Genomic DNA, 57,671 nt, shown 5'->3' with positions numbered 1-57,671 from the left:
TTTAGTATTATAAATCGATATTAAACTTCTACTTTTGCAAAAAATTAAAGCTTAAGCATATGCAACTTGATTTTAAGGAAATTTTTACAGCATTTATGATTCTTTTCGCCGTAATTGATATTATTGGAAATATTCCAATTGTAATCGATTTGCGTAAGAAATTTGGACATATTGAAAGTGGTAAGGCCTCTATTATCGCAGGTATTATTTTGATTATTTTTCTATTTATTGGTCAGAATATTTTGTCATTAATTGGGATTGATATCAACTCGTTTGCTGTGGCTGGTGCATTTATCCTGTTTTTTATCGCTATAGAAATGACATTGGGTATTACCCTGTATAAAAATGATGAAAGTAGTAGTATGACGGCAACGGTCTTTCCGCTGGCTTTCCCATTAATTGCCGGGCCTGGTAGTTTGACCACGTTATTATCTCTACGAGCGGAATATGCGGTAGAAAACATCATAGTTGCGGTTTTAATGAATGTTGTTGTTATCTTTATCGTATTAAAAACATCATCAAAAATTGAGCGATTTCTGGGTCCGAGTGGTATCAATATCATCCGAAAAATCTTTGGAGTTATCTTATTGGCTATTGCCGTAAAATTATTTGCCGCTAATATCAAGACCTTGTTTGAACTTGTATAATATCTAAACTATGAAAATAGCATCCATCATTCTATCTCTTATTGCATTAGTGTTTATTGGTTTTAATGTCACTAAACTGGACTTCAATAATCTTTTTCATGGCGACAGTATGGTAGCACTAATTACGATATTGACTGCGCTTTGTGCGACTGTTCTCTTGCAGATTCTCAGAATTTCAAAACGAATTGAGAAACTTTCTAAGCATAAGGGCAATGCATGATGTATTGATTGTGGGAGCTGGAGCCGCAGGCCTATCTTGTGCCTTAGTTTTGGGCTCCGCTAAACCGAAACCTTTTGCTGCGGATAAGCGAATTGGGTTGATTGCGCATCAAAGAACTTCTCATTTGCAGAATGCTTTATTTAACAATGTTTTGGGCTTGGAGGCTGGAACTCTAGGGGCAGATCTTTTGAGCCAAGGGAAGGCGCAATTGGCCGCCTTGTATCCGCACGTTGATCAGATAATGCATGAGAAAGTTAAGTCCGTAATTGAATCTTCTGAAGGATATACGGTGACGACCAACAAAGCGACCTACAGTTCAAAGCTTGTGGTTATTGCGGTTGGCTATACTAATTTGATTACCATTGAAGGCTTAGAGCCTTATATTGAAGCCCATCCAAAGGCTGCACCTGCAAAGGAGCGTATTTGGCTAAAAAATGAGAATCATTTGGTTGCACCGGGACTGTTTGTTGCGGGCACTCTTGCAGGTTTGAGAAGTCAATATGCTATTGCATGTGGAAGTGGGGCGCAAGTGGCCACGGATATTTTGACGCTATGGAATGATGGGAAAGATACCCATGTCCACGATAAAATCTAAATAGTGTTTATTAGAGCTCTAGCAGTTGAGTGCACTTTATCAGTTACTTCTTAGGCTGTACCAATTTTAAGACTTCCTCAATCATATCATCCGTAGCATTCAATATTTCTTCAGACGCGTTAGATCCATAAAGTTGATCTGCTAAGGCTGCTTTAATTAAGGTTTTCATTTCTTGATGATAGGCCACAAAAGTGATGCGTTCTCTCTGTTTTTTGTTGATATAATCCTGAAAACGGAGCACAATATCGTCGCTCACTTCAAAATTGGCAATAAAGTCGTTTTTGGCAACATTTACATAATTTTTGCGATCCTTATCCAATTCCTCAAAAACAAAGTAATTTATAAGTCCGCTATATTTTATAAAATTTAGGGTTTCGTTTTGAGTACTAGGATCTATAGGTACAAAAATATCAGGTATAATGCCGCCGCCGCCGTAAACGATCTTGCCTTTTGGGGTGGTGAATTTAAGTGAATCCGCTACCCTGATATTAATTTCATCATTAAATTCGCCACTGCTTCTGCGTTTGTAATAGTCGTTATAATATTCTTGGTTGTGGCCATTGTCGTACGGACGCTGAATAGATCGACCGGTTGGTGTGTAGTAGCGAGACACCGTTAAACGTACAGCACTCCCGTCGCCTAATGACATTTCGCGTTGCACCAAGCCTTTGCCGTAACTACGACGCCCAATGATGGTGCCCTTATCGTTATCTTGTAATGCACCAGCAACAATCTCACTGGCAGAAGCTGAGTTTTCATTAATCAAAATAAACACTTCACCTTCTTCAAAATCGCCGCGTTTAGTGGCGAAACTTTTCTCAACACGACCAGACTTATTCTTGGTAAAAAGAATCAATTTATCATCTTCTAAAAACTCATCCGCAATCTGTTCCGCAATGGCTAAAAAGCCTCCGGGATTATCACGTAGATCCAACACTAATTTCGTGGCACCTTGGTCTTGTAAGTTGTCTAAGGCACTTTTAAATTCTTTGTAGGTCGATTCCGCAAATCGGTTAATTTTAATATAGGCTAATTCTGGAGTGAGCATATATGCTGCATCCACACTGGTGATGGGAATGCTTGAGCGCTTCACCTTAAAGTCGATGAAACGGTCTTCACTTTTGCGATATATTTTTAAACTTATTTTGCTGTTTTTATCACCTTTTAACTTCTGAATGATTTGATCATTGCTCCACTCTCGGCCAAAAATCGAATCCCCATCCGCCATGATGATGCGGTCACCACTTTTGATGCCTGCTTTTTCACTAGGGCCTCCGGCAAGCGGCCTGATAACCGTAATGGTGTCTTTGTAGGTATAAAAGCTGACACCAATACCCACAAAATCGCCCTTCATGTTTTCAGTTACGCGCTGTAAGTCGCGTTTAGAAATGTAGGTGGAATGTGGATCAAGTTTGTCTAAAATGCCGTTTACCGTCACATCTACGATGCTATCGGTATTTACGTCGTCAACATACTCGTAATCAATGTAGTCAATAAGACGATTCAGTTTGTCTTTCTTACTATTTGAAGTAAATAATCGATCAGAATTATCCGTAAAATTAAGCTTTCCACCAATAAAGACGCCTGTCGCTACCGCAACGCCAATAATCAATGGAATATATTTTTTTTTAAAAGCCATTAGGAGCTTAAATCGTCTATATGTTGTAATTCAATGCCCGCTTTGGACAAGAATTCTAGGCCGGATTCATCTTTATAACCATCGTGATATACCACACGAATAATGCCAGCTTGATGAATTAACTTACTACATTCTTTACAAGGAGATAGGGTGATGTATAAGGTAGCCCCTTTACAGGATTGAGTGGAAGCTGCTACTTTTAAAATGGCATTGGCTTCCGCGTGTAGCACGTACCATTTGGTGTAGCCTTCATCATCTTCGCAATAATTTTCAAAACCGGTTGGGGTACCATTATAGCCATCAGAAATAATCATGCGATCTTTAACGATGACGGCGCCCACTTGTTTGCGTTGGCAATGTGATAATTTGCCCCATTCTTTTGCAATTCTTAAATACGCTTTATCATAGCGCAACTGTTTTTTATTTGGCATTTATAGTGTTTACGATGTTGAAGTATGGTGTAAAAATGTGGGTAAATTAATTGATTAAAACCTAGTACGAATATAAATGCTTCGTATTTTAATTTGTATAATTTAGAGTTAAACTTTACAGGTTTATGCAAATAACTCACTGTTTATTAACATAGGGATGACTAATCCTACAACCACTGCAGAAAGCACCACAATCCAATCGCGTTTTGTGATTCTGAACATGGTCTGGCAGATAAACCCTAAGATGAGTACTATAAATACGACGATGAGCTGTGCCAATTCAATGCCCAGTGCAAACTCAACTAAAGGGAGTAATTTGCTTTCTGCTCTGCCTACAAACATCCTAAATTCGCCCGCAAAACCAAGGCCGTGAATCAATCCAAAAAACAAAGTCGAGAAAAAGAGCACCCCAATTTTTTCGCTTGGTGCTTTTTTGCCTGAGGTAAAAATATTGTAGAGCGCAACTACTAAAATGGAGATGGGAATTAAAAATTCCACCAGTTTGGAGCTGACGCTCACCACTCCGTAAACCGCCAGCACTAAACTTAACGTATGGCCAAACGTAAACATGGTGACCAATAGCAATACCCGTTTCCAGTCCTTAAACATATAAGGTACTGTAAGTACCAATAAGAACAGGACATGATCATAGGCATTGATGTCCAATACATGGTTCATGCCGTATTGCACGTTAAACCAAAAGTCGTCTACCATAAAATTGTTCTTTGGATAGTCTCAAAGGTACGATGATTGCTATGAGTGGCAAAATATATTTTGGATTATGGGAGGTTGAGGAATGGTTGGGAATTTGAGATTATAGAGAAGAGAAAATAGAAAATAGAAAATAGAAAAAAGAGAATAGAGAAGAGACATTCAAATAACTATTCGAAATTTTCAATTGCTTGTCAGTTCGAGTGTTTTTTGTAACACAGTCTTTATTGTGTTGTAAAAAATGTATCGAGAACTGAGTTCAGATTTTAACACCATCCTAAATTCTTTATCAGACCGTTCTATGTTTTCGCTTGGTTTGTCAGTTCGAGTGTTTTTTGCCACACAGTTTTCCTGTGTGGTAAAAAATGTATCGAGAACCGATTTCAGATTTAAATACAGTCCTAAATTCTTTATCAGACCGTTCTATGTTTTCGTTTGTTTTGTCAGTTCGAGTGTTTTTTGTAACACAGTTTTACGGTGTTGTATAAAATGTATCGAGAACCGATTTCAGATTTTAACACCATCCTAAATTCTTTATCAGACCGTTCTATGTTTTCGCTTGGTTTGTCAGTTCGAGTGTTTTTTGCAGCACAGTTTTACTGGGTTGCAAAAAATGTATCGAGAACTGATTTCAGATTTAAATACAGTCCTAAATTCTCTTGTCAGACCGTTCGATGTTTTCGCTTGGTTTGTCAGTTCGAGTGTTTTTGTGACACAGTTTTACTGTGTTGCAAAAAATGTATCGAGAACCGATTTCAGATTTTAACACCATCCTAAATTCTTTATCAGACCGTTCTATGTTTTCGCTTGGTTTGTCAGTTCGAGTGTTTTTTGCCACACAGTTTTCCTGTGTGGTAAAAAATGTATCGAGAACAGTTTCAAAAAACAATTTGTTTGTTTCCACATATTTTCATTTACATTTTAGTGAGGTATAAAAAAACACTCGGTTCTCGATACATTTTTTAATACCGTTTTTTGACGGTATTAAAAAACACTCGAACGGACTACATCATCATTTCATAAAATTAACTATTATATGTAGTGTATCTTGCTTATATTTGTAGCAAGTTGTAGAAACAAGAAACAAGAAACAACAACTTGGAATTAGGAAATAAAATTTAGTTTCAATACTGTATGTGTAGTATTATGAATAAAATGAAAAACATCCAAGCAAATATAAAACACCTTCGGTCCTTAAAACAGCTCTCTCAAGAGCGTTTTGCAGATGAGTTGGGGTGGTCGCGCTCAATTGTGGGATCGTATGAAGAAGGGCGTTCTGAGCCGCCGATTGACCGATTGATCGATTTATCCAATTACTTTATGATTCCCATTGATATCTTGGTCAAAAACGATTTGCGTATGGCCAAAGACACCTCATTTATTGATATTGGGAGCAAGCGTGTGCTGTTCCCCATAACCGTGAATGAAAACAACGAAGATCTCATTGAAATTGTGCCGGCAAAAGCCTCTGCGGGCTATTTGGCAGGTTATGATGATCCGGAATATATTGAACAGCTTCAAAAAATTAAGTTGCCTTTTCTTCCTACAGGAACCCACCGTGCCTTTCCGATTAAAGGCGATTCCATGCTGCCCGTAAAAGACGGCGCTTTTGTGGTGGCAAAGTATGTGGAGGATATTCAGGATGTGAAAAATGGACGCACTTATATTGTGCTGACTAAAGATGATGGCTTGGTTTATAAGCGCGTGTATAATCTTATTGAAGAGAAACAGACGTTGATGCTCAGTAGTGATAATAAATCCTATCAACCTTACGAAGTTCCTATTGAAAACATATTGGAGCTTTGGGAATTTACCTGCTGTATCAACACTCAGGAATACGATGAAAAAGAATTAAAAATGAGTAGTATCATGGCAATGTTCCAAGAATTAAAAGTAGAACTGGAAGCGGTTCAAAAAATGGCCTAATGGGAAAAACCAAAACAACCTATACAATTATTGACGTTGAAACCACCGGACGTGGCAACAAAATCACTGAGATCTCCATCTTTAAATATGATGGTGACAAGGTGGTTGATGAATTTACGTCGCTGGTCAATCCGGAGTCTGCAATACCTGATTATATTACAGCATTAACTGGTATTGATAATGCGATGGTGGCAATTGCCCCAACTTTTGCAGAAATTTCAGAAGCCATTCTTGCCATTACTGAAGACACAATTTTTGTGGCTCATAATGTCAATTTTGACTATAATGTGATTCGGAATGAATTCAAAGCCATTGGTGGCGATTTCAGACGACGTAAATTATGTACGGTGCGGTTGTCACGTACCCTGTTCCCCGGGTTCCGATCGTATAGTTTGGGGAAATTGTGTGTTAGCATGGAGATTGATTTGGTAGACAGGCACCGTGCACGGGGTGACGCTGAAGCCACCGTAACCTTGTTTAAAAAACTATTGGCTCATAAACATTCGGAAACTGTTTTTGCGAACTTTTTGAAAAAAGGCTCGAAAGAAGCGACCTTGCCTTCACATTTGCCAAGCGCTATTTTTGAAAGCATCCCCAATGGTCCGGGCATCTATTTTTTCAAAAATAAAAAAGGTAAAATCATATATGTTGGCAAGGCCATCAATTTGAAGAAGCGTGTTTTAGGACATTTTTATGATAAGAAAGAAAAGGAACTGAACCTTTGTAGAGAAACGGCCCACATTGATTACGAACTGTCGGGTAGTGATGTAGTGGCGCGATTAATGGAAGATGCAGCCATCAAACATCATTTTCCGCTCTATAATCAAGCCGCCAAACGGGTGCCAAAACCTTATGCGGTTTTTAGTTATGAAGACCGTCGGGGCATTCAGCATTTGGCATTTAACACGCTTAAAGCAACACCATTTCCGTTGCAAATTTTTCACAGCATTCGCGATTGCCGATTGTATTTAGAGCAAGTGTGCGAGAAATTTGAATTATGCCCAAAATACTGTCATTTACAAGAGAGTGTCTGGACCTGTTCACATTACAGATTGACCACTTGTAAGGGCGTTTGTAAAGATGAAGAATCGGTGGTGGAATATAACGAACGGGCGAATCTGGCTATTGAATACATGGCAACGTCCAATCAAAATATCCTTTTAAAGGAAAAAGGACGGCATCAGGAAGAGGAAGCATTCATATTGATAAAAAACGGACTCTATCTCGGCTATGGTTTCGTAGACAAATCAGCGCAAATTGTACATACAGACGAGTTTGAAACCTTCCTCATTCCGCAAAAGGAAACCATGGAAATCCAGGGAATTTTAAGAAAATTGCTGTTGCAGTCGTCAACTATTGAAACTTTAGAACTGCACTAATTTTAAAATTTTCAACAAAAAAAAGCACTTAATTTCTTAAGTGCTTTTCGTTTTTCATGTTATCCTTGTTATTCCGTCACCCGATACCATTTTTGGGTTCTGTAGAAAAAGGCTACGTAGCCTCGAACGTTTAATGTGTTTGGACTGTCTTTATCAATCCACATTTTACATTTGTATTCTTTGCCTTTCTGCGGATCGAAGATTGTACCGCCTTCATATTCATTAGCACTATTTTTAGATAAACCTTTAACGATGACTAACCCTTCAATTGGCTGATTGTAATCGTCTCCTTCGCATTTAATGCAAGGTTTACCCTGATCTTCTGGCAGCAATAATTTGGAAACCTTACCGTAGATTTTCCCATTTTGCTTATACAATTCAACGATTGATTTGGTTTTACCTGTTTCATCATCGACGGTTTTCCATTTGCCGGTAAGCTGCTGTGCTTGCGCCAACGGGATGCTTAAAATCAATCCGAGGCACACTAAAAATGTGGTGAGCGTTTTCATAAGCTAAGATTATAGTGTAAACCTGACACCTACATTAAATCCTGTTCCACTCGCATTAACGAACTGGGTTGGGATTTTTCTAGGAGCGTTTTGGTTAGGGGGTGTGGTGGTGCTTTGATCAAATTCGTCAGAAAATTCAAATTCCTTTTCGTAAACTGGTAAATCGGCCAATTGTTGTCCTGGAATTAATTGTGATTGTCCACCAGTTATTGCTGTGGTAGAGTATTCTTTAATTTTCGCGGACTTGCTTTTGATGCTTAAGTTCTTAAGTTCTACCTCTCCAAAAATACTTAAGTTATCACTGATAGGATATGAAATACCCATAGCTCCAAAATAGCCGACGCTAAATTTAGCTTGCACTTCACTGGTAGCTTGTACCAAAATATCTGTGCCTTCACCACCGCCATTTTTTTGTCTGGCTACTGTTTCAATAGTTAAATCTCCAGCCACAGGAACAATTAAACCTAAACGTGCATAAGGACTAACGGTTTTAAAATTTGGAGTTAAGAAAATTCCCGGAGCCACATCAAAACCTCTCAAATAGGTGTTGGCTTCAGAATTGACTTGCGGACTTCTTAAACGTCCAATCATGGTTTTATCACCATGAAAATAACTGATTCCTAATTCCACACCAATATAAGGGTTAAACATATACCCACCGGTAACATTTGCTTTTATCCCAGCGCCTGCTGTGCCCGTCAATGATTTTACATTAAGAGAAGAGCCGTCAGCATTGACAGTGATGTCTGTCGATTGTCTGATTCCTGTAAGTTCATTTGGATCGGCATTATTGAATTCCGTTTTTCCAGATTGAAAACTGTAACCCGTACCCACACGGATGTAAAAGTTAGAGTCTTCAACAGGAGTCATGTCATTTTGAGCTTGTGTAACGTAAGTTGTCGCTGCCAGCACACAGGCCATTAAAGTTTTTGATATCATTTTCATAAGTCTTGTGTTTAAATTTTAGTATTTGATTTGGATGTGGTTAAGAACATAAATCCCGTTTACCACATGTAAAGTTACACAGAATAAAATACTGTTATGCGTTTTATTCTGACGCATATCAAACATGATAGTGGGGTTAAATCCAGTGTTTCAAACGAAATGACTCAGATACAGGTAATTGGGATGGTTTCATTTTTTTAGATTTTTTAAAGAGAAATTTTTCAAAAGAAATTGCGATTTGACAATGAATGAAATTAACATCATTAGGCTGAAAACGCTCAGCTATTGCTAAAATTCAATAGTAAATGTGTGTCATCCAGACTACTAAATTTCAGTAGTTTTCATTTAAAAATCACCGAAAATCAAAAAATAACTACTAGTACCTACCAGTTTGTATATGTGGAATTTTATTCTAAATTTGTTACATGAGTATTGTGACCATAAAAGCCGATTCTAGCATTCCTAAGTACAAACAAATTGTAGCGTCCATTGAGGCGGCTATTGTCGCGGGAAGTCTAAAAAAAGGAGATCGGTTACCGTCGTTAAATACCATTAAAACGCAACATTCCTTGTCTAGGGATACGGTGCTCACGGCATTCAATGAGTTAAAGACGCGGGGCATCATTCAGTCCATTGTCGGAAAAGGGTATTATGTAAACAGTGAAGACGTTGAAGTCAATCACAAAATATTCTTGCTCTTTGACGAATTCAATTCCTTTAAGGAAGATTTATACAACTCTTTCCTGACCAGTTTGGGAGACCATATCCAAGTTGATATTTTCTTCCATCATTTCAATCAAGACATGTTTGCTAAACTAATTAATGACAATGCAGGAGATTACAGTGCCTACGTCATTATGCCAGCAAACCTCAAGGATACTGCGCACATTATAAAACGATTGCCAGAAGAAAAGGTATATATATTAGATCAGACCCACCCCAAGCTCAAGCACTATCCTGCCATTTTTCAAAATTTCAAGAAAGATATTTACCAAGGTCTAGAGGTGGCTATAGACAACATAAAGCGGTATAAAAAATTGGTGTTGCTCTATCAGCCGGCACGACAGCCGCAGGGCATTAAAGATGGATTTAAGTTGTTTTGCAGGGATCATCAATTGGAAAATGAAGTGATTGACAGTTTTACCAACAGAATCGTGTCAGTAGGAGAGTTATATATCGTATTAGATGATAAAAATCTAATTCGGATTATAAAACATATTAAAGAGCGCGGCTTAACCCTCGCCAAAGACATCGGGATCATCTCCTATAATGACACTTTATTAAAGGAAATTGTTGAAGGTGGCATTACCACCATATCTACTGATTTTAATCTCATGGGCGAACGACTGGCAGAAATGATTTTAAATAAAGAATTTGCACAAGTTGAAAACCCGAACCGTTTAATTATTAGAAAATCATTATAATCACGTGTATACACTCACAACATCAGAAGCACAAGGGTTACAGTTTATAGAGCTGAGCAATGCGGACCAAAGTACGAAAGCAACACTTTGTCTTACTCAAGGCGGACGATTGAGCGATTTGCAGTTCAATACCATAAAAGTGCTGGCCAATTATGCGCCATCAACTTATAAAGACAATTATGCATCCTCCATTTTATTTCCCTTTGCCAACCGCGTAAAGGATGGTGCCTACGCTTTTGAGGGGCAAAATCATGATCTTGAATGTAATGAAGTAGAGAAAAACAATGCCTTGCATGGCTTGGTTTACGACAAACATTTTGTGTTAAGTGATTCTAATCTGCAAGCAGATCAGGCCGTGGTTACCATAACCTATAACCACGATGGTTTAAGTAAGGGATTCCCGTTTAAGTTTGACATGGCGCTGACTTACAAATTAACTGACAATAATTTAAGCCTGTCCATTACAGTTATAAATACAGACACTAAAGCCTTTCCATTTACGCTAGGATGGCATCCATACTTTATAAGCAAAGACCTAGAGCAAAGTAGTTTGGTATTTGAAAGTGACACGCGCTTTTTGTGCGATACTCAACAAATTATTTCAGGGTCTTGTTCGTTTGATATAAGCATGCCTTATAATTTAAAAGGCGTCATTTTAGATGATGGCTATGAACTCCAAAAGCCTAAAGTAGAATTCCATACGCCGGAATATATTCTAAACATAGACAGCACATCCAAAGAAAATTATTTACAATTGTACACCCCCAAAACGCCAAATGTGATCGCCATTGAACCCATGACGGGCGCCGCTGATAGTTTTAACAATACGATTGGCCTACAAATTTTGAAATCCAAAGCGTCTTATGACGTAACTTGGAGCATCGCTTTTACAGATCAAAAACAACCAATACATACTAACACACTAATCAGATAATTATGCAATTTTTAACCTTTATTGGGTTTACGGTAATCGTCGCCGTAATCTCATATTTAAAAACCAGAAAAACAGATGAAGGCACTTCAGATGGGTATTTCTTGGGTGGACGTAGTTTAACTGCCGGCGTTGTGGCGGGATCATTATTATTGACCAATTTATCTACGGAACAGTTGGTGGGCCTTAATGGATCAGCCTACCAAAGTGGATTGTCCGTAATGGTTTGGGAAACCGTAGCCGCCGTGGCAATGGTCTTAACCGCAATTTTCTTATTACCGCGCTATTTAAAAGGTGGGTTAACCACGATCCCGGGGTTTCTGGCGGAGCGTTTTGACGTCACTACTAAAACCTTAACCTCTGTATTATTTCTTTCTGGTTATGTTGTGGTGTTGCTTCCGGTTATTTTATACTCTGGCTCCTTGGCGATTAGTGGTATGTTTGATGTGCCTGAATTGTTAGGCGTCACCCAGACCCAATCTATTTGGATTTGTGTGTGGGGTATTGGTATCATCGGATCTATTTATGCCGTATTTGGTGGACTTAAGGCCGTTGCAGTGTCTGATTCCATCAACGCGATTGGATTGCTAATTGGTGGTGTGTTAATACCAATTTTTGGGTTGTTGATGATTGGTGATGGGAGTCTTTTAGATGGTTTATCCATCTTAACTACTGAGAATCCTGAAAAATTTAAGTCGATGGGCGGCCCTACGGATCCCGTACCATTCTATACCATATTTACAGGTATGATGTTGGTAAATTTATTTTATTGGGGAACCAACCAACAAATCATCCAAAGAGCACTTGGGGCTAAAAATTTAAAAGAAGGACAAAAAGGCCTGTTACTGGCCGGGTTTATCAAAATATTGGGGCCAATCATTGTAGTATTACCAGGATTGATTGCTTTTCATATGTTTCAAGGTACTCTAGAAAATGCGGATAGTGCCTACCCGTTGTTGGTTAAGAAAGTTCTACCCACGGCTTTTGTTGGCTTTTTTGCTGCAGTAGTATTTGGTGCCATCTTAAGCTCATTTAATAGTGTATTAAACAGTTCGGTAACATTATTTGGGATTGACATCTATAAACAACACATTAACAAAGATGCCGATGAAAAAACGGTGGTAAAATACGGGAAGACTTTTGGAGTCGTTTTAGCGATCGCAGCAATGTTCATTGCGCCTTTGATTGCTAATGCCGGCAGTTTATTCGCTTATTTACAAGAAATTAATGGGATTTATAGTATTCCAATATTGACCATTATTGTGGTGGGCTATACCACTAAATATGTTCCTGCCATTGCTGCAAAAGTAGGATTGGTATCTGGGTGTGTGCTTTACATCATAAGTCAATTCTTTATGAAGGACTACTTCATTGGGAAGGCACTTGCTGAGGCATCTGCTTCAGGAGTTACGGATAAAGCAGCGTTAGCGTTTGTTGAAGCGCAAGCATATCCTCACTTTTTAGATATCATGGCTATTTTATTTGTTTTGAACATTGTCATCATGCTAATCATCGGGAAATTAAGACCTAGAGACACACCTTTTGTACAGGAATATACCAAACAAGTCGATATTACCCCTTACAAGCATGTGAAGTCAGTGGGTCTGGTTATTTGTTTGTTGGTCATTGGTGTCTATATTTATTTTGCTTAATTATGAAGAATAAGAAATTAGTTAAAGACGTTAAAAAACGTTTTAAAGAACAGTTTAAAACCAAACCCTTACTGGTCTATTCTCCGGGAAGAATTAATCTGATAGGAGAACATACTGATTACAACGAAGGCTTTGTGTTTCCTGCTGCAATTAATAAGGGCATTGTACTTGCCATTCAAAAGAGTGACGCCTCCACCAGTCAAATTGTTGCCTTAAACAAGGAAGAATTATATGAATTTGGGCTGGATGGTATAAAACCCTTGAATGATGGTGGCTGGCAAAATTACATTTTGGGGGTGGTTGCAGAATTACAGAAGTTAGGCAAGTCTCCTGGAAACTTTAATAGTGTATTTGCGGGAAACATTCCGGGTGGTGCCGGCATGTCCTCATCAGCAGCTCTAGAAAACAGTTTTGTGTATGGCTTAAATACGCTATTTAATCTTGGTTTGACTAAGGAAGAGATGATTTTGGTGTCTCAAAAAGCCGAACACAATTTTGTAGGCGTACAATGCGGTATCATGGACCAGTATGCCAGCATGTTTGGTGTTACAGACAGTGCCTTGCTTTTAGACTGTAGAACTGTGGAAGCAAAACCTTATACCATCGATTTTAAAGATTATGAATTGATGCTGATCAATACCAACGTGAAACATGATTTGTCTGAAAGCGCCTATAATGACCGCCGCGCCGTATGTGAGAACATTTCAAGACTTTTGAACGTGGCCGCATTAAGGGATGCCACAAAGGAGGATTTGGATGGTTTGAAAACTGAAATTAGTGAAGCTGATTATCAAAAAGCACTCTATGTCATTGAAGAGAATAACCGCGTATTGCATTTTGCGGAAGTAATAGAAGCAAATGATGTCGAAATTTTAGGACATTTGCTCTATCAATCTCATGAGGGTTTGAGCACGCAGTACAAAGTAAGTTGCGCTGAGCTCGATTTTTTAGTCGATCGGGCTAGAGTTAGTCCCAACGTTGCTGGTGCCCGAATGATGGGTGGTGGATTTGGTGGCTGTACCATCAATTTGGTACTGAAGAGCGAATTTAAAACTTTTAAAAGAAAAGTTTCTAAACAGTTTAAAAAGCAATTTGGTAATGAGTGCTCTGTCTACAAGGTGAAACTGTCGCAGGGAACACATATTATTAAATGAAATATTATAAGACGATGAATTCAAATTTACAAGAGTACTCACATAAACGATTCAATATATTAACTGGCGAATGGGTATTGGTATCGCCACATAGAGCAAAGCGCCCCTGGCAAGGACAAAATGAAGCGGTGGCTAATGAAAATCGTCCATCTCATGACCCCGATTGTTATTTGTGTGCTGGGAATACACGAATTAATGGCGAAGTAAATCCCGATTATAAAGATGTCTTTGTTTTTACCAATGACTTTGCGGCTTTACAAACCACATCACCTGTGTTCTCAATAGATGAAGGCTTGTTTAAAGCAGAAAGTGAGCAAGGTATTTGCAAGGTGATTTGTTTTAGCCCTGACCACTCCAAAAGTTTGGCGGATATGGCGATTGAAGACATTACGAAAGTGGTGAAAACTTGGCAAGCTGAATATGAATTATTAGGCTCTAATGAAGCGATTAATTACGTGCAAATTTTCGAAAACAAGGGTGCTGTAATGGGCTGTAGCAATCCACATCCACACGGTCAAATTTGGAGTCAGTCCACGCTGCCAAATGAGGTAGAGAAAAAAGATGTACATCAAAAAACCTATTATGATACGCATAAAAGCAGTCTTTTGGGTGATTATTTAAAACAGGAACTTGAAGCAAAAGAACGTATCATTTATGAGAATGATCACTTTGTAGTGCTGACGCCATTTTGGGCGGTTTGGCCATTTGAAACTATGATCGTTCCAAAGTATAACTACACAAATATTTCAGAATTATCAGATGCTGAAAGTATCGCTTTTGCGGATGCAATTTCTAAAATCACCAAAGCTTATGATGCACTGTTTCAAGTGTCATTTCCGTATTCTAGCGGGATTCATCAAGCCCCAACCAACGGAGAAGATAATACCCATTGGCATTGGCATATGAGTTTTTATCCGCCATTATTGAGAAGTGCGACGGTTAAGAAATTTATGGTAGGCTATGAGATGTTTGGCTCACCACAACGTGATATTACTGCGGAGCAAGCAGCGGATAGGCTAAGGGCTTTGGTTGTGTAATAATAAACTTATAGTAAAAATAGGGAGGCCTCAATTATTCTTTTGAGGCCTTTTTTAAAAGTTTCGCACAAGAATTAATATTTTAATCCAGTCACCAAATCCACAAAACCTGCAGCATGTTTCCAGTCCGATTCTGGTTCAAAATAATTCCATAAATAGGCGGAAATTGCTCTCTGTAATTCCCAAGCTTTATTATTAAATCCCCAAGATTCATCGGCATTATTTTTAGTAGCAATGTAAAATACGTAATCGCCACTTGGCGCATTCACCATGACCAGCTCTGAACGCGATTTATTAACCATCCCTTGTTTCGCAGCAGTTTGAACGTATGGTGGAATTTGAGAAAGTGAATAATCGGTATAAAAAGAGTTGCCCATAATACGGTACATCTCATCACTCGCAGCTTCATCAACCAAAGTTCTTTCTCTCATTTGTATAAGTAAGGATGCCATTTCACGAGGTGTGGTTTGTCCCCAACCATAAGTTTCCCAATCTTCGGTTCTACCTTCAGTTCGGCTGTTCACGCGTGTATGTTTTAAGCCTAAGTCGGCCATAGTTTTATTGATGGCCAGGCCGCCGCCTACAAGTTCTTGACACCACAATGACGTGGTATTATCGCTCATCGTTATCATTAAAGACACCAAAGTACGCAGGTCAGTAACGGTGCTATCTTTATAAAACTGCATTAATCCTGACCCGCCATAAACACGTTTTGCATCATAAATAAGGGTGTCCTTAAGATGAAGTTTCCCTGCTTTTATCTGATTGAACACTTCAATTAAAATTGGCACTTTAACAATACTCGCCGTCGGAAAAATAGTATCTGCATTGATAGCCGCTTCTTTTTGGGTTTTGAGATTGTACACATAAATACCTACATCGCCTTCAAAACCTTGGGCGAGTTCAGCCAGCCCGTTTTCCAGTATTTTATCAGTGTCTTGTGCCGACATAAAAAATTGACATGAAAAAATAAACACAAAAGAAAGTAAGATTTTCGTTTTCATAAGTATGCGGTATGGTTTGTAAGCAGGGTATAATTTACAAAAATTATGATTATGACACATAAATTTAAAAAAGGGATTGAACGATGGAAACTGCTCAGAAACTATTGGTATCTTTTTAAGAATGTTTAACGTTAGGCTTCCAATTCCATGATGGTTTGGGAGGTAAAGAAGCCCAATAAACTTAACTCTCGCACGGTAGTTAAAAACGTATACAAGCGATAGTCTGGTTTTAAATCATGTGCAAGCAACTGATAATCTGAATCTAATAATTCAAAAACCGCATCCTGTTGAGCTTCTGAAATATGAAAATAAGTGGTTAACATTTTTTGGTAATCTTCCACATTCCCGTCTACAGGGACTTTTCCAGTAATATTGTTAAATCTTTTTGAAAACTCTTCGGTGCCTAATTTCATCTCCATCTGTTGTTCGGCGTTTAAAACGTGCTGGCACATCTTGTCAATGAAGCGGGCAATATTGAGGTCTTTCGCTCCTATAGTAGTTGTCGTAGGCAGCAAAAGGTCTACTAACTGCGAGATGCTATACATTTCACTAGCCTTAAAAAATTCAGAGATTACCGTCGTTTTTGCATCGCTGCAGGAATTAAACACACTTATGATGGTAGTCCCTGAAACCGCAAAACCAAAGGAAAGCGCCATGTTTTTAAGAGCCGTTCTTCTATCCATCATTACAATAGATTTTGTTTTAACAGTTTTACCGCATGGTCTACCGCTCGCGCCGTAAGTGCCATATAAGTTAGCGACGGATTTTGATTTCCGGAAGAGGTCATACACGAGCCATCCGTGACATATACGTTGGAAACGGCGTGGATTTGATTAAATTTATTGAGCACGGATGTTTTAGGGTCATGGCCCATTCGTGCAGTTCCCATTTCATGAATGGCGTGCCCTAAATAGAGCGCGGTATCAAAACCTTTAACGTCTTCAAAACCTGCTAGCTTTAACATTTTTATGGCTTCTTGCTGCATGTCTTTACGCATCTCCAACTCATTTTTTTTAAATTCCGCATCAAAAGTGACTGTTGGAAGTCCCCATTGGTCTTTTTTAGTATCATCGAGCGTCATTTTATTCTCATGATAGGGTAGACATTCACCAAAACCAGTCATGCCGATGCGCCAAGGCCCAGGTTTTAAAAGCTTGTCTTTAAGCGCTTCTCCATAGCTCAACTCTTTAATGGCGCGGCGCCAGTCAGTTCGGCTTGCACTGCCTTGAAAGGAATAGCCTCTTAAAAAGTTAGATTGAGGTTCTCCGTCTTTTAAATTTCTAAAACGTGGAATATGAAAACTTGCAGGGCGATTATTAATGTAAGGCACCTGTTTGAATTTGGTGGTGGTGCCGGTAGCACCTACTCGAAAGTGGTGGTCCATTAAGTTGTGGCCCAATTCGCCACTATCATTACCCAATCCATTTGGAAATCGTTCTGATTTGGATTGTAGTAAAATACTTGTTGTGCCAACCGTAGAGGCGCAACAAAAGATGATTTTAGCTGAAAACTCTAAAGTTTCATGAGTTTGCGCATCTATAATTTTCACGCCTGTTGCTTTTTTGCTTATGTCGTCATAAACAATCTCAGAAACTATGGAATATGGTCTTAAGGTCATATTTCCGGTACGTTCTGCAGCAGGTAAAGTGGACGAATTACTACTGAAGTAGGCACCTAATGGGCAACCACGCATGCATCTATTTCGATACGCGCAATTAGCTCTGCCAGTATGTTGGGCATCTCCCGTAAGATTAGCGAAGCGCCCCATAGTTAAATGCCGATTCTTATAATGCTTGGAAATTTGATCTTTAAAATCTTTCTCCACTTCATTTAAAGGCATGGCGGGCGATAAATGACTATCGGGCAAATGTGGTAAACCTAAATTTTCACCACACACGCCAATAAACTGTTCCACTTTGGTATACCAAGGCGCAATGTCTTTATAACGAATTGGCCAATCTACCGCAATCCCTTCCAGTTTGTTTGCTTCAAAATCGAGGTCGCTCATTCTTAAAGCCTGTCGCCCCCAAGTGAGGGAGCGTCCGCCAACATGGTAGCCTCTAATCCAATCAAAGCGTTTGGTTTCATTATAAGGGTGTTCTAAATCGTTAACAAACCAATGGGCAGTGGTTTCTTGGGTCACAAAACCCGTGCGACTTTGTGTTTCTTGATTAGCTGTAGCAGCGGCGCTAGGCTTACCACGGAATTCAAAATCCCAAATGTCTTTTGTTGCTGTCGGATAATCACCATGGTTAACCATTCGTCCACGCTCAAGGACCAAGGTTTTGAGTCCGTGTTCACATAATTCTTTTGCCGCCCATCCTCCCGAAATTCCGGTTCCGATAACGATGGCATCATACGCCTTATTCAATGTGTTGTACTTTTAATTTGGATCTGTGCAAATTTAATCTTTACATCAGCGAACTCACAAAGAAAATGAATTTATGGGAGTTCCGATGGGGGAAATTTGGGCTAAAAGGAGGAGTATTTTGAAGATGTTATGGGTTATGCGGATTGAAAAGCTTACTAATAAGGTGTCTAGGTTTAAAACATAATCTTTTTAGATAGGAATGCCATATATGGACCACTAGGATAGGCTACACTATAGACAGCATTGGTAAAGGCCGAATGGGAAATTGTCGTGTATACTTTTAGAAGTATTTCACCTAAAAAATCAAAGGATTTATTAAATTTACAGGTATTGGTTCGTTTAGCTATCAAATCTGAGACCATGTAAGTTTTTAGGGATCTGTCGGAATTATAAGACAATACCCAAGGAAGTCTAAGAATATAATAGGCATCTTATAAATTTTTTATACTAAAAAATTGAAACTATGAAATCAGAATATATTGACATTCCATTAGTTAAAAACGAAGAAAAAAAGCGTTTTGAAATTGAAATTGATGGTCACTTTGCCTTTATTGATTATAAAGCGCCTAGCGATAAAATAGCGTTGATCCATACTGAAACAGATCCGGAATTAGCGGGTAAGGGTGCAGCATCGGCCGTAGTGGAGAAAACCTTGCAGTATTTAGACGAAAACAATATCACCTTACTTCCTTACTGTCCTTACGTATTTGCCTACATCAAGAAATATCCCGAATGGAAACGTATTGTAAGTCCGAAATTTGATGGGTATGACAAGCTCTAATTTGAATATTCAATCTTTGTTGAGTGTATCGCATTTTTGGAGGCGTAAACATATTCCAGCTCAGTATTTTGACCTAAAAGGTTATTGGAGGGCAAAATGTTTATCAATCCATTCGAACATGGTTTTATACACCTGGGCTCTAACAGATTTTTTAGATAAAATTAAATCGTGCATCCCGTTTTTGATCTCGCAAGTGGTGACATTCCCATCAATTTTGTGGGCATAATGTTTAATATGCTTGACGTTTAATACAGCATCAGCTTCCAAAAATTTATCCGACCACTTTTTATCAAAAGCCGATTGGCTGCTATACATGACAAGTAACGGCACATCGATTTTTAGATTGTTCTGAATGTTTTTATGCCCTTTGTGAATGGCATCAATAAAGCTCAAATTAACATCTTTAATAGTATGAGGTTTCCAAGCCAACACGTAGTTCCACTCGCCAAAGTTGTCCTTGTGAAGGCTATAGCCATATAATTCTGAGAGTCCTGCTGAAATCTTTTTATTTGGGAAATAGGTGCTCAAAGCAGATAGGAGAGGAATTCCAATTTTTCTCTCAAATGCATTGAGATTAAACTCATAAAACGGACTATTGCAGATGACCCCGTGAAAGAAATTGCTGTTTAGATTTCTTCCTGCATAATTAGTGACAATCAGCCCACCAGTAGAATGTCCCATTAAAATGACCTGCGCATTGTGTTCTCTTTTTAGTATTTGTAAAGACATATGTATCTCCTCGTCATATTCTTCTAGAGACCGAACATTATTTAACTTTTGATGTTCTAAAAAAGAACGACCGTATTTTCTTAAGTCTAAGGCATAAAAATTGAAACCTTTATCATTAAATTTTTTCGCGAGCTCCGTTTGAAAGAAATAGTCATTAAACCCGTGAATGTATAAAATGGCTTTGGTCGATTGGCGTTCGGGTTTTTTTCGTACTAATGTTGCAATGACACGTCCTTCGTAATCGTCTTTTAAGGGCAAACACATGTGCTCAAAACCTTCACCTAATAGATCTGCGGAATACGTTCCTGCATTCATAATATTCTCGTATTTATTACAATCAACATTCTTTAAAGTAGATTAATGACAGGAATTGCAATTTGCAGAAAAGATAATAAAACAACTTCAAAAGTTAATGTTATAAAATAAAAAAGGCTCCAACATTTCTGTTGAAGCCTTTGCAGTACTCAAGGCGGGAATCGAACCCGCACTCCGAAGAACTGGATTTTGAATCCAGCGCGTCTACCAATTCCGCCACTTGAGCAATTAGGACTGCAAAATTATAGAATATTTTATTATAAACAATCATTGTTGGCGGATTAAATTTAAGGGAAATTATAAATTTATATAGAAAAATAGTCTTAAGCAGGATTCGTTAGCTTCTTCAAAATGATTTTCAATCTCATGGTTTTGCCGTTTTAAAACCCAACTAGCTGAATGCTAAATCTTCCCACGAATTATCCCGATCAGAATTTAATGTCTTGATTCTTGGTTCTTACAGCGAAGCGATCTTGATTCTAATTTCAACCATTAATCAAATACACCTAAAAATATCTTCCATTTATCCATTTCTGTCCAAATAAATTCCTAAATTTGCAGCCTGTTAAACAGAACGACACTTTAGTTGTTATAAAACACTTCATTACAGATGCCTAACGTTGCTACAAAAGCCAAAATTTTTGCTTGTTCACAGAGTACAGAACTTGCAGAGAAAATAGCCGCTACCTTTGGGGAGCCGCTTGGTAAGGTGATTACATCAACTTATAGTGATGGTGAGTTTCAGCCATCTTATGAAGAATCAATCAGAGGAACAAGATTGTTTATCATTGGATCAACACATCCTGGGCCTAAAAATTTAATGGAAATGTTATTGATGATTGACGCCGCAAAGCGTGCTTCAGCAAGACACATCACCGCAGTATTGCCATACTTTGGTTGGGCAAGACAGGATAGAAAAGACAAGCCTCGCGTGCCAATTGCAGCTAAATTAGTAGCGAAAATGTTGGAAGCTGCGGGTGCAACCCGAATTATCACGATGGATTTACATGCTGATCAAATTCAGGGCTTTTTTGAAAAACCGGTTGATCATTTATTCGCATCCACAGTGTTTTTACCGTATTTAAGAAGTTTAAATCTTGACAATTTAACCATTGCTTCGCCGGATATGGGGGGGTCTAAAAGAGCTTATGCTTATTCTAAAGCTTTAGAAAGTGATGTGGTTATATGTTACAAACAGCGCGAAAAGGCTAATGTCATTTCGCATATGGAATTGATTGGTGATGTTACCGGTAAAAATGTCGTCTTAGTAGATGATATGGTGGATACCGCGGGAACATTGACTAAAGCGGCCGATTTAATGATGGAGCGTGGCGCTCTAAGTGTTAGAGCCATTTGTACACATCCAATTTTATCAGGTAATGCTTATGAGCGCCTGGAAAATTCAAAATTAGAAGAATTGATTGTTACAGATTCAATTCCTTTAAAGCAACAGAGCAACAAGATTAGAGTAATCAGTTGCGCTAATTTATTTGCTGAGGTGATGCATAACGTACACTACAACAGATCAATTAGTTCAAAATTTTTAATGTAGTCGCTGTTAAATTTGGCTACATCTTATATTAGAGTATTAATAATTAACTATAAATTTTCAAAATGAAATCAATTACAATCAACGGATCTCAAAGAGAAAGCGTGGGCAAAAAAGTAACAAAAGCCTTACGTAATGCTGGTCAGGTTCCTTGCGTATTATACGGAGGAGACAAACCAGTGCATTTCTCAGCACCTGAATTGGCTTTCTCTAAACTGGTTTATACGCCTAATGCGCATACAGTTGTGATTGCCATAGAAAACGGAGCGTCTTACAATGCAATCATGCAAGACATCCAACTTCACCCTGTAACAGACAGAATTTTACACATCGATTTCTATCAATTATTTGAGGATAAAGAAATTGCAATGGAAATTCCGGTACATATTATCGGAACTTCTAAAGGTGTATTAAATGGTGGTGTTTTACGTAGAAACCAACGTAAACTTAGAGTTAAAGCTTTACCAGCTAACTTGCCAGATTTTATCGAGGCAGACATTACACCTTTAAAAATTGGAAGTAAATTATACATCACTTCTTTGGAAAATCCTGATTACAAATTCTTACACCCAGATAACACTGTAGTTTGTCAAGTGAGACGTTCTAGAGCAAGTGTTGCTGAGTTTGAAGGCGATGATGAAGAAGAACTTGAAGAAGGAGCAGAAGGGACAGCAGCAGAAGCTACTGAAACTCCAGCTGAAGGTCAAGAATAAATCTTGTTTCACAACATATTATAAAGCATCCTGTTTATTCAGGATGCTTTTTTTATTTTTGTCAATATTCAGAAAAGGAGTTCACCATCCGATCTGAAAATGATACTAACATTTAGCCTGAGGCGAGCATATGCTGAATTTTTTTAAACATATTTTTAAATCATCAACCTCTCCAACCTCAGTTGAAAAGCATACTATGAAAAAATATCTTATTGTAGGTTTAGGTAATATTGGCAGTGATTATGCAAATACAAGACACAATATTGGTTTTAAAGTCTTGGATCATTTGGCCAAAAAGGAGGACTTAAGTTTTCAAACCCAGAAATTAGGAGACATTACTGTATATAAGTTTAAAGGGCGACAATTTATTTTACTGAAACCAAATACCTATATGAATTTAAGTGGGAAAGCCATTGTATACTGGATGACCAAAGAAAATATACCTTTAGAAAATGTATTGGTCATTACTGATGATTTAAATTTGCCATTTGGGACCATTCGCTTAAAAACAAAAGGCAGCGCCGGAGGCCATAACGGATTAAAGGACACTCAAGATAAATTACAAACTACCAATTATAACCGTTTCCGTTTCGGGATTAGTGACGCTTTTGGTGAAGGCAGACAAGTAGATTATGTCTTGGGAGAATGGACCGCTGAAGAAGAAGCTAAATTAGGCGAGCGCTTAGATGTAGCGGTAGAACTTATTAAATCATTTGGAATGGCCGGAGTCAATATCACTATGAATACTTTTAATGGTCAATAATACAATCATCATATGATGATACATTGAAAAAGCATCTTTGAAGGATGCTTTTTCGTTTAAAAACGGCTGATATAGAAATAGGAAACATAAGCGTAAAGAAGTGTTAACAATTCGGTAATCTCAATTTTACATTAACTTAACATTGATAGTCTAAAGTGTTATTAATCAGTTAGATGAATTACTTTATGGTTTTTTAGAGGATTTAATACTAGCTTGACACGCAACTGCGCATTATGAGTGATCTTTGCTTGTGTCTTAAGACCACTATCATTAGGGTTTCATAATTAGCTATTGGTTTTTGTCGACTGTAGTATCATGAATTCTAAGGGCTGCCTTCGGCCAAGGCAGCTTTTTTTGTTTAAAAATTTAATCATAAGGAAACATTATATTCAAATAAGTATTAGTTCTTTGCAGTGACAAAAACTAATACTGATGATGAAGTTCTCTTATGCACTGTTGGTGCTTCTATTTGGAGTAAGCGAAGTTATGAATGCTCAAAATATTGAAGGTCCTAGTTTAGGTAATGGCATTTTTAAAAGTGTTGCTAAAGATAGCACTTGGGCTATGAAAATGGGGCTGCAGCTGCAGTTTCAAGGATCTGCAGAATGGGAAGAGCACAACAATTCCTTTTCAGATTTAGAAACTCAATTTTTAATCCGTCGTGCTCGATTAAAGTTTGACGGTTTTATTTACTCTCCAAAATTAACATACAAAATTGCTTTAGGACTCTCTAACAGAGACATGTCCGGCGCTTCTGAATTTACCAATAATGCGCCACGCTACATTGTGGATGCGGTGGTGAAATGGAACTTTTATGAAAATTTTGAACTGTGGTTCGGTCAGGCAAAACTTCCTGGCGATTTTGAAACACTGATATCTTCAGCCAATCTCCAGTTTGTTGATCGCTCCAAGCTTAGTAAATCCTTTGGTATTGATCGCGATTTGGGGCTGCAATTACGACATCAATTACAGTTTTCTGAGCATTTGTTGATAAAAGAGGCCTTTGCAGTTTCGCAAGGTGAAGGTCGTAACGTTACTTCAAAAAATTTGGGTGGATTTCAGTTTACTTCCCGTTTGGAAGTGTATCCTTTTGGAGATTTCACAAAGGATGGAGCGTTCATTGGTGGCGATTTGGATAGAGAACCAACTCCGAAACTGGCACTTGGGGTAGCATATGATTTTAACGATAATGCGGTGAAAACGGGCGGGAATCAAGGTGATTATATGTTTACGGATTCAGGGTTTCATGAAACTGATATTTCAACTGTATTTGTTGATGCCGTATTTAAATACCAAGGTTTTTCATTATTGGCACAATACACCGATAGAGCTGCAGATGCTCCGGTGGCTATAAATTCTGAAGGACTACCCACGGGTGATGTGGTAAACGTCGGATCAGGATTTAATGTACAATCCGGCTACCTTTTTAAATCGAATTGGGAAGTTTCCGGACGGTATACCAATCTCAATCTTGACACCCCTTTAACCGCAAAAAACATCGAAAATCAATACACACTTGGAGTATCAAAATACATCTTTGGGCATAAATTAAAAGTACAGTCGGATTTAAGTTATTTAAATGTCGAAGACTCAGCGGATCAGCTCATGTACAGGCTGCAATTTGCCGTGCAATTTTAAAACATAACAATTAGGTAACATACCCTTTAAAAACACTAAGGATATTTGCAAACTATTAGAAACTAAATTATGGAGAATTTTTATTTATACATGATCATTGCTTTGGCCATTTTGGCGGTTGCTGATTTGGTAGTTGGGGTGAGTAATGATGCGGTCAACTTCCTAAATTCTGCAATTGGTTCAAAAGCGGTCTCGTTTAGAACCTTAATGATTGTGGCGAGTCTTGGGATTGGTATCGGTGCCATTTTTTCAAGCGGGATGATGGAAATTGCCCGGAAAGGCATTTTCAATCCAGAACAGTTCATGTTTAATGAAATCATGATCATATTCATGGCGGTAATGATAACGGACATTCTACTGCTCGATTTTTTTAATTCCATCGGCCTACCAACGTCCACCACAGTATCCATTGTATTTGAGTTGCTTGGTGCATCGGTTGCAATGACCTTGATTAAAATTAGCCATGACGGTGGTAATCTTTCGGATGTTATAGACTACATCAATACAGCCAAAGTGACCGAAATTATTTCCGGAATTTTGCTGTCAGTAGTCATTGCCTTTACCGTGGGAGCCTTGGTACAGTGGGTCGCACGATTATTACTCTCTTATGATTTTGAAAGAAAAGCGGACTGGGTTGGCGCCTTATTTGGAGGATTTGCTCTTACTTCTATCACCTATTTTATATTTCTAAAAGGTATTGGAGGGACTAACATTGCTAACCAAACTTATGATATTATCAATGGTGAAACCATTAAGGATTTCTTAGAGCATCAAGCGGTCTATATTGTAGCGATTAGCTTTGTGTTATGGACGATAATATCATATGCCGTAATTGCCCTGCTAAAAGCTAACATATATAAATTAATCATATTAGTGGGTACCTTCGCATTGGCCTTGGCTTTTGCGGGTAACGATTTGGTGAACTTTATCGGACCTTCCATGGGCGCTTTTCAGGCGTATTCAGATTTTACCAATCCGGCAATAAACACCCTTGGATTATCAGCTTCTGAATTTCCTATGAACAGCTTAAGTGAAAAGGCTACTACGCCTACTTTATTGCTACTTGCAGCCGGTATTGTTATGGTATTAACGCTGTGGTTTTCCTCAAAAGCAAAAGCTGTCGTTAAAACATCTCTCGATTTGGCAAGTCAAGGCGAAACTAAAGAACGTTTTCAACCTAACTTTCTATCCCGAAGCTTTGTAAGAATGGCTATGGGCATTTCTTATGTCACATCCTACATCTTACCAAAATCGTTAGAAGCTAAAATTGATAAACAGTTTGAGGCCCCAGTAATTAAACTCGCAAAAGATAAGGTACACGAATTGCCTTCTTTTGATTTGGTTCGCGCGGCAGTGAATTTAATGGTTGCGGCGGTATTGATTGCCATTGCGACTTCCTATAAACTACCGTTATCCACCACTTACGTTACTTTTATGGTAGCGATGGGATCTTCTCTAGCAGATAGAGCTTGGGGTGCAGAAAGTGCGGTATATCGTGTAGCAGGGGTAATCAATGTGATTGGTGGTTGGTTCTTTACCGCAATCAGTGCGTTTTTCGCTGCGGCTTTAGTAGCCTACTTATTGAATTTGAACATTAAGGTGATGTTTCCAATTTTATTGTTGGTGGCTTTCGGATTGCTGATTAAAAGCTCGATGGCCCACACTAAAAAAATGAAGGAAACCAAAGCAGAAGACCGTTTAAATAAAACCGAAAGCAGCTCTGTTCAAGGCGTTATTCATGAAAGTGCGAATAATATTGCCAATGTGATTAAGCGTGGTAATAAAATTTACACCAATGCCATCAACGGTCTTGCTTTACAAGATTTATCCTTATTGAAGAAGAATAAAAAGCAAGTTCGGAAACTTTCTGAAGAGGTTGAAGAATTGCGTGACAACATCTTTTATTTTATCAAGAATTTAGATGATTCGAGTGTGGGTGCGAGTAACTTCTACATTAATATATTAGGATACTTGCAGGATATGACCCAATCCTTGGAATACATCTCCAAAGTGAGTCATAAACACATTCATAATAATCATAAGAAACTGAAATTCAGTCAGATTAAAGAGCTTAAGGAAGTGGATGAGCGTTTTGAGCGTTTGTTCAACAATAGTAGAAATGCTTTTGAGTCGCATTCTTTTGAGGAAATCGGTATCATTTTGGGCAGGAAAAAAGAAATCATTAGCCTGGTAACGGATAAAATACAGAAACAAGTAGAACGGACGCGTACTGAGGAGTCAAGCCCTAAAAACACGACCTTGTACTTCAGCATTCTTTTGGAAACCAAGGATTTGTTAGTCGCCACCATGAATTTGTTGGAAGAATATTACCTCGCCCACGACAGCTCGGTAAAACCTATCCCGTTCCCGGATAAACTAAAAAAGTAAGTTCAGATTATTTATACAAAACAAAAACACCCTAATTCCACAACGTTAGGGTGTTTTTTTTAGTCCTATCCTGACATTTCTGGGACTAAGCATTCATTTGTAAATATGTCTTCACGGAGCAATACCTTAAAAGACGACTCTGGTCTGGTAGCATTATCTATCAGGCTAAGGATAACATCTTTTAAAAATGAGATGCTCTTTTGCGATATTAAGCTTTTAAACCGCTTTAAAGAATTTTTCTGCCGCATTTTGGATAAGAGACCTTATCATAAAAAAAAGGCTAGAGACACCTGGTCATCTAGCCTTTTAAAATTTAAATGAAGGAGTGAATTACTCGGCGATTTCCTGATCCATCTGCTCGTTAACCGATTTTACTTTAGAACGCAACCACATTTTTAATTTGGTCACCAAAAAGAATAAAATTGGTACAACTATAAGTGTTAGGAAGGTCGCAATCAGTAAGCCGTAAATTACGGTCCAAGCCAAAGGCCCCCAGAACACTACGTTGTCTCCACCCATATAAATATTGGCATCAAAGTCTCTGAATAAGGTAAAGAAGTTAATATTTAAGCCAATCGCTAACGGCACCAAACCAAAAATAGTGGTAATAGCAGTCAGCAAAACAGGGCGTAAACGGGCTTTTCCTGCCTTAACGATCGTTTCAAATAAATCTTTTGTTTCGAGATAATCTTCTTTTGCTAGATCCAATTCGTTCTTTTTACGCTCAATCAATAATTCGGCATAATCTAAAAGCACCACACCATTATTTACCACAATTCCCGCCAAGGCAATAATTCCTACCATGGTCATCATGATCACAAAAGCGCTTCCTGTAACCACAATACCACCGAATACGCCAATTAAACTTAAAAAGATGGCTAGCATAATAATGGCTGGTTTGGAAATGGAATTGAACTGGAAGATCAAAATGAAAAAGATCAATCCCAGACCGGTAAAGAACGCACCCATGAGGAAGGTCATTTGCTTGTTCTGCTCTTCAATTTGACCAGTATAGTCAATTTTAATGTTATCAGCCAAACCTTCGTAACTCTTCATTTCATTCTGAATTTGCGTTACAATAGCACCCGCGTCAGTGTACCCTGGTGATAATGCAGAATATACGGTAACCACGCGGTTGGTACCTTTGTGTTTAATGGCACTAAACCCGGAGTTATTCTCGTATTTGATCAGGGTAGATAACGGAATGTTTTTAATTTGTCCTTTGTTATCCCTGAAGGTGATGTTCTGATTGAACAGCGCACTGGTGTTGTAGCGATTTTCCTCGTTAAAACGAACGTTGATATCAAAATCATCACCACCTTCTTTATAAATGCCTGCTTTAGACCCGAAGATGGAATTACGTAACTGCTGCCCAACCTGAGTGGCGCTTACGCCCAGCTCTCCGGCCTTTTCACGATCGACGGTCACGCGCATGGTTGGCTTGTCTTTATTAACGTCAATCTTCAATTCGTCAATACCAGGAATATTTTTGGTATTTATAAACTCACGCATGTTTTCTGCAGTGGCAATCAATTCATTATAATCATCGCCTTCAATTTCAATATTAATTGGCGATCCTGCTGGCGGTCCGTTAGCATCCTTTTCAACCGAAATGAGCACGCCCGGATAAATGCCTACTAAAGCTTCCTGAACTTTTTGACGCAGCAACTCACTGTCGGCCTTTTGTCTGAATTTATATTCGCGCATGGACGCCGTAATCTTAGCTTTATGCGGCATTTCAGCGGCAGAACCCATATCTGTCTGCGGATTTCCGGCACCTTCACCAACTTGGGAAACGGCACTTTCTACCAAAAAGTTATAGTCGCCGTCCATATACTGCTTATCGTTTAAAACCGCATATACACGTTTTTCGATCTGATTGGTAATAGCATTGGTTTTTTCAATAGCGGTTCCTTGCGGATACTCGATATATACAATAATCTGATTGGGTTTATTGTCTGGGAAAAATTCCACCTTGGTCCGTTGCGCCGACAAGGAAATTCCAAAGGCCACAAAGGCTAATATCAATAACACAAATGTTCCAATACTCAAGATATAAGGCATTTTACCTGAGAGCGCACTTCGCAATTGACGTTCGTACCAGTTTTCTAATTTAACCAGAGTATTGTTTTGAAAACTGTTGGCCCATTTGCGTAAGAAAATGCGGTACACCCATAACATGATGGCGGTAAAAATCATCAGCGTCCCAAGGCCACGGAATTCCCCGGCCGTAAAAAATATGATTAGGCCGATTACTGCCATCACACTAGTGGTGATGATGATGCGTTTTAAAGGCATATTTTTATCTTCGATGCTCATAAACTGGGATACCAATACCGAGTTAAAGAAAATCGCAACAAATAAGGATGATCCTAGCACGACGGATAAGGTGATTGGTAAAATCATCATGAATTCGCCCATAATTCCGGGCCATAGCCCTAGCGGAATAAATGCGGCCACAGTTGTGGCAGTAGAGATGATGATAGGGAAGGCAATCTCTCCAATCCCTTCTTTAGCCGCTTCAATGCGACTCATGCCTTCTTCATCCATTAAACGGTACACGTTTTCCACAACTACAATCCCGTTATCTACGAGCATCCCAAGACCCATGATAAGTCCGAAAAGTACCATCGTGTTTAAACTTTGCCCCAATAGATTCAAAATCATCAAGGACATAAACATGGACATCGGAATGGCAAATCCCACAAAAATGGCGTTTTTAAAGCCTAGGAAGAACATCAATACAGTTACAACCAAAATAACCCCAAAAATGATATTATTAACCAAATCGTCCACCTGACCAATAGTTACGGAGGATTGGTCATTGGTAATTGTTACTTTAAGGTTTGGAGGAAAAACATCGGCTTTTGCTTTTTCAACCACCACTTTAATTTGTTCTACGGCCGCCACCATGTTTTTTCCGGCACGTTTTTTAACGTCCAGCATGACCACAGGCTCGCCAAATTCGCGCGCAAAGGTGGTTTTGTCCTCTTCGTGAAAGGTTACCGTTGCGACATCTTTTAAGTAAATGGCATTGCCATCTTCTGCTTTTACCACAAAATTTTCCAACTCTTTAGGCGATTGAATTTCACCCAAGATGCGAATGGTACGGCGTTGTCCGCTGGCAATCAGATTCCCCGCTGACATGGTGACGTTCCCGTTTTTAATGGCCCCAATGATGTCGTTAAAGGTGACTTCTGAGGCCATCATTTTATAGATGTCCACCGCTATTTCGACTTCTTTTTCTTGGGCGCCACGGATATCGGCTTTTTTGATTTCCTGAATGTCTTCAATTTCATCTTGAAGGTACTCGGCAAATTCCTTGAGTTTTTCAACGGTGTAATCCCCAGAAATATTGATGTTCAGAATTGGCATTTCTTCTGAAAGACTTAATTCAAAAACATCAGGTTCAACTTTGGCATCATTAAATGTCGGCCAATCTTCGCTGGACGTTTCACTCTCTATTTCATCTTTTACTTTCTGTTTGGCTTGCTCAACGGTAATATTTTCATCAAATTCTACCACCACCATAGAAAAATCTTCTTGGGAAGTGGAGGTGATGTCAACCACATTGCTCACCGTTTTTAACTTGTCCTCTAAAGGATCTGTAATCAGTTTTTCAATGTCTTCAGCCGTATTTCCGGGAAACACTGAGCTAATATAAATTTTGGTCTCGTTAACTTCAGGAAAGCTTTCTCTCGGCATATTAAAAAACGCCGCAATCCCTAAATAAAAAATCACCGCAATAAGCACATACATTGTGGTCTTATTGTTGATGGCCCATGAAGACAAGCCAAACCTCTTTTGTTTTTGTTTCTTCTTCTTAGCCATTCTGGTTGTTCTCATTTATTAATACTTCTACCGTTTGCCCGTCTTTTACACTTCTAGCGCCTTCTTGAATCAGTTCAGCATTGTTTTCAATGCCTTCTAGCACTTCAATTTGATCACCTTGGGTTCTCCCGGTTTTAATGACCACGCGTGTCGCTGTACCTTGGTTTTTATTGTCCTTATCTTTAACCACATAAACATATTGCTCACCCTGTGCATTTTCAGAAATGATGCTTTGGGGAATCAACAGGGCACTTTCATTAGTGTAATCGTTGATTTTTAAACGTGCTGTAAGATTGGGTTTAATTGTTTTATCCTTGTTTGGAATGGCTACTTCAGCTCTAAAAGTACGGTTGGCGGGATTGATAACGCTACTGGTCTGACGCACTGTAGTGGCGATGGTTTTGCCTAGTACCGGAAAGTTAACTTCAACAGCTTTACCCTTTGTAATGGCGTTGACATAGCGCTCAGGCACTTCAGTTTCTATATACATATCATCCAGGTTAACAATGCGCATGACCTCTGTTTGCCCGGCAGCAACAACGTTGCCCTGTTCTGTCATAATATCATCAATAGTTCCTGAAAATGGCGCTTTAATGATTGTTTTTGCGATTTGTTGTCTGATTTGATTGACGGCTTCCGCTTGCCCTTCGTATGTGGATTTAGCTTGCAAGTATTGAATTTCACTGCCAATTTTCTGATCCCATAAACGTTTTTGGCGCTCAAAAGTGGTTTTGGCCAAATCCGCTTGAATTTGTTGTTGGGCCAATTGTTGACTTAAGCCGCCATCATCAATTTTACCTAAGGTTTGACCCTTGCGCACCGCTTGCCCTTCCTTGACGTACACATTGGTAAGAATGCCATTGTATTCCGGTTTTAAGACCATTAAATTTTTGGTGGTAACGTTCCCTTGTAAGTCTAACACGTGATTAAACTCTTCCGTAGCCGCTTTAAAGGTAGTGATCAACGGGACGTTTTTAGTGGTATCCAATACGGAAATCTTCTCATCAAGCTGTTTAATTTTATCGTGTAGCACTTGCTGTTCATCTACCAATTCCGCTCTTTTTTTGCGTATGGTTTCCAGATTGTTGCTTTTTAAGGTGTTTTCAACAGTATTATTGCTGTCATCACCACAAGAGGTGAACATGAGCGCTACTATTAAGAGGGTGATTATATTTTTCATTTGTTTTGGTTTGCTTGGTGTTGTGTTTATGAGATTATAAATAACTTTATGTCTTTAGAAGGATTGGTTTTACATGTTAATTTTTACGCTTGGGATTCATGGTTATGCTTTTAATTGCGATTTATAAACTCTTATATCTTAATTAATTTGAATCAACGCATTCTCAGATTCAAGGTTCCTTAGGCGTTGTTAAATCCCTCAACGTCTTCTACTCCGTAACGATATTTAATGCCGTTTCCAAATCGGTTTTCGCACTAATGACCTCTAGCATTGCCTTAAGATAGTCTTGTTGTGCGGCATACAATTGGGTTTGCGCCTGACGTAAATCGAAACTTGACGAAATACCTTCAAAAAATTTGGTTTCATTTTTTTCTTCAATGCGCTCCGCCAATCTTAAATTCTCTTTTTTATTTTGATAATCTTCAATAGCAAATTGGTAATCACTTTTAGCGGAAGCAATTTCAAATTTTATATTTTCTTCCTTATCGATTAGATCAATTTCTGCTTTTTCTAAGTTGATTCGAGCGCGTTGCGTGGCAGCACTGCGCATGCCTGAACTGAAAATAGGAATATAAAGGCTAGCACCAAATAGAGAGGAGCCAAACCATTTCTGATCCTTGTTAAGAAACGTAAATTCGTCAGTAAAGGCTGAATAGCCACCATTTATAAAAGCGTTTAGCGTTGGGAGCGCTTTGCTTTTTTCCAGTTTCAGCATCAGTTCTTTTGAAACTTTATTGTTTTCCGCTATTTTGTAATCAATGGTTTGTTCTATTGGTACCTCCGTCATTAATAGACCTAACGACATATGGTCTTGGGTAAGTTGCTCCAAATTGTCAGTTAATACAGTAGGCTGATTGATCTCCAAGCCTAGCGTCATATTTAACATTTGATGTGCTAAAGTTGACATGCGTGTGGCATTACTCAATTGGCTTTTAATCCCCGAAAGGGTGATTTTTAATTGCTCCACACTTTCTTCTTCAGCCAAACCGTTTTCAAAAATTTTAGTCGTTTCGTCGAGGTTTTTTTGAAGTACTTCCAAGTTACGCTCTAAAATCTCTACGCTCTCTTCAGCCAATAAAACATTGCCATAGGCATTGATCACACCTTTGCGCACTTCCAAATCAGTTTTGGTTTTTGCGTTTTTGGAAATATCTAAAAATACTTTGGCAGATTGTAACCCTACAATGTAAGAGCCGTCAAAAATTTGCTGACTCAACGTGGCCGTAGCATTCATGTTTTGTTTGGTACCAAAAATAACCTCTGTAAATTCTCCTGGTTGTCCTCCAAAAAATTCTGCGGGCAACACCTGAACTTGCTGTTTTAAGAAATTTTGGTAATCTACGGAAGCGTTAATTTGTGGTAGACCGCTAGCCGTGGTTTCCCATTTTTGTGCTTTGGCGGCTTCAATATCAAATTGTGCATTTATCGAATTGCGATTGTTTTTTAAGGCAAAATCAATGGCTTCTTGCAAACTGAACAGGGTTGGTGTCTCTTGCGACATCCCTACAAACGGGCAAAGCAAAAGTAAAAAGATGTAAAATTTATATGTCATTAGGCTCTAATTGATTGTTGATAAATTGTTTTAAGACTGATAAGCCACTCTCCGTGGTAATGGCCCTCAAATGATATTCGAGATAACTTTCCATCAAATATTCGATGGTGAATTGATCCTGTGGAAAAATATGTTCGTCGCGAATACCTGACATCCCGTTAAAATACATGCGCGAAATAAAATCGACGTCAATAGTGCTTCTAAAAAGCCCCTCATTAACACCTCTTTGGATGCTGTCCTGTACGGATGCTTGCATTTTTTCGAATTGCTTAACCTGTAACCGTTGGTAGATTTGTGGGTAGTATTTTTTCAGTTGGTGCTGGGGTGACGTTTTTTCATTCCTTAAATAGGTCATGACGTACATTTTAATCTCGTACAATTCTTCAATAGAGTTGACCGCCGACTCTGAAATATGATCAATTCCGCTACATACATTATCTAACACTGAGAAGGTTGCCGCTTCAATCAGACGGGTTTTATTTTCAAAATGTACGTAGATCGTTTTTTTGGAAATGCCTAATTCATTGGCGATATCATCCATCGTCACACTTTTAAAACCAAGGGTCAAAAAGAGCTCCGTAGCTCTATGTATAATTTTTTCTCTCATAATAGGCTGCAAATGTACAACAGGAAACTTTAAAAACAAAAATAGTTTCCAAAGTTTAATATTTTTTAATATTGATTTTGAGTGTTGTTTTGCTAACGGTATTTGCCTTATTTTTGTGATATGCAAAAAATTTCGTTTTACCACACTGCCTTTGTCAACTATTTAGAAGCTACAATTCAAGTAAAGGAACCGGCTTCCCTATATGATCCCATTCATTATATTCTCGATTTGGGGGGCAAACGCCTGAGGCCCTTGCTAACCTTAATGACGGCTGATGCCTTTGATGGCGATTATAAGCATGCTATGAATGCCGCCCTGAGCATTGAGATTTTCCATAATTTTTCACTCATTCATGATGATATTATGGATGATGCGCCGTTGCGTCGCGGCAAACCTACGGTGCACGAAAAATGGGATGTCAATACCGGGATTCTTTCCGGAGACGCGATGTTGATTATGGCCTATCAGTTGTTCGAATTTTATGACCCCAAAACGTTTCAGGACTTGGCAAAATTGTTCAGTAAAACGGCGTTAGAAGTTTGTGAAGGTCAGCAATATGACATGGATTTTGAAACACGCGATGATGTTTCAATTCCCGAATATTTGAAAATGGTCGAATGTAAAACGGCAGTCTTGGTAGGTGCGGCCATGAAAATGGGAGCTATTGTGGCCGGAGCTTCTAAAGAAGATCAAGATCATGTTTATGAATTTGGAAGATTGTTAGGCATCGCATTTCAACTTCAGGATGATTATTTAGACGCATTTGGCGATCCAGAAACGTTTGGCAAGCAGGTGGGAGGAGACATCATTGAAAACAAGAAAACCTATTTATTTTTGAAAGCAGTCGAATTTTCCAATGGTGACGACCAATTGCAATTGGAACATTTATTTGGCATCAATCCCTCCGATGCTACGGATAAAATTGAAACCGCTAAGCAAATATTCCAGACCAGCGGTTCAGCGGATGCCACCCGTCAGGAAATTGAAAATTATACTAAAATGGCATTTGAAGTACTGGATGAACTTTCCATCCCTGAGGACAAAAAGGACATGTTGAAGCATTTTGGGAATGATTTGATGAATAGAAGAGTTTAATTGCTATGAACACCTTACAAAGTTTTGATGATGTTGTTTTGCAAGCCAATGAGTTGCGTCTGTATGCCAAATTGGTAGAACAGCTCAATAAAGATCTCACCTTAGCAAACATCAATTTAGAATTTCATGCGGATGTATTGCCCACAAGCTTAAAGCTGATGCTTCATGAGAAAATTTTTGAACTGGTTCAGAATAGATTCATGGATTATTTGAACCTGTTGTATATTGTAGATGTTGCTGAGGAAAAAATCAGGGAATTGGATGGCAATGACATACTCCAAATGTCAGCACAGGTTGCTTTCTTGATTCTAAAACGGGAATGGCAAAAAGTCTACTTTAAAAACCAGTATTCTTCTTAAGCTAATCCTTCACATTTCGCTTAATTCATTTTAAAAATACACTCTTACAAAAGGTGCCCACGGATCAGCATAAATGCTTTTATCCTTATCATAAAGCACGTCATATCTGATGCCCACAGCCACATTTCGGGTTCTATAACCAGCGCCTAAAAACAAGGCGGGATACCAATAATTCTCGTCTGAAACTCCTAATCGGTCATCCCAATTGCGGCTAACGTTCAATTCTTCAAATTCTGCCGATAATTGTATGGCTTGTATTGGGTTGAACAATCCAATCAAACTACCGCCAAAGACGGTCGATTTATAAAAATCTTTCCGGGAGTTATAGGTGCCGTTTAATCCTACTCCCAAAGACACCTGCTCATTAAATTCGTAAATGGCACTTGGGGCTAGGGTGCCACTGAAAAAGCCGTCACCAAAACTCAACCCAATGCCACCACCAAATCTGACATGGTTCCAGAAATCATCCGGCGGGGGAGTCGTTTGAAACTGTGCGAAAGTGCTAACGTAAATGAGCAGTGTCAAAACGGAAATAAAATGCTTTTTATTTAGAGTAAATCTCATAAATTTTGTATTATGTTTATCGATACACTTATATCATATAAATATACTAAAAGCAATTCTTATTTTGGTAAAAGTTGTATTTTTGACTAAAATTTGAAAACATCTGAACGTTTTACAAAAAATGATGGATAAATATTCCTTTTTAAACGCCGCTCACTCAGCTCACTTTGCTGAATTATACGACCAATATTTACAAAATCCCGATACAGTTGAACCGAGTTGGAGAGCCTTTTTTCAAGGTTTTGATTTTGGTTCAGAAAACAGCGAAGCCACTTATAATGATGGCGACGTATGTATCTCACCTGATGTTCCTGAGCACATGCAAAAGGAATTCAATGTGGTACGCTTAATTGACGGATATAGAAATAGAGGTCATTTATTCACCAAAACTAACCCTGTAAGAGAGCGTCGCAAGTACGAGCCTACTTTGGCAATTGAAAATTTCGGACTTTTAAAAGAAGATCTGAACACACTATTTTCTGCTGGAGAAATTTTAGGAACCGGACCTCAAACCTTACAAAGTATTATTGATCATTTGGAGAAAATTTACTGCTCTTCAATTGGTGTGGAATATATGTACATCCGCAGTCCTAAAGAAATTGAATGGATTCAGAAAAAGCTGAATATCAATGATAATCAGCCAAATTTTTCAGCTGAATCGAAAAAAGACATCCTCACGAAACTTAATGAAGCGGTTTCATTTGAAAGCTTTTTGCATACCAAATATGTAGGACAAAAGCGCTTCTCTTTAGAAGGCGGCGAGTCCTTAATCCCAGCCTTGGATACGCTTATTGAAAATGCGGCAGATCTTGGCGTAAAGGAATTTGTGATGGGCATGGCGCACCGTGGCCGTTTGAGCACCTTGATCAATATTTTCGGAAAATCTGCTAAAGATATTTTCAGTGAATTTGACGGGAAAGATTATGAGCAAGAAATTTTTGATGGTGATGTAAAGTACCACTTAGGTTGGACGAGTGATAGAGAGTCTAAAGGTGGGAAGAAAATAAACTTAAATATTGCTCCAAACCCTTCGCATTTAGAAACTGTAGGCGCGGTGGTTGAAGGTATTGCCAGAGCAAAACAAGACGATAAATATAGTGATAACCCATCTCAAGTATTGCCAATCATTGTGCACGGAGATGCAGCTATTGCAGGACAAGGTATCGTGTACGAGGTCATTCAAATGGTGAATTTGGATGGTTACAAAACCAATGGAACTATACACATTGTCATTAATAACCAAATAGGGTTTACCACAAATTACCTAGACGCACGCTCCAGTACCTATTGTACGGATATTGCCAAGGTCACTTTGTCTCCAGTGTTACACGTTAATGCTGATGATGTTGAGGCAGTGGTGCACGCCATGTCATTTGCATTAGATTTTAGAATGACTTTTAAACGCGATGTGTTTATTGATCTTTTAGGGTATAGAAAATACGGACATAATGAAGGTGATGAGCCTCGTTTTACCCAGCCAAAATTATATAAAGCAATTGCGCAGCATGAAAACCCGAGAGATATTTATGCTGAAAAATTAATAAAAGAAGGTATTGTAGATAAGGATTTTGTTCAAAAACTTGAAGAATCTTATAAAGCAACCTTAGAAGAAGAATTGGAAGATTCTCGCAAGCAAGAAAAAACAATTATTACCCCATTTATGCAAGATGAATGGACTGGGTATGAAAGTGCTGATGAGAATAAAATGATGGAAGCGGTTGATACCACTTATCCAGAAGATAAGTTGACAAAAATTGCCGATGTTATTTCTAATCTTCCAGAAGATAAAAAGTTCATCCGTAAAATTGAGCGTCTCGTAAAATCTCGTAAAACAGCGTTTGATGACAATAAGCTGGATTGGGCAATGGCAGAGCATTTAGCCTACGGAACTTTGTTAGAAGAGGGCCATGATGTGCGCATGTCAGGACAAGATATTGAACGTGGTACGTTTTCCCACCGTCACGCTGTGGTAAAAGTAGAAGATAGTGAAGAAGAAATTGTATTGTTGAATCACATCAGCGATACTCAAGGTAAATTTTATATTTACAACTCGTTACTTTCAGAGTACGGGGTGGTTGGTTTTGATTATGGTTACGCTATGGCTAGCCCGAAAACATTGACCATTTGGGAAGCACAGTTTGGAGATTTCAGCAACGGTGCACAAATCATGTTGGACCAATACATTTCTGCCGCAGAAGATAAATGGAAGCTCCAAAACGGCTTGGTTATGCTATTGCCGCATGGGTATGAAGGTCAAGGAGCAGAGCACTCGTCCGCGCGTATGGAACGCTATTTACAGTTGTGTGCTAGCGACAATATGTATGTTGCAGATTGTACAACGCCGGCAAACATGTATCATTTGTTAAGACGGCAAGTAAAGGCAAACTTTAGAAAGCCGCTAATTATATTTACCCCTAAGAGCTTATTGCGCCATCCATTAGTGGTGTCAACGGTAGATGAATTTGCAAACGGAAGTTTCCAAATGGTCATCGATGATAAACAAGCAGCCGTAGAGAAAGTAAAGACGTTAGTATTTGTAACTGGAAAATTCTATTATGATCTTTTAGAGGTCAAGGAAGAACAAAAGAGAGATGATGTTGCTTTAGTAAGAATTGAGCAATTGTTTCCACTTCCAGCCAAGCAAATGCGTGAAATATTAAAGAAATATGAGCATGCTGATGATGTGGTTTGGGCACAGGAAGAGCCTCGTAACATGGGAGCTTATAGTTTCCTGATGATGCATTTTGAGGAATCAAAATCTTTCAGAATTGCGTCAAGACGTGCTTATGGTGCGCCGGCGGCAGGAAGTTCAACCCGTTCTAAACGTCGTCATAAAGAAGTGATCGACTTTGTCTTTGACAAAACAAAAAATAACCAACGATAAACAAAAAATACTCCTGCTGAGGCGGGAATTCAACAACGCAAACCAATAGGTTACAAAAAACAATAAGAACTATGATTTTAGAAATGAAAGTTCCTTCACCAGGAGAGTCCATTACAGAAGTAGAAATTGCAGCTTGGTTAGTTGCAGATGGCGATTATGTAGAAAAAGATCAGGCTATTGCTGAGGTAGATAGTGATAAAGCAACTTTAGAGCTTCCTGCTGAAGCCAGCGGAATTATAACCTTAAAGGCAGAAGAAGGTGATGCTGTTGCCGTTGGTGAAGTAGTGTGTTTAATTGATACTGCAGCTGAAAAACCTGGTGGTGATTCAGATTCTAAAAAATCTGAGTCGACAGGCGATGAAGGTTCAGGAGATAAAGATGTTGAAAAAGAATTAGCGAAAGAGCAAAAGGAAACTCCAAATAAGGAAGACTCTAAGAAACAGGAAAATCCTTCCCAAAAAACGTACGCTTCAGGTGTGGCAAGTCCCGCAGCTAAAAAAGTATTAGCTGAAAAGAACATGTCTGCTTCAGACGTTAGTGGTTCAGGAAGAGATGGACGTATCACAAAAGAGGATGCCGTTAAAGCGGTACCATCAATGGGAACGCCAACGGGTGGGAAACGTGGTGAATCTCGTTCCAGATTATCCATGTTGCGTCGTAAAGTTGCAGAGCGTTTGGTATCAGCTAAAAACGAAACCGCTATGTTGACCACGTTTAATGAGGTTGACATGACTGAAATTTTTAAATTACGTGAAGAATATAAGGAAACCTTCAAAAGCAAGCACGGCGTTGGTTTAGGCTTTATGAGTTTCTTTACTCTTGCAGCAGTAAGAGCATTAAAAGAATATCCTGCAGTAAACTCTATGATTGATGGTCAGGAAATGATCAGTTTCGATTTCTGTGATATCAGTATCGCGGTATCAGGACCTAAAGGTTTGATGGTTCCGGTCATCAGAAATGCTGAGAACTTAACCTTTAGAGGCGTTGAGTCTGAAGTAAAGCGTTTAGCAATTAGAGCACGCGATGGTCAAATTACGGTTGATGAAATGACAGGTGGGACATTTACGATTTCCAATGGTGGTGTATTTGGAAGTATGTTGTCTACCCCAATTATCAATCCACCACAAAGTGCAATTTTAGGAATGCACAATATTGTGGAACGTCCAGTAGCTATAGATGGACATGTTGAAATCAGACCAATTATGTACCTGGCCGTATCTTATGACCACAGAATTATTGATGGAAAGGAAAGTGTAGGATTCTTGGTAGTTATTAAGGAAGCTTTAGAAAATCCGACAGAATTGCTTATGGATAATGATGTAAAGAGAGCTTTAGAGTTATAAGTTTAGAGTATAAACTATTTTAATCATAAAAGGGGTGCTCTGTAATAAAGCGCCCCTTTTTGCTTGGTAGTCTATGGTGTATAGAAGAAGGTAACTATTATATTGGCGGTAATAATTAATACAGCGCTAACAATCAACGTAATGATGAGGGTTCTGTTGATTTTTTTAGTTTGGTTTTCCATGATAAGTGCAATTTTTATGACTGGTGTGTTTTAGTCCATACGCGGCTAGTGTAATAAACTAATTGATGAGTATCGACCTGGTTGAGCTGAAGACGTAAATTTATCTCATAGAGTGACACTGAACAATACGTAGAATTACGTATTTTTAGGTAGCCAAGCTGCAAAAAAAATAGAGCCCTGAATCAATGACAATCCAGAGCTCTATAAAATAATTCCCCTAAGAATTAATAGCATTGTAAATTTCGTCATTATTTGGGTGGTATACAATACGTAGAACTACGTATTTTTAAGGGTATTTGTAAGATTTAAGTGTAAAAAAAGCGCATTCTGATGGAGAATGCGCTTGTTGACTGAAAATTATCTGATTATAAAAAAGCAACCAGAATATTTAATAAGATTACCAACATAGAAGTCAGAATCAATCCTAAGGCGAAAGAAATATTCGTAAAGCTGGATTGCGATTTCATGAGTATGTCTGTTTTAAAAAGCTTTAGATGAAATAAGCAAATAGAGCTCTTCTTGGTTCTCTTATGAGAATGATTAATAGCAGCATAAAGGTCGCCATTAAGAGCGTAACCCACAATACGTAGAACTACGTATTTTTACAGGAAGGCTTCGTTTTCTTTAGCATAAAGCGCCAAACTGCTTGACTTGGACTCTAAGTCGAGTTTTTTAATGAGATGGCTTTTATGTTTCTCAACGGTTCTGCTGGAGGTAAAAAGAATGTTTCCAATTTCTTTAGCAGTTTTATTCTGAGCAATCAGCCTGAGCACCTCTCTCTCCATAGGGGTGAGGGTTTCTAACGCTTCCGGTACTTCATTAATCTCTAGATATTCGATCAGTTCAGGACTAAAATAGGAGTTGCCTTTTAAAACTGCAGCGATACAATTTTCTATTTCTACAAGTGCAAATTCTTTCAGTACATAGCCGTAAATTTCTAAGTCTTTTGCCTGATTGTAGACGGCTTCATCATTTTCAAAAGTTATCAGTACAATTTTTGTGTGTAGTTTTAAATCTTTACATTTTTGAGCAATTTGTAGACCCGTCAAATAGGGCATTTGAATATCGAGAATAGCAATGTCCGGTTGTTGTGAAACAATCATTTCGAGCGCTTCCTTACCATTAGTGGCACTTCCAGCAAGATTGTAATTTTTTTCCACCAAAAAATCGGTCAGACCTTTAAGAATGAGAGGGTGATCGTCTGCTATGAGTATAGAGGCTTGCATTGGCTATTTATGGTTAGGGATCTTAAAGGTAGTACTTTGCCATAAAAAAACACCCCGCTTATGGCATTTTTAAATACACATTATTCTTCTCATAGTCAATTACAGCTTTTGCTTTTTTTAAAATGTCAGCACCTATAATGCCATCTACGGGTTGCGAATTATGATGTAGTAGGGCGGTATTCACGTGGGTGAGGTTAAAAAGCACCAAGGCGACTTTATCTTTTTTCCATTTCCCGATTTTGATCTTATTTTTCTTGGAAAGTTGGGTGAGCATATCTGTAGCGCCCGCACCGGCAGCTTTAACGTCTGAATCTTTAGCAGTCAATTTGAAGGTTTCAACACCTTCAAAGCCCACGCACGAATAGGATGCGCCTGTATCTAAAATGAACAAGCCTTTGACACCATTTATGGTCGCCTTAATTTCAAAATGATTGGTCTTGGTCAATTTAAGTTTTACCTTGATGTAGCCTTTATCTAAAAGAAAGTCTTTTAAAGACGTGGGAATCTGATCATTTTTTAGAGTCATGTGTTTTTTTATTTAAAACATTAAAAATAGCATAATTATACGCGCTAGCCTCCTAAGGAAATTATAAATATGAAGTGCCCCCAACGCCATGGTATTTTCGGTAAAACTCTAAAAATAATTTTTTTTGAGATTTTTAAGATTCCCCGGAGTGATGCTCTAAACTTGGACTTTAACTTTGAATTCTCCGGAGAAGGAAGTGCAATTATTTGTAAAAGAACCTATACTTTTGCACCATGATTATTACAGATACCCACACCCATTTATACAGTGACGCTTTTGATGAGGATCGTAAAGCAATGATTGAACGTGCCCTTGCAGCCAATGTAACCCGATTTTTTATTCCTGCTATTGATTCCACTTATACTGAGGCCATGCTGCAGTTGGAGGCCGATTTTCCAGAACATGTTCATTTGATGACCGGCTTGCATCCCACATCTGTAAAAGAGGATACTTATAAGGACGAATTGCACCATGTGGAAGCACTCTTAGCAAAACGAAAGTTTGTCGCTGTTGGAGAAATCGGAATTGACTTGTATTGGGATCAGACTACCTTAGAAATCCAGAAAGAAGCATTCAAACATCAAATAAAACTCGCTAAACAGTATCAGTTGCCAATCGTCATACATTGCCGCGATGCTTTTGATGAGATATTTGAGGTATTGGAAACGGAGCAATCAAACGATTTATTTGGTATTTTCCATTGTTTCACTGGTACCTTTGAGCAAGCTAAACGCGCGCTGTCTTTTAATATGAAGTTGGGCATTGGGGGCGTTGTAACCTTTAAGAATGGCGGCATTGATAAGTTTCTGAATGAAATCGACTTGAAGCACATCGTCCTTGAGACAGATTCGCCTTATTTATCACCTACACCTTATAGAGGAAAACGCAATGAAAGTGCCTACATTATAAAGGTCTTGGAAAAACTTTCCGAACTATACCAAATGCCTGCAGCTCAGATTGCGGAAATTACCACAGAAAACTCTAAAGTTATTTTTAAACTATAATCTATGTCCAACCTACAGCCCGATATCTTATTAATCTATACAGGTGGTACCATCGGAATGATCAAACATGCTGAGTCCGGAGCTTTAAAAGCCTTCGATTTCAGCAATTTGATTAAAAAAATACCCGAATTGAAGTTGTTGGACTGTCAGATTACCACGTATTCTTTTGAGGAGCCCATTGATTCTTCCAATATGAACCCCCAATATTGGATACAGATTGCGGAAGTCATTGAGAATAATTATTCCTCTTTTGACGGTTTTGTAGTGTTGCACGGCAGTGATACGATGAGTTATACAGCATCAGCCTTGAGCTTTATGCTCGAAAATTTGGCAAAACCGGTAATTTTAACTGGCTCCCAACTGCCTATTGGCGATTTGCGTACAGATGCCAAAGAAAATCTGATTACATCCATACAAATGGCCTCTTTGCACTATCAAGGCAAGCCTGTTATTAGGGAAGTGGGCCTTTATTTTGAGTACAAATTATACCGTGGCAATAGGACCACCAAGATCAACGCTGAACATTTTGAAGCGTTCGAATCTTTAAATTATCCAGATTTGGCAGAATCAGGCGTGCATTTAAAGGTGTCTAAAGACCATCTTTTTAAGCCTAATACACGTAAAACTTTTAAAATTCACAAGAAACTCGAAAATAATATTGCCTTAATTAAAATGTTTCCGGGCATTTCTAAGCCAGTTTTGGAGTGCATGTTATCGTCCACCGCTATAAAAGGAATTATTTTAGAAACTTATGGTGCTGGAAATACGACGACAGAAGAATGGTTTCTTGACCTGGTTAAAAAGACCATTAAAAATGGCATTCCTGTAATTAATGTAACCCAATGTTCGGGTGGAAGTGTTCATATGGGACAGTATGAAACGAGTTCCCAATTGAAAAAAATGGGCGTAATTTCAGGAAAAGACATCACAACAGAAGCTGCAGTGACCAAATTAATGTACATGTTGGGAGAAAAAATTTCCTCTAAAACGTTCAAAACCATATTTGAAACCTCCTTAAGAGGAGAAATGTCTTAAAATTAACGCTTAAAATTTTCTGCCCTAAAAGATTTTTTCGTTATTTGGCACAGCAATTAAGTTCTAAATTTTAGAGTGGTGGCCGAGCGGTCGAAGGCGCACGCCTGGAAAGCGTGTATACCTCAAAAGGGTATCGAGGGTTCGAATCCCTTCCTCTCTGCAATTAAATTCAGTTTATAGGTTGACGATTCTGATAGAAGTCAACCTTTTAAATTGTAACAATATTGCATTACCGTAATGGGAGTAATGCATTGAGATATCATTAAATCTCTTAGTCTCTCCCGCATTTTTATTTTTTAATTGCAATTTTTTTATATCTTTAACACTTTAACTAATAAAATTTAAGATCAGAACAATGAAAAGACTATTTTCTATCCTAGCCATTGCAGGAATCATGGCTTTCGGAACTGTAAGTGCAAATAACTATGCGGCTACAGCATCAATGGCGACTACAACCGTTGCAACAGTAACTCAAGACGAGACACCGGCTCAGGCTGAAGAACTTGGGTTTCATCAAGAATTAAAGAAACGTTTTATTGAAGGTGGCCCTGGCTTTATGGGTATTGTATTGCTTTGTTTAATTTTAGGACTTGCAATTGCCATTGAAAGAATTATCTTTTTAAATTTATCAACTACAAACACTAAGAAATTAGTTCAAAATGTAGAAGATGCTTTACAATCAGGTGGTATCGAAGCTGCTAAGGAAGTTTGTAGAAATACAAAAGGTCCTGTTGCTTCTATTTATTACCAAGGTTTAGATAGAGCGGACGGCGATTTAGATGCTGCTGAAAAAGCTGTTATTGCTTACGGTGGTGTTCAAATGGGCCAATTAGAGAAAAACGTATCGTGGATCTCATTGTTTATCGCCTTAGCTCCAATGCTTGGGTTTATGGGTACTGTAATCGGTATGATTCAAGCTTTTGATAAAATTGAAGCTGCTGGAGATATGCAACCTTCACTTGTTGCAGGTGGTATTAAAGTAGCACTTTTAACAACGGTATTTGGTCTTATTGTAGCAATTATCCTTCAAGTGTTTTACAACTATATCATTGCTAAGATTGATAGTATTGTAAATGACATGGAAGATGCTTCTATCACATTGATGGATATGCTTGTGAGATACAAAAGATAAACCGAACAATTTAAGAAAATTATGAATTTACACAAAATATTAAAAATAGTAGCTGCGCTTCTAGGCCTTGCAGGGATCATCTTTTTAGTGATGATTATCTCAAAAGGTGATGAAGCAATCAAAGCTGCAGCTCTTGATGGCGATAGCGCTATCATAGATCCAATGGCTTTTGTAACTTACATTATTTTTGCACTGACTTTAGCTTTCGTTCTGTTTTTTGTAGTGAAAAACCTGTTTACAAATACAGGTTCTTTAAAAAGCACATTAATAGGTGTGGGCGCTTTTGCAGCAGTCTTAATAATAGCATACGTATTCTCTAGCGGAGATGATGCAGGAAAATATCTCTATAACGGAGCTCCAGCAACTGAAGGCGAAGCGCATATGGTAGGTGCAGGTTTAATAGCGTTCTACATTTTAATCGTTGGTGCTGCGGCAGCAATGGCATTGGCAGGAATTAAAAAAATAACTAAGTAATTATGGCAAAAAGATCAGCACCCGAAGTTAATGCAGGATCCATGGCTGATATTGCATTCTTACTTCTTATCTTTTTCTTGGTCACCACGACTATTGAGACAGATACAGGGTTAAACAGAAAATTACCTCCTATTGATGATACTGAAACGGAACCACCTATCATTAAGCAAAAGAATATCTTTACGGTTCAATTGAACAGAAACAACCAACTATTAGTTGAGGAACAATTGATGGAGCTTAAAGATTTGAGAAAAGCCGCTGTCGAGTTTTTAGATAACGGTGGTGGAACAGGTACTGATGGCTGTACTTACTGTAAAGGTAAAAGAGATCCAGCATCATCTGACAATCCTGATAAAGCCATCATTTCATTAAAGAACGATAGAGAAACTAAATACGGGATCTATATTTCAGTTCAAAATGAATTGGTAGCCGCTTACAATCAGTTGAGAGATAGACGTGCTATGGAGCTTTACGGGAAAACCTTGAAGGAAATGGAAGCAAATTATGCTGACGTTAATTGGATTGGAAACAAGGATGACCTAAAAGAGAAAATCGAAAAGGTTAAAATTGAATATCCTCAGAAGCTATCAGAAGTGCAATAATAATTTAGAAAAAAAGCAATATGGCCAAATTTAATAAAAAGAAATCAGGCAATTTACCGGCAATAAATACAGCGTCGTTACCTGATATTGTATTTATGCTACTGTTCTTTTTTATGGTGGCGACGACGATGCGTGATACGACATTGAAGATTGAAAACAAGTTACCTTTTGCTGATCAGGTTGAAAAACTAGATAAAAAGGATTTGGTAATGTACATTTATATCGGAAAACCTCAAGAAGCTTTCCAAGCTCAATATGGTAAAGAATCACGAATTCAATTAAATGATAAGTTTGCAGATCTCTCTGAGATTAAAGCTTTTATTGCTTCTGAAAGAGCCTCTAAAAGAGAAGAACTTATTCCATTTTTAACCGTTGCTCTTAAGGTTGACGAAGGTGCCAATATGGGACTGGTAAGTGATGTTAAGCAGGAACTTAGAAAAGAAAATGCGTTGAAAATCAATTACACCACTAAAAAAGGTGATGTAGCGGATAATTAAGAACTACAAGTATTAGTTAAATAGTATTAGCATCCTACTCCTGTAGGATGCTTTTTTTTTGCGATTACATTTCATTTATAGTATTGGATATGTTACCCGCCATCCTGACTGACTTCTCATTTAATTAAATCATCAATTGGGAGACCATTCCTTTTAACTACAATATCAAAATACTCAATATTATCAATTATATTTGTGCTATGAGAAGTGCTATCTTTTTTATTCTTAGTTGTTGCTTCACGCAGCTCATGTTGGCACAACAGGCTACAGATACGACCTTCGTTGACCATAATTATAGAGAAGATCAGTTTTACTTTTCACTTACCTACAATCTTTTAGGTAACGTTCCCAATGATCTCAAACAAAGTGGTTTTTCCAGTGGGGTCCATTTTGGGGTCATAAGGGATATGCCTATTAACGAGCGTCGTAACGTCGCAATAGGGATAGGATTAGGGCTTTCAGCCAATTCCTATAACCAGAACCTCCTGATCTCAGAGGGGCCTGATGGTGGGTATAGTTATGATATCATTGATGAAAGCATTATTACCATCAAAAGAAATAAGTTTACGACTTATGCCCTCGAGCTACCTATAGAATTCCGATGGCGAACGTCTACCGCCAAGGACTATAAGTTTTGGCGAATTTATTCTGGGGTGAAATTGGGGTACGTATTTCATAATACGTCCAAATTCACTGGAAGTGCGGCCGATATTAAATTGAATGCGAATGACGATTTTGATGCGCTTCAATACGGACTCACACTAAGCGCGGGCTACTCCACTTGGAACTTTCATGTCTATTATGGTCTCAATCCTATTTTTAAAGATACTGTACGCCTTGATGGGAAGTCTATCGTCATGAATAGTATTAAAATTGGATTGATGTTTTACCTGCTGTAATTTTAAGCCTAACCTTTTTTCAGGCCATTTATAAAAATTCGTTTGAAGCGCACTATAGCCAATAATTCAGTAAAATGAGTTGTGGTACTAAGCCTACAAAAAAGCCTAGTATCAACTCCACATTAGTATGTGCTTTTAAGTGCAATCGCGACGTTGCTATAGCCCCGATGATGATGCACATTAAGGCAATGGTCCCATTGATATTAATTTTAAAATGTATGCTTAATGCGAGGGCAAACATGAAAAATCCGGCACTTGCAATCATATGAATGCTCGCCTTGATTTTAAAAACAGCTAAGAAGAGACAGGCTAATGTAGAAAACAGAATGCCCAAATAGAAGTAATACAATTCTGGTAGTTCGTGATAAGGCAACACCCGCTTTAAAATTAATCCAATAATTACCGTATTTAAGAACAGAGGGATAAGGCGTTCTTTAGTGGATTTAAGATGTAGCGATTCGACTTGTTTTATGGTTTTAAGCAAAAAATAGAGTAGAATGGGAAGTATCAGTGTTAATATGGTAATTGAAAACAGTTTGGCCTTTATCACAGGATCTGGAATAAATCGTGGTGTTTTCGAAAAATAAAAAATCACCCCAAGCAAGGGCATGATCAATGGGTGGAAAATATAAGAGATACTCTTTAAAAGATAGTGTATCATATTTTTTTGCGTAATCGCGCCACAGGAATATCTAACTGTTCTCTGTATTTGGCAACTGTACGTCTTGCAATTGGGTAGCCTTTTTCTAATAAAATGCTAGCCAATTTTTCATCAGTTAGTGGTTTGCGTTTGTTTTCATCTTCAATAACTGTCTCCAATATTTTTTTAATTTCACGCGTAGAGACTTCTTCGCCCTGGTCATTGGTCATGGATTCTGAGAAGAATTCTTTAATCAATTTAGTGCCATAAGGTGTATCTACGTATTTGCTGTTGGCCACGCGAGATACGGTGGAAACATCCATTTCAATTTCATCGGCAATGTCCTTTAAAATCATCGGTTTAAGTTTGCGCTCATCCCCCGAAAGGAAATATTCCTTCTGATAATGCATAATGGAACTCATGGTTACAAACAAGGTCTGCTGACGCTGTTTAATGGCTTCTATAAACCACTTGGCCGCATCTAACTTCTGTTTGATGAACATGACCGCATCTTTTTGAGATTTCGACTTGTCTTTTGCCTCCTTATAGCCTTTCATCATATTGCTATACTCTCTAGACACGTGCAATTCTGGAGCGTTTCTACCATTCAAGGTCAATTCCAATTCGCCATCAACAATTCTAATGGCAAAATCTGGTACGATATGCTCCACAATTCTATTGTTTCCAGAGTAGGAACCTCCTGGTTTTGGATTCAAGCGTTCAATCTCGTCAATAGCATCTTTAAGTTGCATCTCAGTAATGTCGAACTTCTGGATTAATTTTTTGTAATGCTTTTTGGTAAATTGGTCAAAGGCATTGTCAATAATCTCAATAGCCAATTCTACATCCGGATTTTTTTCCCGGCGGTGCAATTGAATACTTAAGCATTCCTGAAGATTACGCGCACCAACTCCTGCAGGATCCAATTGATGGACCACATGAAGCACTTTTTCTATCGATTTTTCGTCCGTAAAGACATTTTGGGTAAAAGCCAAATCGTCTGTAATATCAGCCAATGAACGTCTGATATAGCCACTTTCATCGACACTGCCCACCAAAAATTCTGCAATATCTCGTTCGTCATCGGTCAATCTGAAGGTGTTGAGCTGGTTGGTCAAATATTGGGTAAACGAAGTTCCAGCGGCAAACGGGATATCCTTGTCTTCATCATCCGCGCTGTAATTATTGGCTTGGGTTCTATAGTCGGGGACATCGTCATCGCTCAAATATTCATCAACGTTGATGTCTTCTCCAATCTGGTCAGAATCATCGTACTCCTCTTGGGTGTTGTCAAATTCATCAAAACTATCATCCAGTTCATCAGATTCCTTGCCCGATTCCAAAGCCGGATTCTCTTCCATTTCCTGTTTTAAACGTTGCTCAAATGCTTGCGTAGGCAATTGAATCAGCTTCATCAACTGAATTTGTTGCGGCGACAACTTTTGGGATAATTTGAACTGTAAATACTGCTTTAGCATACGTTTAAAATGGTTTTAGTCTAAAATAGAAAAAACAATCTATAAATGTAATAAATATAGATTGTTTTGTGAAATATTTACGTTTTTGAGACGGCTCTGAATAGGGTCTAAAAAAGGTTTAAGGTTTACTAAAAATCGGCGTTGTGCGGTGTTCTCGGGAATGGAATGACGTCACGGATATTGCCCATGCCAGTCACAAACATGACCAACCGTTCAAAACCTAGTCCGAAGCCTGAATGCACTGCGGTTCCGTATTTACGCAAATCTAAATACCACCACAGTTCTTCTTCATCAATTTCTAAAGCTTTCATTTTTTCTTTAAGAACTTCTAAACGCTCTTCACGTTGCGAACCTCCCACCATTTCGCCAATGCCTGGAAATAAAATGTCCATTGCGCGAACGGTTTTGCCATCTTCATTTAAGCGCATGTAAAATGCTTTAATGTTAGCTGGGTAATCAAATAAAATGACTGGACATTTAAAGTGTTTCTCCACTAAAAAGCGTTCGTGCTCACTTTGAAGATCGGCACCCCATTCTTCAATGATGTAGTTGAATTGCTTCTTTTTGTTAGGCTTAGAATTCTTTAAGATATCAATAGCTTCTGTATAACTCACGCGTTTGAAGTTATTATCCACTACAAATTTAAGTTTATCAATTAAGCTCATTTCTGAACGTTCAGCCTGAGGCTTTGTCTTTTCTTCGTCAAGTAAACGTTGTTCCAAAAACTCTAAATCTTCACGATTGTGTTCAAGGATATAGCTTAATACTGATTTCAGGAAATCTTCCGCCAAGTCCATATTGCCAGCCAAGTCCATAAAAGCGACTTCTGGCTCAATCATCCAAAATTCGGCCAAATGGCGAGAGGTGTTGGAGTTTTCAGCTCTAAAAGTTGGTCCAAAAGTATAAACTTTACCTAATGACATGGCGTAGGACTCTGCTTCCAACTGACCAGAAACGGTTAGATTAGTTTCCTTGCCAAAGAAATCTTCTTTATAATTAACGGCACCAGTTTCAGTTAATGGTGGGTTTTTTGGATCTAATCCAGTAACACGAAACATTTCGCCTGCGCCTTCCGCATCACTTCCGGTAATGATTGGCGTGTGCATATAGTAAAAACCGTTATCATTGAAATATTTATGGATGGCAAATGATAAGGTGGAACGCAAACGCATTACCGCACTAAACGTATTGGTTCTGGTGCGTAAATGGGCATTTTCACGTAAAAACTCAAACGAATGTTTTTTAGGTTGAATTGGATAAGTCTCTGGATCAGAATCGCCTAAAATTATAATCTTGTTAACTTTAATTTCAACAGATTGTCCTTTTCCTTGACTTTCAATCAATTCGCCTTTAATATGAACAGCAGCACCAGTAGTGATACGCTTTAAAGTTTTTTCATCCGTATTTTCAAAATCAACAACACACTGTATATTTTGAAGTGAAGACCCATCATTTAAAGCAATAAAACGGTTCGCTCTAAAGGTTCTAACCCACCCCTTGATGTCAATGTCCTGCGATTTAAAATCGGCCTTTAAAAGTTGTGCAACAGTTTTTGATGTCATTGTTATAAATTTAAGTGTGCAAAGATAAAAAAAGCCAAGCGGCTTTCAAGCCCCAAAGATTTAAAAAAACAAATTCCAAAATGGAAAGTACTTCTTTTGGAATTTGGCTGTTTTATAGAAGAATTTAAGCTTCTGTGTCATCCTCTTCCGGAATGATGTTTATTGTAGGTTCTTTTAAGGTATGCTTGTTGGCGATACTTTTCTCTAAAGATAACAGCAGGGATGGTAGCAGCAGTAGGTTAGAGAGCATGGCAAATAATAATGTGGCTGAAACTAATGCTCCTAAGGCAACCGTCCCTCCAAAACTTGACAGTGTAAATACGGAAAACCCGAAGAATAATACAATCGAGGTATAAAACATACTGACGCCAGTTTCACGTAATGCACCGTATACGGACTTCTTAATCCTCCAATTATTAGCCTGCAATTCCTGACGGTATTTGGCCAAAAAGTGAATGGTATCATCTACTGAAATTCCAAAGGCTATACTAAACACCAAAATAGTAGAAGGTTTTATAGGTACTCCCAAGTATCCCATCAGACCAGCCGTGATGAGGAGCGGCAATAGGTTGGGGATTAAGGACACGACAATCATTCTGAACGATCGGAACAAATAGGCCATAAAAAGTGCAATTAACAAAATGGCCAGTGAGAGGGAAATAAATAGATTTTTTACTAAATATTTTGTGCCTTTTTGGAAAACTAAGGCCTTTCCGGTCATGATGACCTCATACTGCTCTTCCGGAAATAATTTATCAATTTCAGTTTGAATGCCTTCTTCAATACGTTCCATTTTGTCCGTACCAATATCTTTCATAAAGGTAGTGATCCGAGCATAACGGCCCGTACTATCCACAAAGCTCTTTAAAAGGTCAGCTTCCGTACTTGAGTTTTTAGCGTAAGACAATATAAAACTGTTTTCCTGGCTTGTTGGAAGTTGGTAGTATTTTGGATTTCCGTTATAATAAGCCTGCTTGGAATATTTTACCAAACTGACTACAGATACGGAGCGGGAGAGTTGGGGAATGTTATTAATATACTCTTCCAGCTCGTTCATGCGTTTGAGCGTGCTCAATTTCATGACCCCTTTTTTGCGTTTGGTATCTATCATGATTTCCAACGGCATGATCCCATTGAATTCGTCTTCAAAAAAGCGGATGTCCTTAAAGAATTCCGTGTTTTGCGGCATATCCTCAATCAAACTTCCGGAAATTTTAATCTGGAAAATACCGACCAAACTCAAGGTCAATAAACTTACCGCAGTAATGTATATGGTGATGCGACGTTCTTTAACCATGCGGGCCATCCAATTGACAAATCCGGTGGTCCAACGTCGGTTAAAGTGGTCTAGGTGGCGCTCTTTAGGATACGGTAAAAAGGTATAGATGATTGGGATGATCAGTATGGACAGAATGAATATGGAGATGATACTCAACGAGGCGACAATACCGAATTCTTTTAATAAAGTGCTTTCAGTTAAAATAAACGTTGCAAAACCTGATGCCGTAGTCATGTTGGTCATTAAGGTGGCGTTCCCAATTTTGGTGATAACCCGTTGTAATGATCTTACCTTATTACCGTGCAATTTCACCTCATGCTGATACTTATTGATCAGGAAAATACAGTTAGGAATCCCTATGACAATTATTAATGGAGGAATTAAGGCAGTGAGTACGGTAATTTCGTAGCCCAAAAGTCCGATAATCCCGAAAGTCCACATCACCCCTACGGAAACCACCAACAGCGCAATGAGCGTCGCTCTGACGGATCTGAAGAACAAAAAGAAGATAAAGGACGTAACCAATAAGGCCGCGCCAATAAACAGGCCAATCTCATCGACAATGCTCTGGGAGTTTAGCGTTCGGATGTACGGCATTCCGGAAACTCTGACATCTAAATCATAAGTTTCCTCAAACGTCTTTACGTTAGCTTCTAGGATGTCAATAATAAAATCTTTCCGGGCGGCAGTGTTGACAATATCTTTTTTAAGGTAGATAGCGGTTCTTATGGTACGGGTTTCTTTATTAAATAGGAAATTGTCGTAAAATGGATATTGTTGAAACAGCTCTTGCTGCAAGGTGTCTATTTGCGCTAAGGAGGTCAACGAGTCCTTTATGAAGGGTTGCAAGTCAAACTTTTGCAGATCTGTATTCTTGACGAGCTTCTGTAAATCTTGTATGCTGAGCACGGTCTCAACTTCATCATACTGCTTAAAGCTTTCTGAAAGTCTGTTCCAAGCGTTTAACTTTTCAACCGTATAAAGTGAGGAATCCTTAACGCCAAGCACCACAAGATTGCCTTCCTCTCCAAAAATATCCAAAAACTTATTGTAGGTAAGATTGACCTCGTGGTCATTTGGCAAAAGATTGGCTTCTGTAAATGTGAAGCGCATGTTTTTCCATTGGGTGCTGAAAAGCAGCGTTATCAATACAATACCGATCAGAATGATGATCTTGTTTCGCAGTATCAATCGCGCTACAGCTTCCCAAAAACTTTTTGTAGATAATTTAGACATGGCATTTTGTACAATAGCAAATTTATGAAAAAATAGATTTGCCGGTCGTTTATAATGAAATATTAAAAGTGAACTTGGCCGCGACGTTATCAGTAAATTCCGGTAAATGGTACCCGCCATAGCGGTAGGCAAAACTCAGTCCGAATCCGAATAATATTTTATTGATTTCAAAGCCTGCCTCAGAATAGCCTTTATCGAGCGTGCCAAATGTCACCTGTTGATGCCGGTCAATATCATGCATGTCGCCAATGGCAAAACGCGAAATGAGCACCATTTGCGGTTGCATTTTTTTTGCAATGTTAAATGGTTTTAAGTAATGTTTCAATTGAAGGGTAGCAAACCTATCCGAGAAAAACTCATTAAAATACATGGTTTCAAAACTATTGATGCCGGCTACAGAAAACCGTTGTAGAATGGTTTCTTTATCAATATTGTTAGGGTAAGCGTGGTATAAATGCGTCAAGGGTGTTTTACCTGTGGCAATCCCACTGGTGAGCGTTGCTTCTGTAAAAGATTTACCATCGGCAGTGTGGTCTAATTTGTAAATCGTCCTAAAGTCGGCCTTAAAAAAATTAAAATCGCCTCCAATCACATCTTTAAAACTCCGAGTCATCTGTAGGGTGAAATTAGGGTAGCCTTCTTTCTCCACCTCTACATCCCCAACAGTTTCGAACGTATTAAAAGGATTCCATTGTAAGGACATTTGTGCAGTGCTCAATCTGAATTCCTTGAATGCCTTGTCATCAACAAAAAACGTATAATCGTATGTAGTGGTCACATTGCTTCTGGAGAATTCGGTTTCAGAAAGCAAATAGGGCGTAATTCTGTGTTCTACTGAAATGGCCTTGGTAATGTGATGGTGAAAGAGGTTGATATTCAGTAGCCGGGGCTCAAAAAATGAAAAGAAACGTTTGTCCGTCAAAAAAGTGGAGCTGCCTGTTTCTTGAAGATCATCGGTATAATCTAAATTGATCCAAGTGTCGGTAGGTTCAGAAACCCGGAATCCGCCGCCAACACTATATTTAAAAGTATGGTCCTTAAATCCGTAAACCACGTAACCATTTACACGGTATTTCTCTGAAAGATTTTCATTGGTACGGCCGCCCAATCCAGTCCGTACACCTTCATATTGATTGAATTTAAACAGATAGCGCAAATCAATATCGATAAATTTTGTTGGGAAAAACCCATTGCCAATTTGCTTGAAAAATTTGCTTTTTTTAATGGAATCCTGTTGAACGACCGTGAGTGTGTCTCCAACTTTTGTTGGGACTTGCGCCTGTGCGGACCATAAACAAACCATAAATAAAAGATAAGCACAGTATTTTTGCATCGCGAGGTTTTATAAGGATTAGGTAAAGCTAAAAAAAGCGATTTGGAAATCGCTTTATAGTTATACGGTCATGATCTCTTTTTCTTTTGCTTCTAAGAAATCGTCAATTTTTTTAACGTACTTATCGGTAAGTTGTTGTACGCTTTGCTCAGCATCTTTTTGAAGATCTTCAGATACATCTTCTAGTTTTTTAATCTCAGTATTGGCATCCTTTCGAGCACTACGCACCCCAATTTTAGCATCCTCAGCTTCAGCCTTAGCCTGTTTGGCCAATTCACGACGACGTTCTTCAGTTAGTGGCGGTACATTGATGATAATCAAATCGCCATTATTCATTGGGTTAAACCCTAAGTTTGCAATCTGAATCCCCTTTTCAATTTCTTGAAGCATCTTTTTCTCCCATGGTTGTACAGAAATTGTTCTTCCGTCAGGCGTGTTCACATTGGCTACTTGCGCTAGGGGCGTTTGTGACCCATAATAATTAACCATTACATTTCCCAACATGGCCGGTGTAGCTTTCCCAGCCCTAATGTTTGTAAATTGTTTTTCAAGATGCTTAATGGCGCTGTCCATGGCTTCTTGTGTGCTATCCAATATAAATTTAATGTCTTCGTTCATCATTAAAAAATTTTAAATTCTAAAACAGTTCAAAAAATGAGCCAGATGGCTTTGTTTTAGGGTTATAAATTAACTTTAGTTCCGATTTTTTCGCCTAAAACCACTTTTAAGAGATTTCCTTTTTTGTTCATATCAAAAACAATAATTGGCAATTCATTTTCCTGACTTAAGGTAAAAGCAGTAGTATCCATAACTTTAAGGCCTTTGCGCAATACATCATCAAAAGTAATGTGGTCAAATTTTACCGCGCTGTTGTCTTTTTCAGGATCGGTATTGTAAATACCATCTACACGCGTTCCTTTTAAAATTACGTCTGCTTCAATTTCTATAGCTCTCAATACCGCTGCTGAATCTGTAGTAAAATACGGATTTCCGGTACCACCACCAAAAATGACCACTCGGCCTTTTTCTAGGTGACGCATCGCTTTTCTTCGGATAAAAGGTTCTGCTACCTGATTGATATGCACTGCAGACTGTAAGCGGGTTGGGATGCCAGCATCTTCTAGAGCGCTTTGCAGAGCCAATCCGTTAATTACGGTTGCCAGCATGCCCATATGGTCGCCTTGTACGCGATCCATACCGTTACTTGCGCCTGCAACACCTCTAAAAATATTTCCTCCACCGATAACTATGGCTACTTCTACACCCAATTTGGTGATGGCGCTAATATCTGCCGCATATTCTTCTAATCGTTGCGGGTCAATCCCGTACTGACGATCTCCCATTAATGCTTCGCCAGATAATTTCAGGAGGATTCTTTTGTATTTCATGTGTTCAATCTTATTGTTTTTCAATGGTCACATGTTGCTCGCTAATAACCATTGCTCTAGGTTTTACAATTTTCAGCAAGCTCGATTCATGTGTTCAATCTTATTGTTTTTCAATGGTCACATGTTGCTCGCTAATAACCATTGCTCTAGGTTTTACAATTTTCAGCATGCTCGATTCATGTGTCCAATCTTATTGTTTTTCAATGGTCACATGTTGCTCGCTAATAACCATTGCTCTAGGTTTTACAATTTTCAGCAAGCTCGATTCATGTGTTCAATCTTATTGTTTTTCAATGGTCACATGTTGCTCGC

Annotated in this window: 50 protein-coding genes and 2 tRNA genes; 27 read left to right on the top strand and 25 right to left on the bottom strand. The window is 38.5% G+C overall.

Features of this window, described 5'->3' with window-relative positions; genetic code table 11:
- The first annotated feature begins 59 nt into the window (after positions 1–59).
- Both ES711_RS06545 and ES711_RS06535 read left to right on the top strand, forming a co-directional pair.
- Complete coding sequence (locus tag ES711_RS06545; RefSeq protein ID WP_133756744.1) at positions 60–647, top strand: MarC family protein; 588 nt, start codon at positions 60–62, stop codon at positions 645–647.
- Positions 648–859: 212 nt separating this feature from the next.
- A complete protein-coding gene (locus ES711_RS06535) occupies positions 860–1,462 on the top strand; it encodes an FAD-dependent oxidoreductase (RefSeq protein WP_146891707.1) in 603 nt (200 codons plus the stop codon).
- Positions 1,463–1,505: 43 nt separating this feature from the next.
- Here the strand turns inward: ES711_RS06535 and ES711_RS06530 are convergent, their stop codons facing one another.
- The 3 genes from ES711_RS06530 to ES711_RS06520 form a co-directional block, all read right to left on the bottom strand.
- Positions 1,506–3,101, bottom strand: a complete 1,596-nt coding sequence (locus ES711_RS06530) for a S41 family peptidase (RefSeq protein ID WP_146891704.1) — start codon at positions 3,099–3,101, stop codon at positions 1,506–1,508.
- The gene (locus tag ES711_RS06525; RefSeq protein WP_146891701.1) at positions 3,101–3,532 is read right to left on the bottom strand and encodes a deoxycytidylate deaminase; all 432 of its coding nucleotides are present in this window, start codon (positions 3,530–3,532) and stop codon (positions 3,101–3,103) included. The genes ES711_RS06530 and ES711_RS06525 overlap by 1 nt, the downstream gene beginning before the upstream one ends.
- 123 nt (positions 3,533–3,655) lie before the next feature.
- Positions 3,656–4,246 carry a HupE/UreJ family protein gene (locus ES711_RS06520; protein ID WP_146891699.1) on the bottom strand — a complete coding sequence of 197 codons (591 nt, stop codon included), beginning with the start codon at positions 4,244–4,246 and terminating at the stop codon, positions 3,656–3,658.
- Between the two features lie 1,152 nt (positions 4,247–5,398).
- Here ES711_RS06520 and ES711_RS06515 point away from each other — a divergent pair.
- Together ES711_RS06515 and ES711_RS06510 are read left to right on the top strand one after the other, a co-directional pair.
- A complete protein-coding gene (locus ES711_RS06515; RefSeq protein WP_146891696.1) occupies positions 5,399–6,169 on the top strand; it encodes an XRE family transcriptional regulator in 771 nt (256 codons plus the stop codon).
- Positions 6,169–7,548: an exonuclease domain-containing protein gene (locus ES711_RS06510; RefSeq protein WP_146891694.1), complete on the top strand. Its 1,380-nt coding sequence runs from the start codon at positions 6,169–6,171 to the stop codon at positions 7,546–7,548. The genes ES711_RS06515 and ES711_RS06510 overlap by 1 nt, the downstream gene beginning before the upstream one ends.
- A gap of 68 nt (positions 7,549–7,616) precedes the next feature.
- Here the strand turns inward: ES711_RS06510 and ES711_RS06505 are convergent, their stop codons facing one another.
- Both ES711_RS06505 and ES711_RS06500 read right to left on the bottom strand, forming a co-directional pair.
- Positions 7,617–8,057: a DUF2147 domain-containing protein gene (locus ES711_RS06505; RefSeq protein ID WP_146891691.1), complete on the bottom strand. Its 441-nt coding sequence runs from the start codon at positions 8,055–8,057 to the stop codon at positions 7,617–7,619.
- 9 nt (positions 8,058–8,066) lie between these two features.
- A complete protein-coding gene (locus tag ES711_RS06500) occupies positions 8,067–9,002 on the bottom strand; it encodes an outer membrane beta-barrel protein (protein WP_146891688.1) in 936 nt (311 codons plus the stop codon).
- 425 nt (positions 9,003–9,427) lie between these two features.
- Here ES711_RS06500 and ES711_RS06495 point away from each other — a divergent pair, with 425 nt between their 5' ends.
- From ES711_RS06495 to ES711_RS06475, 5 genes are read left to right on the top strand one after another with little or no spacing between them, the layout of a single operon-like run.
- Positions 9,428–10,426 (top strand): GntR family transcriptional regulator, encoded by a 999-nt coding sequence (locus ES711_RS06495; RefSeq protein WP_146891686.1) that lies wholly within the window; start codon positions 9,428–9,430, stop codon positions 10,424–10,426.
- Positions 10,427–10,430: 4 nt separating this feature from the next.
- A complete protein-coding gene (locus ES711_RS06490) occupies positions 10,431–11,360 on the top strand; it encodes an aldose 1-epimerase (protein WP_146891683.1) in 930 nt (309 codons plus the stop codon).
- A 2-nt stretch (positions 11,361–11,362) separates the two neighbouring features.
- Positions 11,363–13,009, top strand: coding sequence for a solute:sodium symporter family transporter (locus ES711_RS06485; protein WP_211363058.1), 1,647 nt, complete (start codon positions 11,363–11,365; stop codon positions 13,007–13,009).
- 2 nt (positions 13,010–13,011) lie between these two features.
- Complete coding sequence (galK, locus tag ES711_RS06480; RefSeq protein ID WP_146891678.1) at positions 13,012–14,163, top strand: galactokinase; 1,152 nt, start codon at positions 13,012–13,014, stop codon at positions 14,161–14,163.
- 14 nt (positions 14,164–14,177) lie between these two features.
- Positions 14,178–15,200, top strand: a complete 1,023-nt coding sequence (locus ES711_RS06475) for a UDP-glucose--hexose-1-phosphate uridylyltransferase (protein ID WP_146891675.1) — start codon at positions 14,178–14,180, stop codon at positions 15,198–15,200.
- Between the two features lie 74 nt (positions 15,201–15,274).
- Here ES711_RS06475 and ES711_RS06470 read toward each other — a convergent pair whose 3' ends face one another.
- From ES711_RS06470 to ES711_RS06455, 4 genes are all read right to left on the bottom strand, one after another.
- Entirely contained in the window at positions 15,275–16,204 is a 930-nt protein-coding gene (locus tag ES711_RS06470; RefSeq protein WP_146891672.1) for a serine hydrolase, read from the bottom strand.
- A 131-nt stretch (positions 16,205–16,335) separates the two neighbouring features.
- Complete coding sequence (locus ES711_RS06465; protein ID WP_146891669.1) at positions 16,336–16,890, bottom strand: gluconate 2-dehydrogenase subunit 3 family protein; 555 nt, start codon at positions 16,888–16,890, stop codon at positions 16,336–16,338.
- Positions 16,890–18,575, bottom strand: coding sequence for a GMC oxidoreductase (locus ES711_RS06460; RefSeq protein WP_146891666.1), 1,686 nt, complete (start codon positions 18,573–18,575; stop codon positions 16,890–16,892). The genes ES711_RS06465 and ES711_RS06460 overlap by 1 nt, the downstream gene beginning before the upstream one ends.
- A 173-nt stretch (positions 18,576–18,748) precedes the next feature.
- Positions 18,749–18,937, bottom strand: a complete 189-nt coding sequence (locus ES711_RS06455) for a hypothetical protein (protein WP_146891663.1) — start codon at positions 18,935–18,937, stop codon at positions 18,749–18,751.
- Between the two features lie 101 nt (positions 18,938–19,038).
- Here ES711_RS06455 and ES711_RS06450 point away from each other — a divergent pair, with 101 nt between their 5' ends.
- Positions 19,039–19,356, top strand: coding sequence for a GNAT family N-acetyltransferase (locus tag ES711_RS06450; protein WP_146891660.1), 318 nt, complete (start codon positions 19,039–19,041; stop codon positions 19,354–19,356).
- Positions 19,357–19,437: 81 nt separating this feature from the next.
- Here ES711_RS06450 and ES711_RS06445 read toward each other — a convergent pair whose 3' ends face one another.
- Positions 19,438–20,400, bottom strand: coding sequence for an alpha/beta hydrolase (locus tag ES711_RS06445; protein WP_146891658.1), 963 nt, complete (start codon positions 20,398–20,400; stop codon positions 19,438–19,440).
- 146 nt (positions 20,401–20,546) lie between these two features.
- Positions 20,547–20,626: transfer RNA gene (locus ES711_RS06440), tRNA-Leu, on the bottom strand.
- Between the two features lie 384 nt (positions 20,627–21,010).
- On the opposite strand from ES711_RS06440, the gene ES711_RS06435 reads away from it, so the two are divergent.
- The 5 genes from ES711_RS06435 (at position 21,011) to ES711_RS06415 (ending at position 27,451) form a co-directional block, all read left to right on the top strand.
- Positions 21,011–21,952 (top strand): ribose-phosphate pyrophosphokinase, encoded by a 942-nt coding sequence (locus ES711_RS06435; protein WP_146891655.1) that lies wholly within the window; start codon positions 21,011–21,013, stop codon positions 21,950–21,952.
- 62 nt (positions 21,953–22,014) lie between these two features.
- Positions 22,015–22,662 carry a 50S ribosomal protein L25/general stress protein Ctc gene (locus tag ES711_RS06430; RefSeq protein ID WP_146891652.1) on the top strand — a complete coding sequence of 216 codons (648 nt, stop codon included), beginning with the start codon at positions 22,015–22,017 and terminating at the stop codon, positions 22,660–22,662.
- A 196-nt stretch (positions 22,663–22,858) separates the two neighbouring features.
- Positions 22,859–23,425, top strand: a complete 567-nt coding sequence (gene pth, locus ES711_RS06425; protein WP_146891649.1) for an aminoacyl-tRNA hydrolase — start codon at positions 22,859–22,861, stop codon at positions 23,423–23,425.
- Between the two features lie 432 nt (positions 23,426–23,857).
- Positions 23,858–25,063 (top strand): porin, encoded by a 1,206-nt coding sequence (locus ES711_RS06420; protein ID WP_317129860.1) that lies wholly within the window; start codon positions 23,858–23,860, stop codon positions 25,061–25,063.
- Positions 25,064–25,132: 69 nt separating this feature from the next.
- Positions 25,133–27,451, top strand: a complete 2,319-nt coding sequence (locus tag ES711_RS06415) for an inorganic phosphate transporter (protein WP_146891647.1) — start codon at positions 25,133–25,135, stop codon at positions 27,449–27,451.
- A 330-nt stretch (positions 27,452–27,781) separates the two neighbouring features.
- Here ES711_RS06415 and ES711_RS06410 read toward each other — a convergent pair whose 3' ends face one another.
- From ES711_RS06410 to ES711_RS06395, 4 genes are all read right to left on the bottom strand, one after another.
- The gene (locus ES711_RS06410) at positions 27,782–31,282 is read right to left on the bottom strand and encodes an efflux RND transporter permease subunit (RefSeq protein ID WP_146892852.1); all 3,501 of its coding nucleotides are present in this window, start codon (positions 31,280–31,282) and stop codon (positions 27,782–27,784) included.
- On the bottom strand, positions 31,275–32,462 hold the full coding sequence (locus ES711_RS06405) for an efflux RND transporter periplasmic adaptor subunit (RefSeq protein ID WP_146891644.1): 1,188 nt from the start codon (positions 32,460–32,462) through the stop codon (positions 31,275–31,277). The genes ES711_RS06410 and ES711_RS06405 overlap by 8 nt, the downstream gene beginning before the upstream one ends.
- Before the next feature lie 208 nt (positions 32,463–32,670).
- Entirely contained in the window at positions 32,671–34,014 is a 1,344-nt protein-coding gene (locus tag ES711_RS06400) for a TolC family protein (RefSeq protein WP_146891641.1), read from the bottom strand.
- Positions 34,004–34,621, bottom strand: a complete 618-nt coding sequence (locus tag ES711_RS06395) for a TetR/AcrR family transcriptional regulator (RefSeq protein WP_146891638.1) — start codon at positions 34,619–34,621, stop codon at positions 34,004–34,006. The genes ES711_RS06400 and ES711_RS06395 overlap by 11 nt, the downstream gene beginning before the upstream one ends.
- A gap of 120 nt (positions 34,622–34,741) precedes the next feature.
- Between ES711_RS06395 and ES711_RS06390 the strand changes: the two genes are divergently transcribed.
- Positions 34,742–35,716 carry a polyprenyl synthetase family protein gene (locus tag ES711_RS06390; protein WP_146891635.1) on the top strand — a complete coding sequence of 325 codons (975 nt, stop codon included), beginning with the start codon at positions 34,742–34,744 and terminating at the stop codon, positions 35,714–35,716.
- Positions 35,717–35,721: 5 nt separating this feature from the next.
- Entirely contained in the window at positions 35,722–36,075 is a 354-nt protein-coding gene (locus ES711_RS06385; protein ID WP_146891632.1) for a hypothetical protein, read from the top strand.
- 30 nt (positions 36,076–36,105) lie between these two features.
- On the opposite strand, the gene ES711_RS06380 is transcribed toward ES711_RS06385, so the two are convergent.
- Complete coding sequence (locus ES711_RS06380) at positions 36,106–36,639, bottom strand: alpha-ketoglutarate decarboxylase (RefSeq protein ID WP_146891629.1); 534 nt, start codon at positions 36,637–36,639, stop codon at positions 36,106–36,108.
- A 124-nt stretch (positions 36,640–36,763) separates the two neighbouring features.
- On the opposite strand from ES711_RS06380, the gene ES711_RS06375 reads away from it, so the two are divergent.
- Both ES711_RS06375 and odhB read left to right on the top strand, forming a co-directional pair.
- The gene (locus tag ES711_RS06375; protein ID WP_146892850.1) at positions 36,764–39,523 is read left to right on the top strand and encodes a 2-oxoglutarate dehydrogenase E1 component; all 2,760 of its coding nucleotides are present in this window, start codon (positions 36,764–36,766) and stop codon (positions 39,521–39,523) included.
- Positions 39,524–39,594: 71 nt separating this feature from the next.
- Positions 39,595–40,866 carry a 2-oxoglutarate dehydrogenase complex dihydrolipoyllysine-residue succinyltransferase gene (gene odhB, locus ES711_RS06370; protein WP_146891626.1) on the top strand — a complete coding sequence of 424 codons (1,272 nt, stop codon included), beginning with the start codon at positions 39,595–39,597 and terminating at the stop codon, positions 40,864–40,866.
- Positions 40,867–41,650: 784 nt separating this feature from the next.
- Here the strand turns inward: odhB and ES711_RS06365 are convergent.
- Positions 41,651–42,274, bottom strand: coding sequence for a response regulator (locus tag ES711_RS06365; RefSeq protein WP_146891623.1), 624 nt, complete (start codon positions 42,272–42,274; stop codon positions 41,651–41,653).
- 58 nt (positions 42,275–42,332) lie between these two features.
- A complete protein-coding gene (locus ES711_RS06360; RefSeq protein WP_146891621.1) occupies positions 42,333–42,800 on the bottom strand; it encodes a retropepsin-like aspartic protease in 468 nt (155 codons plus the stop codon).
- Between the two features lie 233 nt (positions 42,801–43,033).
- Here ES711_RS06360 and ES711_RS06355 point away from each other — a divergent pair, with 233 nt between their 5' ends.
- The 8 genes from ES711_RS06355 to ES711_RS06320 all read left to right on the top strand — a co-directional run bounded on the left by ES711_RS06355 (position 43,034) and on the right by ES711_RS06320 (position 48,443).
- Positions 43,034–43,804: a TatD family hydrolase gene (locus ES711_RS06355; RefSeq protein ID WP_146891618.1), complete on the top strand. Its 771-nt coding sequence runs from the start codon at positions 43,034–43,036 to the stop codon at positions 43,802–43,804.
- Between the two features lie 3 nt (positions 43,805–43,807).
- Positions 43,808–44,839: an asparaginase gene (locus ES711_RS06350; RefSeq protein ID WP_146891615.1), complete on the top strand. Its 1,032-nt coding sequence runs from the start codon at positions 43,808–43,810 to the stop codon at positions 44,837–44,839.
- A gap of 72 nt (positions 44,840–44,911) precedes the next feature.
- Positions 44,912–44,999, top strand: a tRNA-Ser gene (locus ES711_RS06345).
- 195 nt (positions 45,000–45,194) lie between these two features.
- Positions 45,195–45,971: a MotA/TolQ/ExbB proton channel family protein gene (locus ES711_RS06340; protein ID WP_146891612.1), complete on the top strand. Its 777-nt coding sequence runs from the start codon at positions 45,195–45,197 to the stop codon at positions 45,969–45,971.
- Between the two features lie 21 nt (positions 45,972–45,992).
- Positions 45,993–46,445, top strand: a complete 453-nt coding sequence (locus ES711_RS06335) for a hypothetical protein (RefSeq protein ID WP_146891609.1) — start codon at positions 45,993–45,995, stop codon at positions 46,443–46,445.
- A 2-nt stretch (positions 46,446–46,447) separates the two neighbouring features.
- Positions 46,448–47,047, top strand: coding sequence for an ExbD/TolR family protein (locus ES711_RS06330; RefSeq protein ID WP_146891606.1), 600 nt, complete (start codon positions 46,448–46,450; stop codon positions 47,045–47,047).
- A gap of 20 nt (positions 47,048–47,067) precedes the next feature.
- Positions 47,068–47,544, top strand: a complete 477-nt coding sequence (locus tag ES711_RS06325; RefSeq protein ID WP_146891603.1) for an ExbD/TolR family protein — start codon at positions 47,068–47,070, stop codon at positions 47,542–47,544.
- A 200-nt stretch (positions 47,545–47,744) separates the two neighbouring features.
- Positions 47,745–48,443, top strand: a complete 699-nt coding sequence (locus tag ES711_RS06320) for a porin family protein (protein ID WP_146891600.1) — start codon at positions 47,745–47,747, stop codon at positions 48,441–48,443.
- A 52-nt stretch (positions 48,444–48,495) separates the two neighbouring features.
- Here ES711_RS06320 and ES711_RS06315 read toward each other — a convergent pair whose 3' ends face one another.
- The 7 genes from ES711_RS06315 to pyrH form a co-directional block, all read right to left on the bottom strand.
- Positions 48,496–49,104, bottom strand: coding sequence for a hypothetical protein (locus ES711_RS06315; RefSeq protein WP_146891597.1), 609 nt, complete (start codon positions 49,102–49,104; stop codon positions 48,496–48,498).
- Entirely contained in the window at positions 49,101–50,561 is a 1,461-nt protein-coding gene (rpoN, locus tag ES711_RS06310; RefSeq protein WP_146891595.1) for an RNA polymerase factor sigma-54, read from the bottom strand. The genes ES711_RS06315 and rpoN overlap by 4 nt, the downstream gene beginning before the upstream one ends.
- A 128-nt stretch (positions 50,562–50,689) precedes the next feature.
- The gene (gene asnS, locus ES711_RS06305) at positions 50,690–52,123 is read right to left on the bottom strand and encodes an asparagine--tRNA ligase (protein WP_146891592.1); all 1,434 of its coding nucleotides are present in this window, start codon (positions 52,121–52,123) and stop codon (positions 50,690–50,692) included.
- Between the two features lie 124 nt (positions 52,124–52,247).
- Positions 52,248–54,638, bottom strand: coding sequence for an efflux RND transporter permease subunit (locus ES711_RS06300; RefSeq protein ID WP_146891590.1), 2,391 nt, complete (start codon positions 54,636–54,638; stop codon positions 52,248–52,250).
- A 49-nt stretch (positions 54,639–54,687) separates the two neighbouring features.
- Positions 54,688–55,971 (bottom strand): hypothetical protein, encoded by a 1,284-nt coding sequence (locus tag ES711_RS06295; RefSeq protein WP_146891587.1) that lies wholly within the window; start codon positions 55,969–55,971, stop codon positions 54,688–54,690.
- A 60-nt stretch (positions 55,972–56,031) separates the two neighbouring features.
- Positions 56,032–56,589, bottom strand: a complete 558-nt coding sequence (gene frr, locus ES711_RS06290) for a ribosome recycling factor (RefSeq protein WP_146892848.1) — start codon at positions 56,587–56,589, stop codon at positions 56,032–56,034.
- Positions 56,590–56,651: 62 nt separating this feature from the next.
- Positions 56,652–57,359, bottom strand: a complete 708-nt coding sequence (gene pyrH, locus ES711_RS06285; RefSeq protein ID WP_146891584.1) for a UMP kinase — start codon at positions 57,357–57,359, stop codon at positions 56,652–56,654.
- Positions 57,360–57,671: the final 312 nt, after the last annotated feature.

Origin of the sequence: Gelidibacter salicanalis (assembly GCF_007997285.1) — a bacterium.
GTDB lineage: Bacteria > Bacteroidota > Bacteroidia > Flavobacteriales > Flavobacteriaceae > Gelidibacter > Gelidibacter salicanalis.
Note: the sequence above shows the minus strand (reverse complement) of the source record. Positions and strands in the feature narration are given on the sequence as shown.

Bases quoted from the DNA above. Each gene is read 5' to 3' on its own strand.
- galK (WP_146891678.1), top strand. From the start codon at position 13,012: ATGAAGAATAAGAAATTAGTTAAAGACGTTAAAAAACGTTTTAAAGAA.
- frr (WP_146892848.1), bottom strand. From the start codon at position 56,589: ATGAACGAAGACATTAAATTTATATTGGATAGCACACAAGAAGCCATG.
- ES711_RS06430 (WP_146891652.1), top strand. From the start codon at position 22,015: ATGAAATCAATTACAATCAACGGATCTCAAAGAGAAAGCGTGGGCAAA.
- ES711_RS06325 (WP_146891603.1), top strand. From the start codon at position 47,068: ATGGCCAAATTTAATAAAAAGAAATCAGGCAATTTACCGGCAATAAAT.
- ES711_RS06415 (WP_146891647.1), top strand. From the start codon at position 25,133: ATGGAGAATTTTTATTTATACATGATCATTGCTTTGGCCATTTTGGCG.
- ES711_RS06355 (WP_146891618.1), top strand. From the start codon at position 43,034: ATGATTATTACAGATACCCACACCCATTTATACAGTGACGCTTTTGAT.
- ES711_RS06335 (WP_146891609.1), top strand. From the start codon at position 45,993: ATGAATTTACACAAAATATTAAAAATAGTAGCTGCGCTTCTAGGCCTT.
- ES711_RS06495 (WP_146891686.1), top strand. From the start codon at position 9,428: ATGAGTATTGTGACCATAAAAGCCGATTCTAGCATTCCTAAGTACAAA.
- ES711_RS06375 (WP_146892850.1), top strand. From the start codon at position 36,764: ATGGATAAATATTCCTTTTTAAACGCCGCTCACTCAGCTCACTTTGCT.
- ES711_RS06350 (WP_146891615.1), top strand. From the start codon at position 43,808: ATGTCCAACCTACAGCCCGATATCTTATTAATCTATACAGGTGGTACC.
- ES711_RS06365 (WP_146891623.1), bottom strand. From the start codon at position 42,274: ATGCAAGCCTCTATACTCATAGCAGACGATCACCCTCTCATTCTTAAA.
- ES711_RS06520 (WP_146891699.1), bottom strand. From the start codon at position 4,246: ATGGTAGACGACTTTTGGTTTAACGTGCAATACGGCATGAACCATGTA.
- ES711_RS06395 (WP_146891638.1), bottom strand. From the start codon at position 34,621: ATGAGAGAAAAAATTATACATAGAGCTACGGAGCTCTTTTTGACCCTT.
- ES711_RS06300 (WP_146891590.1), bottom strand. From the start codon at position 54,638: ATGTCTAAATTATCTACAAAAAGTTTTTGGGAAGCTGTAGCGCGATTG.
- ES711_RS06420 (WP_317129860.1), top strand. From the start codon at position 23,858: ATGATGAAGTTCTCTTATGCACTGTTGGTGCTTCTATTTGGAGTAAGC.
- ES711_RS06510 (WP_146891694.1), top strand. From the start codon at position 6,169: ATGGGAAAAACCAAAACAACCTATACAATTATTGACGTTGAAACCACC.
- ES711_RS06525 (WP_146891701.1), bottom strand. From the start codon at position 3,532: ATGCCAAATAAAAAACAGTTGCGCTATGATAAAGCGTATTTAAGAATT.
- ES711_RS06530 (WP_146891704.1), bottom strand. From the start codon at position 3,101: ATGGCTTTTAAAAAAAAATATATTCCATTGATTATTGGCGTTGCGGTA.
- ES711_RS06295 (WP_146891587.1), bottom strand. From the start codon at position 55,971: ATGCAAAAATACTGTGCTTATCTTTTATTTATGGTTTGTTTATGGTCC.
- ES711_RS06405 (WP_146891644.1), bottom strand. From the start codon at position 32,462: ATGAAAAATATAATCACCCTCTTAATAGTAGCGCTCATGTTCACCTCT.
- rpoN (WP_146891595.1), bottom strand. From the start codon at position 50,561: ATGCTAAAGCAGTATTTACAGTTCAAATTATCCCAAAAGTTGTCGCCG.
- ES711_RS06450 (WP_146891660.1), top strand. From the start codon at position 19,039: ATGAAATCAGAATATATTGACATTCCATTAGTTAAAAACGAAGAAAAA.
- ES711_RS06435 (WP_146891655.1), top strand. From the start codon at position 21,011: ATGCCTAACGTTGCTACAAAAGCCAAAATTTTTGCTTGTTCACAGAGT.
- ES711_RS06545 (WP_133756744.1), top strand. From the start codon at position 60: ATGCAACTTGATTTTAAGGAAATTTTTACAGCATTTATGATTCTTTTC.
- ES711_RS06340 (WP_146891612.1), top strand. From the start codon at position 45,195: ATGAAAAGACTATTTTCTATCCTAGCCATTGCAGGAATCATGGCTTTC.
- ES711_RS06410 (WP_146892852.1), bottom strand. From the start codon at position 31,282: ATGGCTAAGAAGAAGAAACAAAAACAAAAGAGGTTTGGCTTGTCTTCA.
- odhB (WP_146891626.1), top strand. From the start codon at position 39,595: ATGATTTTAGAAATGAAAGTTCCTTCACCAGGAGAGTCCATTACAGAA.
- ES711_RS06455 (WP_146891663.1), bottom strand. From the start codon at position 18,937: ATGGTCTCAGATTTGATAGCTAAACGAACCAATACCTGTAAATTTAAT.
- ES711_RS06470 (WP_146891672.1), bottom strand. From the start codon at position 16,204: ATGAAAACGAAAATCTTACTTTCTTTTGTGTTTATTTTTTCATGTCAA.
- ES711_RS06445 (WP_146891658.1), bottom strand. From the start codon at position 20,400: ATGAATGCAGGAACGTATTCCGCAGATCTATTAGGTGAAGGTTTTGAG.
- ES711_RS06535 (WP_146891707.1), top strand. From the start codon at position 860: ATGCATGATGTATTGATTGTGGGAGCTGGAGCCGCAGGCCTATCTTGT.
- ES711_RS06485 (WP_211363058.1), top strand. From the start codon at position 11,363: ATGCAATTTTTAACCTTTATTGGGTTTACGGTAATCGTCGCCGTAATC.
- ES711_RS06320 (WP_146891600.1), top strand. From the start codon at position 47,745: ATGAGAAGTGCTATCTTTTTTATTCTTAGTTGTTGCTTCACGCAGCTC.
- ES711_RS06390 (WP_146891635.1), top strand. From the start codon at position 34,742: ATGCAAAAAATTTCGTTTTACCACACTGCCTTTGTCAACTATTTAGAA.
- pyrH (WP_146891584.1), bottom strand. From the start codon at position 57,359: ATGAAATACAAAAGAATCCTCCTGAAATTATCTGGCGAAGCATTAATG.
- ES711_RS06465 (WP_146891669.1), bottom strand. From the start codon at position 16,890: ATGATGGATAGAAGAACGGCTCTTAAAAACATGGCGCTTTCCTTTGGT.
- ES711_RS06515 (WP_146891696.1), top strand. From the start codon at position 5,399: ATGAAAAACATCCAAGCAAATATAAAACACCTTCGGTCCTTAAAACAG.
- ES711_RS06400 (WP_146891641.1), bottom strand. From the start codon at position 34,014: ATGACATATAAATTTTACATCTTTTTACTTTTGCTTTGCCCGTTTGTA.
- pth (WP_146891649.1), top strand. From the start codon at position 22,859: ATGAAAAAATATCTTATTGTAGGTTTAGGTAATATTGGCAGTGATTAT.
- ES711_RS06475 (WP_146891675.1), top strand. From the start codon at position 14,178: ATGAATTCAAATTTACAAGAGTACTCACATAAACGATTCAATATATTA.
- ES711_RS06380 (WP_146891629.1), bottom strand. From the start codon at position 36,639: ATGAGATTTACTCTAAATAAAAAGCATTTTATTTCCGTTTTGACACTG.
- ES711_RS06330 (WP_146891606.1), top strand. From the start codon at position 46,448: ATGGCAAAAAGATCAGCACCCGAAGTTAATGCAGGATCCATGGCTGAT.
- ES711_RS06505 (WP_146891691.1), bottom strand. From the start codon at position 8,057: ATGAAAACGCTCACCACATTTTTAGTGTGCCTCGGATTGATTTTAAGC.
- ES711_RS06315 (WP_146891597.1), bottom strand. From the start codon at position 49,104: ATGATACACTATCTTTTAAAGAGTATCTCTTATATTTTCCACCCATTG.
- ES711_RS06385 (WP_146891632.1), top strand. From the start codon at position 35,722: ATGAACACCTTACAAAGTTTTGATGATGTTGTTTTGCAAGCCAATGAG.
- ES711_RS06360 (WP_146891621.1), bottom strand. From the start codon at position 42,800: ATGACTCTAAAAAATGATCAGATTCCCACGTCTTTAAAAGACTTTCTT.
- ES711_RS06500 (WP_146891688.1), bottom strand. From the start codon at position 9,002: ATGAAAATGATATCAAAAACTTTAATGGCCTGTGTGCTGGCAGCGACA.
- asnS (WP_146891592.1), bottom strand. From the start codon at position 52,123: ATGACATCAAAAACTGTTGCACAACTTTTAAAGGCCGATTTTAAATCG.